Source organism: Kitasatospora sp. NPDC023385 (genome assembly GCF_055664045.1).
This window is the reverse complement of record NZ_JBVOOL010000023.1, coordinates 1-56511: the sequence shown is the minus strand read 5'-3', so window position 1 is coordinate 56511 and position 56511 is coordinate 1. Positions and strand designations below refer to the sequence as shown.

At 73.1% G+C, this 56511-nt stretch carries 48 protein-coding genes and 5 tRNA genes; 12 read left to right on the top strand and 41 right to left on the bottom strand.

Features of this window, described 5'->3' with window-relative positions; genetic code table 11:
* Nucleotides 1–234: 234 nt before the first annotated feature.
* Nucleotides 235–1662, bottom strand: a complete 1428-nt coding sequence (gene proS / locus AC0B61_RS28800) for a proline--tRNA ligase (RefSeq protein WP_471744090.1) — start codon at nucleotides 1660–1662, stop codon at nucleotides 235–237.
* Nucleotides 1663–1880: 218 nt separating this feature from the next.
* On the opposite strand from proS, the gene AC0B61_RS28795 reads away from it, so the two are divergent.
* The gene (locus tag AC0B61_RS28795) at nucleotides 1881–2705 is read left to right on the top strand and encodes a class I SAM-dependent methyltransferase (protein ID WP_471744088.1); all 825 of its coding nucleotides are present in this window, start codon (nucleotides 1881–1883) and stop codon (nucleotides 2703–2705) included.
* Between the two features lie 54 nt (nucleotides 2706–2759).
* Here the strand turns inward: AC0B61_RS28795 and ftsH are convergent, their stop codons facing one another.
* The 7 genes from ftsH to nsdA form a co-directional block, all read right to left on the bottom strand.
* Nucleotides 2760–4814: an ATP-dependent zinc metalloprotease FtsH gene (ftsH, locus tag AC0B61_RS28790; protein ID WP_471744086.1), complete on the bottom strand. Its 2055-nt coding sequence runs from the start codon at nucleotides 4812–4814 to the stop codon at nucleotides 2760–2762.
* Between the two features lie 141 nt (nucleotides 4815–4955).
* A complete protein-coding gene (locus AC0B61_RS28785; protein WP_471744084.1) occupies nucleotides 4956–5480 on the bottom strand; it encodes a GNAT family N-acetyltransferase in 525 nt (174 codons plus the stop codon).
* 151 nt (nucleotides 5481–5631) lie between these two features.
* Entirely contained in the window at nucleotides 5632–7197 is a 1566-nt protein-coding gene (gene ffh, locus AC0B61_RS28780; RefSeq protein ID WP_471744160.1) for a signal recognition particle protein, read from the bottom strand.
* Nucleotides 7198–7330: 133 nt separating this feature from the next.
* Nucleotides 7331–9805: a [protein-PII] uridylyltransferase gene (locus tag AC0B61_RS28775; RefSeq protein WP_471744082.1), complete on the bottom strand. Its 2475-nt coding sequence runs from the start codon at nucleotides 9803–9805 to the stop codon at nucleotides 7331–7333.
* 205 nt (nucleotides 9806–10010) lie between these two features.
* Entirely contained in the window at nucleotides 10011–10349 is a 339-nt protein-coding gene (locus AC0B61_RS28770) for a P-II family nitrogen regulator (RefSeq protein ID WP_031072140.1), read from the bottom strand.
* The gene (locus AC0B61_RS28765) at nucleotides 10349–11755 is read right to left on the bottom strand and encodes an ammonium transporter (protein WP_471744080.1); all 1407 of its coding nucleotides are present in this window, start codon (nucleotides 11753–11755) and stop codon (nucleotides 10349–10351) included. Before AC0B61_RS28765 ends, AC0B61_RS28770 begins: the two co-directional genes overlap by 1 nt.
* A 367-nt stretch (nucleotides 11756–12122) precedes the next feature.
* Nucleotides 12123–13577, bottom strand: a complete 1455-nt coding sequence (gene nsdA / locus AC0B61_RS28760) for a transcriptional repressor NsdA (protein ID WP_471744078.1) — start codon at nucleotides 13575–13577, stop codon at nucleotides 12123–12125.
* Between the two features lie 627 nt (nucleotides 13578–14204).
* Between nsdA and AC0B61_RS28755 the strand changes: the two genes are divergently transcribed.
* Complete coding sequence (locus AC0B61_RS28755) at nucleotides 14205–14876, top strand: bifunctional DNA primase/polymerase (RefSeq protein WP_471744076.1); 672 nt, start codon at nucleotides 14205–14207, stop codon at nucleotides 14874–14876.
* 108 nt (nucleotides 14877–14984) lie between these two features.
* Here the strand turns inward: AC0B61_RS28755 and ftsY are convergent, their stop codons facing one another.
* The 5 genes from ftsY to AC0B61_RS28730 all read right to left on the bottom strand — a co-directional run bounded on the left by ftsY (nucleotide 14985) and on the right by AC0B61_RS28730 (nucleotide 22478).
* Nucleotides 14985–16229 (bottom strand): signal recognition particle-docking protein FtsY, encoded by a 1245-nt coding sequence (gene ftsY / locus AC0B61_RS28750; RefSeq protein ID WP_471744074.1) that lies wholly within the window; start codon nucleotides 16227–16229, stop codon nucleotides 14985–14987.
* A 55-nt stretch (nucleotides 16230–16284) separates the two neighbouring features.
* A complete protein-coding gene (gene smc / locus AC0B61_RS28745) occupies nucleotides 16285–19914 on the bottom strand; it encodes a chromosome segregation protein SMC (RefSeq protein ID WP_471744072.1) in 3630 nt (1209 codons plus the stop codon).
* A gap of 160 nt (nucleotides 19915–20074) precedes the next feature.
* Nucleotides 20075–20278, bottom strand: a complete 204-nt coding sequence (locus tag AC0B61_RS28740) for a hypothetical protein (RefSeq protein ID WP_471744070.1) — start codon at nucleotides 20276–20278, stop codon at nucleotides 20075–20077.
* 415 nt (nucleotides 20279–20693) lie between these two features.
* Nucleotides 20694–20993: an acylphosphatase gene (locus AC0B61_RS28735; protein ID WP_471744068.1), complete on the bottom strand. Its 300-nt coding sequence runs from the start codon at nucleotides 20991–20993 to the stop codon at nucleotides 20694–20696.
* A gap of 123 nt (nucleotides 20994–21116) precedes the next feature.
* Entirely contained in the window at nucleotides 21117–22478 is a 1362-nt protein-coding gene (locus AC0B61_RS28730; RefSeq protein WP_471744066.1) for a hypothetical protein, read from the bottom strand.
* Nucleotides 22479–22803: 325 nt separating this feature from the next.
* Between AC0B61_RS28730 and AC0B61_RS28725 the strand changes: the two genes are divergently transcribed.
* Entirely contained in the window at nucleotides 22804–23724 is a 921-nt protein-coding gene (locus AC0B61_RS28725; RefSeq protein ID WP_471744158.1) for a DMT family protein, read from the top strand.
* A 7-nt stretch (nucleotides 23725–23731) separates the two neighbouring features.
* On the opposite strand, the gene mutM is transcribed toward AC0B61_RS28725, so the two are convergent.
* The 10 genes from mutM to AC0B61_RS28675 all read right to left on the bottom strand — a co-directional run bounded on the left by mutM (nucleotide 23732) and on the right by AC0B61_RS28675 (nucleotide 33679).
* On the bottom strand, nucleotides 23732–24610 hold the full coding sequence (mutM, locus tag AC0B61_RS28720; RefSeq protein WP_471744064.1) for a bifunctional DNA-formamidopyrimidine glycosylase/DNA-(apurinic or apyrimidinic site) lyase: 879 nt from the start codon (nucleotides 24608–24610) through the stop codon (nucleotides 23732–23734).
* 83 nt (nucleotides 24611–24693) lie between these two features.
* Nucleotides 24694–25482, bottom strand: coding sequence for a ribonuclease III (gene rnc, locus AC0B61_RS28715; RefSeq protein ID WP_471744062.1), 789 nt, complete (start codon nucleotides 25480–25482; stop codon nucleotides 24694–24696).
* Between the two features lie 20 nt (nucleotides 25483–25502).
* Entirely contained in the window at nucleotides 25503–25676 is a 174-nt protein-coding gene (gene rpmF, locus AC0B61_RS28710; RefSeq protein ID WP_030056747.1) for a 50S ribosomal protein L32, read from the bottom strand.
* A gap of 2 nt (nucleotides 25677–25678) precedes the next feature.
* Nucleotides 25679–26323, bottom strand: coding sequence for a YceD family protein (locus AC0B61_RS28705; RefSeq protein ID WP_471744060.1), 645 nt, complete (start codon nucleotides 26321–26323; stop codon nucleotides 25679–25681).
* Between the two features lie 159 nt (nucleotides 26324–26482).
* On the bottom strand, nucleotides 26483–27697 hold the full coding sequence (locus AC0B61_RS28700; protein WP_471744058.1) for an ATP synthase F0 subunit B: 1215 nt from the start codon (nucleotides 27695–27697) through the stop codon (nucleotides 26483–26485).
* A gap of 187 nt (nucleotides 27698–27884) precedes the next feature.
* Entirely contained in the window at nucleotides 27885–28376 is a 492-nt protein-coding gene (gene coaD, locus AC0B61_RS28695) for a pantetheine-phosphate adenylyltransferase (protein ID WP_471744056.1), read from the bottom strand.
* A 50-nt stretch (nucleotides 28377–28426) separates the two neighbouring features.
* The gene (gene rsmD / locus AC0B61_RS28690) at nucleotides 28427–29011 is read right to left on the bottom strand and encodes a 16S rRNA (guanine(966)-N(2))-methyltransferase RsmD (RefSeq protein ID WP_471744054.1); all 585 of its coding nucleotides are present in this window, start codon (nucleotides 29009–29011) and stop codon (nucleotides 28427–28429) included.
* Nucleotides 29012–29101: 90 nt separating this feature from the next.
* Nucleotides 29102–29635 carry a hypothetical protein gene (locus AC0B61_RS28685; RefSeq protein ID WP_471744052.1) on the bottom strand — a complete coding sequence of 178 codons (534 nt, stop codon included), beginning with the start codon at nucleotides 29633–29635 and terminating at the stop codon, nucleotides 29102–29104.
* Nucleotides 29636–29740: 105 nt separating this feature from the next.
* Entirely contained in the window at nucleotides 29741–31969 is a 2229-nt protein-coding gene (recG, locus tag AC0B61_RS28680; protein WP_471744050.1) for an ATP-dependent DNA helicase RecG, read from the bottom strand.
* A gap of 78 nt (nucleotides 31970–32047) precedes the next feature.
* Nucleotides 32048–33679: a DAK2 domain-containing protein gene (locus tag AC0B61_RS28675; protein WP_471744048.1), complete on the bottom strand. Its 1632-nt coding sequence runs from the start codon at nucleotides 33677–33679 to the stop codon at nucleotides 32048–32050.
* 303 nt (nucleotides 33680–33982) lie between these two features.
* Here AC0B61_RS28675 and rpmB point away from each other — a divergent pair, with 303 nt between their 5' ends.
* Nucleotides 33983–34168 carry a 50S ribosomal protein L28 gene (rpmB, locus tag AC0B61_RS28670; RefSeq protein ID WP_014138233.1) on the top strand — a complete coding sequence of 62 codons (186 nt, stop codon included), beginning with the start codon at nucleotides 33983–33985 and terminating at the stop codon, nucleotides 34166–34168.
* 211 nt (nucleotides 34169–34379) lie between these two features.
* On the opposite strand, the gene thiD is transcribed toward rpmB, so the two are convergent.
* From thiD to AC0B61_RS28655, 3 genes are all read right to left on the bottom strand, one after another.
* Nucleotides 34380–35207, bottom strand: coding sequence for a bifunctional hydroxymethylpyrimidine kinase/phosphomethylpyrimidine kinase (gene thiD, locus AC0B61_RS28665; protein ID WP_471744046.1), 828 nt, complete (start codon nucleotides 35205–35207; stop codon nucleotides 34380–34382).
* Between the two features lie 24 nt (nucleotides 35208–35231).
* The gene (locus AC0B61_RS28660) at nucleotides 35232–36257 is read right to left on the bottom strand and encodes an ATP-dependent 6-phosphofructokinase (protein WP_471744044.1); all 1026 of its coding nucleotides are present in this window, start codon (nucleotides 36255–36257) and stop codon (nucleotides 35232–35234) included.
* A gap of 168 nt (nucleotides 36258–36425) precedes the next feature.
* Nucleotides 36426–37391 carry a thiamine-phosphate kinase gene (locus AC0B61_RS28655; protein ID WP_471744042.1) on the bottom strand — a complete coding sequence of 322 codons (966 nt, stop codon included), beginning with the start codon at nucleotides 37389–37391 and terminating at the stop codon, nucleotides 36426–36428.
* Nucleotides 37392–37598: 207 nt separating this feature from the next.
* Between AC0B61_RS28655 and AC0B61_RS28650 the strand changes: the two genes are divergently transcribed.
* A complete protein-coding gene (locus tag AC0B61_RS28650) occupies nucleotides 37599–37832 on the top strand; it encodes an Lrp/AsnC ligand binding domain-containing protein (RefSeq protein ID WP_471744040.1) in 234 nt (77 codons plus the stop codon).
* Nucleotides 37833–37852: 20 nt separating this feature from the next.
* Nucleotides 37853–38374, top strand: coding sequence for a DUF3515 family protein (locus tag AC0B61_RS28645; protein WP_471744038.1), 522 nt, complete (start codon nucleotides 37853–37855; stop codon nucleotides 38372–38374).
* A gap of 90 nt (nucleotides 38375–38464) precedes the next feature.
* Here AC0B61_RS28645 and AC0B61_RS28640 read toward each other — a convergent pair whose 3' ends face one another.
* From AC0B61_RS28640 to AC0B61_RS28630, 3 genes are all read right to left on the bottom strand, one after another.
* A complete protein-coding gene (locus tag AC0B61_RS28640; protein ID WP_471744036.1) occupies nucleotides 38465–39607 on the bottom strand; it encodes a D-alanine--D-alanine ligase family protein in 1143 nt (380 codons plus the stop codon).
* A 98-nt stretch (nucleotides 39608–39705) separates the two neighbouring features.
* Complete coding sequence (locus tag AC0B61_RS28635) at nucleotides 39706–40710, bottom strand: NAD(P)H-dependent glycerol-3-phosphate dehydrogenase (protein WP_471744034.1); 1005 nt, start codon at nucleotides 40708–40710, stop codon at nucleotides 39706–39708.
* A complete protein-coding gene (locus AC0B61_RS28630; protein WP_471744032.1) occupies nucleotides 40707–41537 on the bottom strand; it encodes a lysophospholipid acyltransferase family protein in 831 nt (276 codons plus the stop codon). The genes AC0B61_RS28635 and AC0B61_RS28630 overlap by 4 nt, the downstream gene beginning before the upstream one ends.
* Nucleotides 41538–41768: 231 nt before the next feature.
* Between AC0B61_RS28630 and cofC the strand changes: the two genes are divergently transcribed.
* On the top strand, nucleotides 41769–42452 hold the full coding sequence (gene cofC, locus AC0B61_RS28625; protein ID WP_471744030.1) for a 2-phospho-L-lactate guanylyltransferase: 684 nt from the start codon (nucleotides 41769–41771) through the stop codon (nucleotides 42450–42452).
* Nucleotides 42453–42562: 110 nt separating this feature from the next.
* Nucleotides 42563–42784 (top strand): hypothetical protein, encoded by a 222-nt coding sequence (locus tag AC0B61_RS28620; RefSeq protein ID WP_471744029.1) that lies wholly within the window; start codon nucleotides 42563–42565, stop codon nucleotides 42782–42784.
* 205 nt (nucleotides 42785–42989) lie between these two features.
* Here the strand turns inward: AC0B61_RS28620 and AC0B61_RS28615 are convergent, their stop codons facing one another.
* The 4 genes from AC0B61_RS28615 to leuC all read right to left on the bottom strand — a co-directional run bounded on the left by AC0B61_RS28615 (nucleotide 42990) and on the right by leuC (nucleotide 46412).
* On the bottom strand, nucleotides 42990–43709 hold the full coding sequence (locus AC0B61_RS28615; protein WP_471744027.1) for an HU family DNA-binding protein: 720 nt from the start codon (nucleotides 43707–43709) through the stop codon (nucleotides 42990–42992).
* A 133-nt stretch (nucleotides 43710–43842) separates the two neighbouring features.
* Nucleotides 43843–44190, bottom strand: a complete 348-nt coding sequence (locus AC0B61_RS28610) for an SCO5555 family protein (protein WP_471744025.1) — start codon at nucleotides 44188–44190, stop codon at nucleotides 43843–43845.
* Between the two features lie 182 nt (nucleotides 44191–44372).
* Nucleotides 44373–44969 (bottom strand): 3-isopropylmalate dehydratase small subunit, encoded by a 597-nt coding sequence (leuD, locus tag AC0B61_RS28605; protein WP_471744023.1) that lies wholly within the window; start codon nucleotides 44967–44969, stop codon nucleotides 44373–44375.
* Nucleotides 44970–44972: 3 nt separating this feature from the next.
* Nucleotides 44973–46412, bottom strand: coding sequence for a 3-isopropylmalate dehydratase large subunit (leuC, locus tag AC0B61_RS28600; protein WP_471744021.1), 1440 nt, complete (start codon nucleotides 46410–46412; stop codon nucleotides 44973–44975).
* Between the two features lie 233 nt (nucleotides 46413–46645).
* On the opposite strand from leuC, the gene AC0B61_RS28595 reads away from it, so the two are divergent.
* On the top strand, nucleotides 46646–47359 hold the full coding sequence (locus AC0B61_RS28595) for an IclR family transcriptional regulator (protein WP_030246527.1): 714 nt from the start codon (nucleotides 46646–46648) through the stop codon (nucleotides 47357–47359).
* A 159-nt stretch (nucleotides 47360–47518) separates the two neighbouring features.
* On the opposite strand, the gene AC0B61_RS28590 is transcribed toward AC0B61_RS28595, so the two are convergent.
* The 8 genes from AC0B61_RS28590 to AC0B61_RS28555 all read right to left on the bottom strand — a co-directional run bounded on the left by AC0B61_RS28590 (nucleotide 47519) and on the right by AC0B61_RS28555 (nucleotide 50989).
* A tRNA-Gln gene (locus tag AC0B61_RS28590) sits at nucleotides 47519–47593 on the bottom strand.
* 50 nt (nucleotides 47594–47643) lie between these two features.
* Nucleotides 47644–47716 (bottom strand) — tRNA-Glu (locus AC0B61_RS28585).
* Between the two features lie 26 nt (nucleotides 47717–47742).
* A tRNA-Glu gene (locus AC0B61_RS28580) sits at nucleotides 47743–47815 on the bottom strand.
* A gap of 27 nt (nucleotides 47816–47842) precedes the next feature.
* A tRNA-Glu gene (locus AC0B61_RS28575) sits at nucleotides 47843–47915 on the bottom strand.
* 36 nt (nucleotides 47916–47951) lie between these two features.
* Nucleotides 47952–48023, bottom strand: a tRNA-Gln gene (locus tag AC0B61_RS28570).
* A gap of 238 nt (nucleotides 48024–48261) precedes the next feature.
* The gene (gene gltX / locus AC0B61_RS28565; RefSeq protein ID WP_471744019.1) at nucleotides 48262–49761 is read right to left on the bottom strand and encodes a glutamate--tRNA ligase; all 1500 of its coding nucleotides are present in this window, start codon (nucleotides 49759–49761) and stop codon (nucleotides 48262–48264) included.
* On the bottom strand, nucleotides 49754–50554 hold the full coding sequence (locus AC0B61_RS28560; protein WP_471744017.1) for a fumarylacetoacetate hydrolase family protein: 801 nt from the start codon (nucleotides 50552–50554) through the stop codon (nucleotides 49754–49756). Before AC0B61_RS28560 ends, gltX begins: the two co-directional genes overlap by 8 nt.
* Nucleotides 50555–50773: 219 nt before the next feature.
* A complete protein-coding gene (locus AC0B61_RS28555) occupies nucleotides 50774–50989 on the bottom strand; it encodes a hypothetical protein (protein ID WP_471744015.1) in 216 nt (71 codons plus the stop codon).
* Between the two features lie 641 nt (nucleotides 50990–51630).
* Here AC0B61_RS28555 and AC0B61_RS28550 point away from each other — a divergent pair.
* The 3 genes from AC0B61_RS28550 to AC0B61_RS28540 all read left to right on the top strand — a co-directional run bounded on the left by AC0B61_RS28550 (nucleotide 51631) and on the right by AC0B61_RS28540 (nucleotide 56461).
* Complete coding sequence (locus tag AC0B61_RS28550) at nucleotides 51631–55449, top strand: nitrate- and nitrite sensing domain-containing protein (RefSeq protein WP_471744013.1); 3819 nt, start codon at nucleotides 51631–51633, stop codon at nucleotides 55447–55449.
* Between the two features lie 10 nt (nucleotides 55450–55459).
* Nucleotides 55460–55873 carry a roadblock/LC7 domain-containing protein gene (locus AC0B61_RS28545; protein WP_030248297.1) on the top strand — a complete coding sequence of 138 codons (414 nt, stop codon included), beginning with the start codon at nucleotides 55460–55462 and terminating at the stop codon, nucleotides 55871–55873.
* Between the two features lie 162 nt (nucleotides 55874–56035).
* On the top strand, nucleotides 56036–56461 hold the full coding sequence (locus tag AC0B61_RS28540) for a DUF742 domain-containing protein (RefSeq protein ID WP_471744011.1): 426 nt from the start codon (nucleotides 56036–56038) through the stop codon (nucleotides 56459–56461).
* Nucleotides 56462–56511: the final 50 nt, after the last annotated feature.

Sequence of the window (56511 nt, the reverse complement as noted above, 5' to 3'; positions counted from 1 at the left end):
ACAGGGCCACGGGCCGTACACCGTACCGCTATTCGGTTAATACCGGGAGCTGACCGGCCAGTAGGGATGTCCCGGTCGGGACGGGCCCGGAAGAGTTACCGGATTCTTACCCATCCGCATTCCGGGCAAATGTCGCCGCCAACGGACATTACCCGCTGGTAACGGACATCCGGCGGACATCCGACGAACATCGCCGGCCCGCGGAACGGATACGGAACTGTCGCCGAAGCGATGTCAGTACGCGCGGGCGACGATCGCGATATTGCCGTCCTGGTCGTCCGACTGCGGCACCGAACCGTCGGCCGCGACGATGCAGCGCACCGTGACGCCCTGCTCGGCCAGCTTGGCCTCGCCCTCGGCGCCGAGGTCGGCCCAGAGGATCCGGCCCCAGCCGGTCGCGGCGGCCTCGACGGCCTCGTCGATGGTCGCGACGTCGACCGTACGGGCCTCGCGGCGCTCGCGGGACTGGCGCAGCAGCAGCGCCTGGTCCTCCTCCAGGATGCCGGGGATCAGCGCGGCCAGGGCGTCGATGGAGACCGCCTCCTTGCCGCCCGGGATGCGGCGGGCCAGCATCGCGGTGCCGCCGGGGAATTCGGAGGAGGCCAGGTCGCGCGGGCCGACCTCGATGCGCAGCGGGACGCCCTTGAGCTCCCAGTCGACGGCGCGGCGGCCGAACGGCGTGTCGGTGCGGTCGTCCACCACGACCCGGATGCCGACGGCCTCCAGCCGGGCGCCGATCTCGCGGACCTTGGCGATGACCGCGTCGTCGCCCTTGATCGCGAGCACGACGACCTGGACGGCGGCCAGGCGCGGGGGCACCCGCAGGCCGTTGTCGTCACCGTGGGACATGATCAGGCCGCCGACCATGCGGGTCGAGACGCCCCAGGACGTCTGCCAGACGTACTCGCGCTCGGCGCCCTGCAGCTGGTAGGTGGTGTTGAACGCCTTGGCGAAGTTCTGGCCCAGCTCGTGGCTGGTGCCGAGCTGCAGGGCCTTGCCGTCACCCATCATGCCTTCGAGGGTGAGGGTGTTGATGGCGCCGGCGAAGCGCTCCTTGGCGGTCTTGCGGCCGAGCACGACGTCGATGCCGAGCACGTTGGTCATGAAGTCGCCGTAGACCTGGGTGTGGATCATCGAGGCGTACGCACGGGCGTCCTCGTAGGTGGCGTGGGCGGTGTGGCCCTCCTGCCAGAGGAACTCGGTGGTGCGCAGGAAGATGCGCGGGCGCAGCTCCCAACGGACCACGTTGGCCCACTGGTTGATCAGCAGCGGCAGGTCGCGGTGGCTCTGCACCCACTTCGAGAAGTACTCGTTGATGATCGTCTCGGAGGTGGGCCGGACGACGACCGGCTCGTCCAGCTGCTTGCCGCCGCCGTGGGTGACCACCGCGAGCTCGGGGGCGAAGCCCTCGACGTGCTCCGCCTCCTTGGTCAGGTAGGACTGCGGGATGAACATCGGGAAGTAGGCGTTCTGCGCGCCCGCCTTCTTGATCCGCGCGTCCATCTCCTGCTGCATCCGCTCCCACAGGCCGTAGCCGTACGGTCGGATGACCATGGTGCCGCGCACCGGACCGTTGTCGGCCAGCTCGGCCTTGTTGATGAGGTCCTGGTACCAGCGCGGGAAGTCTTCCGCCTGAGGGGTGAGAACGGGTGCCTTAGCCATGGGGCGAATCGTACGGGGAGCGACCCCCTGACTTCGAATCGGTATCACACCCGTGGCCGGTGGCGAGCCGGGCCGGCCGCAGGGGGGCGCACTACCGCGACGTGCGCGCACCACCCCGCACCCCTCTGGACGCCGGGCCCGACCCGCTGTTCGCTGGAGTGGGGCGGGACTTTGGGGGAGCCGTAGCAGCACACCGAAGGACCGGATGGGAGGCCGCGATGGCTTCAGCTCGAACGACCGGCACGACCGCACGACCGACCGGCGCACGCGCGCACCACCAGCGGCCCGCGGGGCCCCGGCCCACGCGGGCGCGCGACTGGGCGGAGATCCAGGAACGCATGCTGGTGCCGCTCTACGAGGCGGTCTACGACCGGCTGGAGGTCGGCCCGGCGAGCAGCGTGCTGGGCCTGGGCTGCCGGTCCGGACTGGCGCTGCTGCTCGCCGCCGGGCGGGGTGCTCAGGTCGCCGGGCAGGAGCCTCGCGAGGAGCTGCGCGCGCTGGCGCACGACCGTCGGCTGCGGGTGTGCGCCGGGGCCCGGCCGGCCGCCGCCGTCCCCCGCTCGGCCCATTCGCTGGTGACGGTTTTCGAGCAGCTGCCGGGCGCCGGCGAGTCGGGTCCGGTGGTGGCCGAGGCCGCCCGGCTCACGCTCCCGGGCGGGCACGTGGTGCTCGCCGCCTGGGGCCCGCCGGAGCGCTGCGAGAGCGCCCCGGTGCTGGACGTGGCCCGGCGGATGGCGGGCCGGACCACCGCGCGCGACCCGTTCGAGCTGAGCACGCCCGGGGCGCTGGAGGACCTGCTCGCCCCGGCCGGCCTGCGCCCGGCCGGCAGCGGCCGGGTGAGCTGCCCGTTCGCCTACCCGGACCTCGACAGTGCGGTGCGCGGCCTGCTCTCCACCGGCCTGTTCGAGGCGGCCGAGGAGTTCTCCGGCGCCTCGCTGGTGGCCAAGGAGCTGGAGGAGGCGCTGCAGCCGCACCTACGCCCGGACGGCTCGGTCCGGATGGAGAACGTGTTCCGCTACCTGGTCGCCGAGCGGCCGCGCTAGGAAACGCGAACCGGGGGCGCCCGCCATCTCGGCGAGCGCCCCCGGCATCCGGCTTCACGCCTGGTCGAGCGACTTTCCGTCCGGGCCCTCGACGCCATCAGGCCCGCCAGTCCCATCAGGCCTATCAGGCACATCAGGCCCGTCAGGCCCGTCAGGCCTGTCCGGCCCGTCAGGCCTGTCCGGCCCGCCGGCCTCCTCGGAGCCGCCCTCCCGGGGCATCCCCGCCGCCCGGTACGCCGCCTCCTCGTCCAGCGTCTCCGCCTCCAGCAGGGCCGCCGCCAGCGCGTCCAGCCGGTGCCGCTGCTCGGTCAGCAGCCGCACCGCGTCGTCGTAGCACTCTGAGACGATCCGCCGGGCCTCCTCGTCCACCGCGTCCAGCGTGGTCGGCGCGGCGGAGAGCCCGTACGCCCCCTGCGGGTCGGAGGGCACCGCGGTGAGCCGGCCGACCCGCTCGCTCATCCCCCAGCGCCCGGCCATCCCGCGGGCGATGTTGGTGACCTGCTCCAGGTCGCTCTCCGCGCCGGTGGTGATCACCCCGTAGACGACCTGCTCGGCCGCCATGCCGCCGAGCGCGCCGATGATCCGGCCGCGCAGGTAGGGCTCGGTGTACGAGTAGCGGTCGTTCTCCGGGGTGGAGAGGGTGACGCCGAGCGCCCGGCCGCGCGGCACGATGGTGATCTTGCGGACGGGGTCCGCGCCGGGCTGGAGCATGCCGAGCAGCGCGTGCCCGCTCTCGTGGTACGCCGTCCGCTCGCGCTCCTCCTGCGGCATCACCAGCGGTCGCACGGCGCCGAGTTGGACCTTCTCCAGGGCGTCCGAGAGGTCCCGGTCGTTGACCGCGTCCTGTTCGCGCTTGACGGCCAGCAGGGCGGCCTCGTTGACGAGGTTGGCGAGTTCGGCGCCGGTCATCCCGGGGGTGGCCTTGGCCAGCCGGGTGAGGTCGGTGTCGCCGGCCAGCGGGACGGTGCGGGTGTGGATGCGCAGGATCGCGGCGCGGCCCTCCCGGTCGGGCGGGCTGACGGTGATCCGCCGGTCGAAGCGGCCGGGGCGCAGCAGCGCCGGGTCGAGCACGTCCGCCCGGTTGGTCGCGGCGATCACGATGACGCCCTCGGAGCCGGTGAAGCCGTCCATCTCGGTGAGGATCTGGTTGAGCGTCTGCTCGCGTTCGTCGTGGCCGCCCATGCCGCCGCCCGCGCCGCGCTGGCGTCCGATGGTGTCGATCTCGTCGATGAAGATGATCGCCGGGGCGACCTTGCGGGCCTCGGCGAACAGCTCGCGGACCCGGCTGGCACCGACGCCGACGATCATCTCGATGAACTCGGAGGCGGAGGCGGAGAAGAACGGCACGTCCGCCTCGCCGGCCACGGCCCGGGCCAGCAGGGTCTTGCCCGTCCCGGGCGGCCCGCTCAGCAGTACGCCGCGCGGCATCTTGGCGCCGAGCTTGCGGTACCGCTCGGGGTTCTTCAAGTAGTCGACCACCTCGGTGAGTTCGGCCTCGACCTCGTCGATACCGGCCACGTCGGCGAAGGTGGTGCGCTTGCCCTGCTCGGCGGTGACCGGCTTCGGCGGGGCCTTGCGGCCGAGCGGCCCGGCGCCGAGGCCGCCGGCCATCCGGCGGGCGAGCAGCACCCAGATGAAGACCAGCAGCAGCATCGGGGCGAGCGAGAGCAGCAGGTTGGTGAGGAAGCTGCGCTGCTGGACGGGCGAGGTCGCGGTGACCTCGACCCCCTGTTGTTGCAGGGTGGTCCAGAGGTTGTCGCCCGCGAAGGAGGGCCGCTGGGTGGCGAACTCGGTGTAGTCGCCCTTGCCGCCGTCCGGCTTGGGCTGCGCGCTCTTGAGGGTGCCCTCGATCGCGTCGCCCTTGGCGTAGATCTTGGTGATGTTGCCCTTGTTCAGCTGGTTGTTGAACTCGGTGTAGGAGACCGTGGTGGCGCCCTCGTTGCCGAAGAACGAGAGCAGCACGTCCGAGATCAGGAACACCACGAGGGCGGTGAGGACGAGCCCGGTCCAGCCGCCGGGCATCCGACGGCGGGGTGGCGGCGGGGGCGGGGCGCCCTCGGAACGCCAGGGTTGGTCGGGAGTCTGACGCGGCGGCACGGGTTCGGTCACCCACCGGACGATACGGACCGGCACTCGGGCCGGCCAACCGCAACACCGCGCCCGACCGCCCGCACGGGGCCGCCCGAACAGACCTGACCGACCACCCGTACAAGGTCTCCCGCACGGCGCCCCGGGGCCTGCCACCAGCGGTTATGCCGAGGCGCCCGGCCACTCCTCCGCGGTCAGCGCGAACCGCTCGTGGTCGCGCCAGCCGCCCTGCAGGAACAGCATCCGCGGGGAGAAGCCCTCGTGCCGGAAGCCCAGCCGCTCGGCCATCGCGATCGAGCGCCCGTTCTCCGGCTGGACGTTGATCTCCAGCCGGTGCAGCCCGAGCCCGTCGGCCGACTGCGGGGCGAAGCAGCGGTCCAGGACCAGCCGCATGCCCTCGGACATCCGCCCGGTGCCGGCGAACGGCAGGTAGGAGTCGTAGCCCAGCGTGGCGTTGCAGAAGCGGCCCATCACGATGTTGGCGACGTTCACCTTGCCGACCAGTCCGCCGGTCTCCCGGTCGGCGATCAGGAAGGTGCGCAGGCCGACCCCCTGGCGCTCCAGCAGTTCGGGCAGTCCGTCCGGCTCGACCGGGTTCCACCGGCCGATGTGGTCGGCGGACCGCCGGACCGCTTCGGCGTACGCCACCGCGTCCTCGGCCCTCGGGGCCTTGATCATCACTCGCATGCCCCCATCATCGGACACGCGCTCGGCCCGTCGCCCGGAATTGCCGGACGACGGGCCGAGTGGAGTCGATCAGGGCCTGTCAGCGCTCATCAGCGCCTGCCAGGGGCCCATCAGGGCCGATCAGGGGCGGGTGCCCCTTGCCGTTCGAGGACTACAGCAGGTCCTTGAACTCCTTGGGCAGCTCGAAGTCGGCCGGGCCCTTGCCCGCGCCGAGGCCGAAGGCGCCGCCGTCGCCCGGGGCCTGGTCGCCGCCCGGGCCGAGCGCGCGGCGCTCGGCGGCCGCGGCCTCCTCCTGCGCCCGCTTCAGCGGGTTGCCGCTCTTGCGCTTGCCCTTGGCCTGCGGGGCCTTCTTGTTGGACTTCTTCGAGCCGCCGCCCATGCCCGGGATCCCCGGCATGCCGGGCACACCCTTGCCGGAGGCCATCGCGGACATCATCTTGCGGGCCTCGAAGAACCGCTCGACCAGGTTCTTCACCTCGCCGACCTGCACGCCCGAGCCCTTCGCGATGCGGGCCCGGCGGGAACCGTTGATCAGCTCCGGCTCGGCGCGCTCGATCGGCGTCATCGACTTGATGATCGCGCCGACCCGGTTGACGTCCTTGTCGTCGATGTTGTTGATCTGGTCGCGGATCTGCCCCATGCCGGGCAGCATCCCGAGCAGCTTGGAGATCGAGCCCATCTTCTGGACCTGCTCCAGCTGCGACAGGAAGTCGTCCAGGGTGAACTGCTTCGGCCCGCCGCGCAGCTTGGCGGCGATCTTCTCGGCCTCGGCCTGCGAGAAGGTCTGCTCGGCCCGCTCGATCAGCGAGAGGACGTCACCCATGCCGAGGATGCGCGAGGCCATCCGGTCCGGGTGGAAGGCGTCGAAGTCGTCGACCTTCTCGCCGTTGGAGGCGAACATGATCTGCCGGCCGGTGACGTGCGCGACCGACAGGGCGGCACCGCCGCGGGCGTCGCCGTCGAGCTTGGAGAGCACGACACCGGTGAAGTCCACGCCGTCGAGGAAGGCCTGCGCGGTGGTGACCGCGTCCTGGCCGATCATCGCGTCGACGACGAACAGGACCTCGTCCGGGTTCACCGCGGCGCGGATGTCGGCGGCCTGCTGCATCAGCTCGGCGTCGATGCCCAGCCGGCCGGCGGTGTCGACGACGACGACGTCGTACTGCTTCTGCTTGGCGTACTCGATCGAGTCCTCGGCCACCTTCACCGGGTCGCCGACGCCGTTGCCCGGCTGCGGCCCGTAGAAGGCCACGCCGGCGCGCTCGGCGACCACCTGGAGCTGGTTGACCGCGTTGGGGCGCTGGAGGTCGCAGGCGACCAGCAGCGGGGTGTGCTTCTGCTGCTTCAGCCAGTGGCCGAGCTTGCCCGCGAGGGTGGTCTTACCGGCACCCTGCAGACCGGCGAGCATGATGACCGTCGGGCCGTTCTTGGCGAACCGCACCCGGCGGGTCTCGCCGCCGAGGATCGCGATGAGCTCCTCGTTGACGATCTTGATGATCTGCTGCGCCGGGTTCAGCGCGCCGGAGACCTCGGCCCCGAGCGCCCGCTCCTTGACCCGCTGGATGAAGGCCCGGACGACCGGCAGCGCGACGTCCGCCTCCAGCAGCGCGATGCGGATCTCGCGGGCGGTGGCGTCGATGTCCGCCTCGCTCAGGCGGCCCTTGCCCCGGAGGTTCTTGAACGTCGCTGCGAGGCGATCGGAAAGGGTGTCGAACACGTCGTCGCGGGTCCTCTGCGGCATCGGTAACGGTACGGTCGTCGTCCCCAGGGTATCCGGCCGCCCCGGGTACGGTCTCCACCCCCGCTCCCGAAGCCCCCCACCCTGCTCCCCACCCTGTTCCCGGAGCGCCTCAGCCCAGCGCCGCCCGGACCGCCGCCGCCACCTCCCCGGCCCGCTGGGCGGACAGCGGACGGCCCGCCGCGTCGGTCAGGTAGAACGAGTCGACGGCGTCCGCGCCCAGCGTGGAGACGTGCGCGGTACGCACCCGGACGCCCGCCCCGTCCAGCGCCCGGCCGATCCGGTGCAGCAGGCCGGGGGCGTCATGAGCACGGACCTCCAGCACGGTGGCGGTCGCCGAGGCCACCGCGGGCGCCACCGCGACCACCGGCGCGGGGGTGGGGATGCCCTTGCGGCGCGGGGCCGCGGCGTCCCGTTCGGCGAGGCGGCGGGCGACGTCCAGCGAGCCGTCCAGCGCCCGGCGCAGGTCGGCCCGCAGCCGGGCCGCCTCCGGCAGCTCGCCGAACTCGGCGGCCACCCGCCAGGACAGCAGCAGCACCGGCCCGGCCCCGATCGGGTCCAGCTCGCGCAGCCCGGCCGAGCGGACGGTCAGCCGGTGCAGTGCGAGCACCCCGGCGGCGGTGCCGAGCAGCCCGGGACGGTCCGGTACGGCCAGGTTCAGTTCGACGCCCATCGGCTCGGTGCCCGCGCCCGCGCCCTGGGCCTGGGCGCGCAGCGACAGCGCCGGTTCGCCGCTGCGGGCCGCCTCGACCGCGAGCCGTTCCTGCTCGGCGGTCGGCGCCGCCTCCACCAGGGCCCCGACCGCCCCGGCCAGCCGGTCCGCGGCCCGGGCCACCAGGCCGTCCACCAGCGAGGCCCGCCAGCTGCTCCACGCGGCCGGACCGGTGGCCAGCGCGTCCGCCTCGGTGAGCGCGTGCAGCAGCTCCAGCTCCGGCACGGTGGTGACCACCTTGGTGACCGCCTCGACGGTGGCCGGGTCGTCCGGGTCGCGCCGGGTCGCGGTGTCGACCAGGGTCAGGTGCTGGCGGACCAGCACCGCCAGGGTCTCGGTGTCCTCGGGGCCGAAGCCCATCCGGGCGGCGAGGTCGCGGACGATCACCTCGCCGGCCTCGCTGTGGTCCCCGGGCCAGCCCTTGCCGATGTCGTGCAGCAGCGCGGCGACCAGCAGCAGGTCCGGCCGGGCGACCCTGCGGGTCATCGCGGCGGCCCGCACCGCCGTCTCCACCAGGTGCCGGTCCACCGTCCAGCGGTGCACGGCGTTGCGCTGCGGACGGCAGCGCACCCGCTCCCAGTCCGGCAGCAGCCGGGTGACCAGGCCCTCCGCCTCGAGCGCCTCCCACACCGGGACGGCGGCCTCCCCCGCGCCCAGCAGGGTGACCAGCTGCTCGCGCGCCTCGTCCGGCCAGGGCACCGGCAGCGGACGGCACTCGGCGGCCAGCCGGCGCACCGTCGCGTACGAGACGGTCAGCCCGTTCTGGGCGGCGGCGGCCGCGGCGCGCAGCGGCAGCACCGGGTCGGCGGCCGGGCGGGCCCCCTGGGCGAGCACCGCCTCGCCGTCCTGCTCGACCACGCCCTCGGCGAGCGGGCGGCGCTCGACGTCGCCCCGGGCCACCGCGCCCGCGCCGCGGCCGGCGCCGGTGAACGGGGCGGTGAACTGGCCGGTGAACGGGAACGCGCGCCGCACCGCGCGGCGGCCCCGGCCGGCCCGGGCGGCGAGCACCCGGTCGACCGCCCGCCAGGTGACGTCGCTCGCGTAGGCGACGGTGCGGGCGGCCTCGTAGACCTGGCGCAGCAGGGTGTCGGCGTCCAGCACGCCGAGCCGCTCGGCGACCTGGTCCTGGTCCTGCAGGCTGAGCCGCTCGGTGGCCCGGCCGGTGACCAGGTGCAGGGCGTCGCGCACGTCGGCGAGCCGCAGCGCGGCGGCGTCCAGGCCGTCCCGGGGCGCGTCGGCCAGCCAGCTGGCGGCGACGGCGTTGAGCGCGACCACGTCGCGCAGGCCGCCGCGCGCCTCCTTGAGGTCGGGCTCCAGCAGGAAGGACAGCTCACCGTGCCGTTCGGCCCGCTCGCGGCCCAGCTCGCGCAGCTCGGGCAGGCGCACGGGGGCGTTCGCACGCCAGTCGGTGAACACCGCGGAGCGCAGCTCGGCGGTGAGCGCCGGATCCCCGGCGAGGTGGCGGGCGTCCAGCAGACCGAGCTGGGCCTTGAGGTCGGCGGCGGCGACCGCCCGGGCCTCGGCGACGGTGCGCACCGAGTGGTCGAGCTTGGCGCCCGCGTCCCAGACCGGGTACCAGATCCGCTCGGGCAGCTCCCGGGCGATCGGGCCGTCGTGCAGCAGCAGGACGTCCAGGTCGCTGCGCGGGGACAGCTCGCCGCGCCCGTACCCGCCGACGGCGACCAGCGCGACGCCGGGCGGGGTGCCGGCCGCCGCGAGCAGGCCGGCCAGCCAGTCGTCGGTCAGCTTGGCGAGCGCCTCCCGGCGGGGGCGGCCGACCGGGCCGGGGTCGGCGAGCAGCGCGGTCCGGGCGGCCAGGGCGGCGGCGTGGTCGGCGGGGTCGGCGGGGCCGGAAGGCCTGGTCTCGGTGGTCATGCGCGTGGTTCCCGTCCGTCGTGCGGGTGAGCCGTCCTTCGGGTGAGCCGTCTTACGGGTGAGCGGCCCCGTCAGCCGTCCTTCGGGTGGGCCGCCCGTGAGCCGTCCTCCGGGTGGGCGCCGCCGTCCGGCTGAGCGGGGGACGCCGTGAGCGGGCCCGCGCACCCCATTCCGGGGAATCACGAGCCCGCCAAGGGTGGGGGGGCTACAGGGCGTCCGGGCCGCGCTCGCCGGTGCGGACCCGTACGGCGGTGTCGACCGGGATGCTCCAGACCTTGCCGTCGCCGATCTTCCCGGTCCGGGCGGCCTTCACCAGGACCTCGATCAGTTCGTCGGCGTCCTCGTCCTCGACCAGGACCTCGATCCTGACCTTCGGTACCAGGTCCACGGTGTACTCGGCGCCCCGGTACACCTCGGTGTGGCCGCGCTGGCGGCCGTAGCCGCTGGCCTCGGTGACGGTCAGGCCGTGGACCCCGAAGGCCTGCAGCGCGGCCTTCACCTCGTCCAGGCGGTACGGCTTGATCACGGCGGTGATGAGCTTCATCAGGCGTCGACCTCGGTCTTCTCGGCCGTCGTTCCGGCGGCCTTCTCGGTGGGCTTCTCGGCGCTCTTCCCGGTGGCCGTCGCCGCGGGCTTCGCGGCGGACGGGCCGGCCGGCGCGGCGGCGGCCAGGCCCGGCAGGGCCCGGGCCAGACCGGCCCCGACAGCGCTGAAATCGTAGGCGGACTCGGCGTGCTCGGCCTGGTCGATGCCGGCCACCTCGACCTCCTCGGCGACCCGGAAGCCGACCAGCTTGTCGACCGCCTTGGCCAGCAGCCAGGACAGGACGAAGGAGTACGCCGCGACCACGGCCACGCCCAACGCCTGCTTGCCGAGCTGCCCCAGCCCGCCGCCGTAGAACAGGCCCTTGGCGGCCTGGCCGACCCCGCCGGTGGCGAACAGGCCGACCAGCAGCGAGCCGATCGCCCCGCCCACCGCGTGCACGCCCACCACGTCCAGCGAGTCGTCGAAGCCCCAGCGGTACTTGAGGGAGACGGCGGCGGCGCAGACCGCGCCCGCGACCAGGCCGATCGCGACCGCGCCGAGCGGGCTGACCGAACCGCAGGCCGGGGTGATCGCGACCAGCCCGGCCACCGCGCCGGAGGCGGCGCCCAGCGTGGTGAAGGCGCCGTGCTTGAGCTTCTCGTAGATGAGCCAGCCGACCAGCGCCGCACCGGTGGCGACCTGGGTGTTGACCATCGCCATCGCGGCGACGCCGTTGGCGGCCAGCGCCGAGCCCGCGTTGAAGCCGAACCAGCCGAACCACAGCAGCCCGGAGCCGAGCATCACCAGCGGCAGGCTGTGCGGGCGCATCGGGTCCTTCTTGAAGCCGACCCGCTTGCCCAGCACCAGGCAGAGCGCGAGGCCGGCGACCCCGGCGTTGATGTGCACGGCCGTGCCGCCGGCGAAGTCGATCACGCCGTTCCGGTCGCCCAGCCAGCCGCCGTGGCCGCCGTCGAAGAAGAACACCCAGTGCGCGACCGGGAAGTAGACGATCGTCACCCAGAGCGCGATGAACAGGCCCCAGGCGGCGAACTTGGCCCGGTCCGCGATGGCGCCGCTGATCAGCGCCGGGGTGATGATCGCGAACATCAGCTGGAAGACCGCGAAGGCGGTGATCGGGATGCTCCCGGTCAGCTCGTTCAGGCCGATGCCGCGCATCCCGAGGAAGTCCAGGTTGCCGATCAGCCCGGCGAAGGAGTCGGGCCCGAAGCTGAGCGAGTACCCGTAGAGGACCCACAGCACGGTGACGATGCCGAGCGAGAGGAAGCTCATCGCCAGCATGTTGAGTGTGCTCTTGGCCCTGACCATGCCCCCGTAGAAGAAGGCCAGGCCCGGGGTCATCAGCATGACCAGGGCTGCACTGATGAGTACGAAGGCGGTGTCGCCTGCGCTGAAGCCGTCCGGCATCGGCGTCTCCTCTGTATCAAAGCCGATCCGCACCCGGGTACCTGTCCCGTGCCACCCGGGGTGTCGGCGATGAAAGGAGCGTGCCGAAGGCGGGTTTCGGCCAGTGCGGCCGGTTGTTTCGCGGCCGTGACGCGTGCGACGCCCGGGTTACGGCTGCGTGAACCGCGGCCCCGCCTCCGTCCGGGCGGGTTACCGTGCCGCCGCACGCGACGGTAACCCGCCCGGGACGGTGGCGCGCGCCGGCGGGAACGCCGCCTCGGGGAAATGCCACCGGCCGCGGCGGCGGCGGCCACCACGGCCGGTGGAGTCAGGAAAGGACCGGTGGAGCGGGGAAGGGCTGCGGGAGTCCGGGGCGGGATGCGGCCGCTCAGACCACCGAGACGTACTCCGGGATGTCCTGGACGACCCGCTCCTTGAGCCGGCTCACCGCGTCCACGCCCTTGAACCGGGCCGCCGCGGCCTCCGTGGTCTTGCGCACCCGGGAGTTCAGCCGCTCCGAGCGCACCTTGGTGGCGATGTCCACCGCCTGCTCGGCCATCACCGCCGCCTGCTCGGCCTCCTTCTGCAGCAGGTGCACGCTGGCCATGCCGATCAGGTTGAAGGCGTACGAGCGCACGTGGTCGCCGTCCTGCCGGAACAGGTCGACCGCGCGCTCCATCACCGGCGCGGACATCGAGGCGTACAGCTCGGCGTTGTCGGAGTGGTACGCGAGGTCGCGGAAGGAGTGCGCGTTCTCGGCGTTCAGCTCGGCCGGCGAGAAGAACTTCAGCCAGTCCGGCTCCTCGTCCCCCTCGCGGATGTCGGTGTAGGTGTCCTCGGACAGCCGGATCGCCCGGGCGCAGCGGTTGACCTCGCCGATGGTGGCGTAGGCGCGCGCCTCCATCGCGTACAGCAGGGACTGCTGGCGCGGGGTGGCGGTGTCGCGGCTGCCGTACTGGGCCAGGTGGATCAGCTCCAGGGCGTCCTCGCCCCGGTTGAGGTGGATCATCTGGCGGCTCATGTCGGTGAGGATCAGCGCGCCGAACGGCCGGTCGCCGGCCTCCTTGGCGGCGTGCAGGGCCAGCACGTAGTACTTCTGCGCGCTCGGGTGCATTCCGACGTCGTAGGACATCCACCCGGCCAGGTGGGCGAGTTCGGCGGTGAGCCGGAACAGCCGCCGGGTGGTGTCCTCGCTGTACGTCTCCTGGAGCAGGTCGGTGACCTCGTGGAGTTGGCCGACGACGGCCTTGCGGCGGAGCCCGCCGCCGTTCTGCGCGTCCCACTGCCGGAACATGACCGTGGTCTGCTCCAGCAGTTCGAGCTCGGGCTCGGAGAGCCGGCCGGTGAACGCCTCGCCGCCGTTGGCCGCGGTGAGGATCGGGGTGGGGATGCCGGTCGGGCCGGGGGCCAGCCAGCGCTGCATCGGCTCGATCAGCGCGGCGCCGGCGGTGAGCGCGAGCGAGGTGCCGAGGAAGCCCCGGCGGTTGAGCATGAGGTCGCTGCGGGAGTAGTCGCTGATCAGCTGGACGGTCTGCGGGCCGCTCCAGGGGAGGTCGACGCCGCCGCCCACGGTGGAGACCGGGATCGCGGCGCGCAGGCCGAGGTCCTCGATGGAGACCACCGAGCCGAAGCGTTCGGAGAAGAGCTCCGACATGATCTTGGGGATCGGTTCGCGCGGCTGTTCGCCGTCGAGCCATCGGCGCACCCGCGAGGTGTCGGTGGACACGTGGTGGGCGCCGATCTGCCTGGCCCGACGGTTGACCTGGCGGGCCAACTCGCCCTTGGACCAGCCGCTGCGGGCGAACCACGTGGTCAGCTTCTCATTGGGTTGCTTCTCTGCCATGGGAACGTCCCATCCCGCCCGGCCCCTCTCGGGGCCCCCGATCGTGACCGCCCGACGGTTGCGGGCTCTTGCCAGACGTGCCGTGCCTGAGGTGTCGCCGTGCCGCGTCGTCGTACTGTCGTCGTACTGGTGTGCCATCGTCGCGGACGACCCGTCAGCTTCCCAACTCCCGTTCTCCGACGGCCCGGAGCTGACTCCCTGACGACATCCGCGTGCTGAACGTAATGCCCCTCGAGGGGCCCGTGGGAGCGGCCCTGGCGAAACGCCACCTTTCGCCACCCCCAGGAGTGAACCGAAGCCGGGGGGCAGGCGCTTCACTGGGTAGTCGCGACGGTCCGGCATATGCGGGCCGCCAAGTCCTCCGGTTCATCCCGGCGGACCCCGGCAGACCCGCCAATCCCTCGCAGTCACAGGCGAGTTCACCACTCACTCTCGGCGGCACCAGTCTCGCGCCCACGACGATCCGGCATCCGCGCCGCCCCGACAAGGCGGCGCCCGAGGCACACCCCCGGAACCGGCGCACGCCACGCGCTGCGCGCCGCCACCGCACTACGCACCACGCAGCTGACAATCGACACACAGTCACCATCCCGTAACCATCGGCAACAAGAACCTGTTGGGGGAGGCATGGACAACCTGTTCGGCGAACTCCGGCTGGGGCACCTGCGACTGGCACCGCTGGGCGCGCGCCGCCGCACCAAGGTCACCGCGTCCCAGGCCGCCGCGGAGTACACCGGCCGCTGGGGCTGGGCGGTCGCCACCGGCGGCCCGGCCGACGCCGCCACCGCCCCGACCCGCTGTCCCTGCGGCGCCGTCCGCTGCGCCGCGCCCGGACTGCACCCCGTCCCGGGCGCCGAGGGCCGCAGCCGCGGCGCCGAGGGTTCGGTGCTGTTCCCCACCGGCCGCGCCTTCGACGTCCTGGACGTCCCCGAGCAGGCCGGCCTGCAGGCGCTGGTCCGGCTGGAGCGGATGGGCACCCAGGTCGGGCCGGTGCTCGCCGCGCCCACCGGCCGGCTGCAGTTCCTGGTCGCCGCCGGCGCCGCCCGCCGCCTGCCCGACCTGCTGTACCGGATGGGCTGGGACGACGCCGCGCTCGACCTCGCCTGCCATGGCGAGGGCAGCTACGTCGCCGCCCCGCCCAGCGTCCTCGGCGGCCTCGGCCCGGTCCGCTGGCTGCGCCGCCCCACCCGCGACAACGCCGGCTGCCCGCCCGAGGCCCGGCTGCTGCTCGGCACCCTCGCGTACGCCTGCCACCGCGGCCGCGAGCGCACCGCCGAGCCGGCCTGGCTGGCCTCGTAGGGATCCCGCACCGGCCCCGTAGGGATCGCGCACGGCCTCGCAGGAATCCGGGCACGCGAAAGGGCCCGCCCCCGGAGGAGCGGACCCTGACCGACGGGGCGGACCCGGTCAGTCCCCGATCAGCGCGTCCACGAACGCACCCGGCTCGAACGGCGCCAGGTCGTCCGCGCCCTCGCCCAGACCGATCAGCTTGACCGGCACGCCCAGCTCGCGCTGCACCGCGACCACGATGCCGCCCTTGGCGGTGCCGTCCAGCTTGGTCAGCACGATGCCGGTGATGTCGACCACCTCGGCGAAGACCCGGGCCTGGATCAGGCCGTTCTGACCGGTGGTGGCGTCCAGCACCAGCAACACCTCGTCCACCGGGCCGTGCTTCTCGACGACCCGCTTGACCTTGCCCAGCTCGTCCATCAGGCCGGTCTTGGTGTGCAGTCGGCCGGCGGTGTCGATCAGCACGGTGTCGACGCCCTCGGCGATGCCCTCCTTGACGGCGTCGAAGGCGATCGAGGCCGGGTCGCCGCCCTCCGGGCCGCGCACGGTGCGCGCACCGACCCGCTCGCCCCAGGTCTGCAGCTGGTCGGCGGCGGCGGCGCGGAAGGTGTCGGCGGCGCCGAGCACCACCGTACGGCCGTCGGCGACCAGGACGCGGGCCAGCTTGCCGGTGGTGGTGGTCTTACCGACGCCGTTGACGCCGACGACCAGGACCACGGCCGGGCCCTCCTCGTGCTTGGTGGAACGGACGGTGCGGTCGGCGTCCTTGCCGATCAGCTCGACCAGTTCCTCGCGCAGCAGCGCGCGCAGCTCGTCGGGCGTCCGGGTGCCGAGCACCTTCACCCTGGTGCGCAGCCGCTCGACCAGCTCCTGGGTGGGGGTGACGCCGACGTCGGCGGTGAGCAGGGTGTCCTCGATCTCCTCCCAGGTGTCCTCGTCCAGGTGCTCGCGGGAGAGCAGCGAGAGCAGGCCCTTGCCGAGCGAGTTCTGCGACCGGGAGAGCCGCGAGCGCAGCCGGACCAGCCGGCCGGCGGTGGGCTCGGGGACTTCGACGGCGGGAGCCGCCTCGGCCTCGGCCGGCTCGACCTCGACGACCTCGACGGCCTCGGGGGCTGTGGGGGCCTCGGCGGTCGAGGGCTCCGCCGGGAGTTCCACCTCCTCGACGGTGCGGCGCGGTTCCTCGGTCGGCGGCGCGGACTCGTCGCCGACCTGGGGTTCCCGCGGGGTGGGCTTCGGCGCCGTGATGACCGGCGCCTGCGACTTCGGGGGCAGCTGCTGGCGTCGTCTGCCGGAAACGACGAGGCCTGCGATCGCACCGACGGCGATCACGGCGATGACTACGGCAAGGATCACGTATTCCATATCCGCTCCAGTATCCGCGACCGGAGCCCGGATGGACCGCAGCCGCCCTGGACCGTCACGGTGCGAGCGCTGCGCGTGCCCGTTCCCGGTGGCCTTCCCCGGCCTGGCGGCCGGGAGCCGTTCCCGCGCGCAGCCGCTGGCTGATCACCTGCGAGATGCCGTCGCCCTTCATCGTCACGCCGTAGAGGGCGTCGGCGGACTCCATGGTCAGCTTCTGGTGGGTGATCACGATCAGCTGGGAGCTCTCCCGCAGCTCCTCCATGATCCCGATCAGCCGGCGCAGGTTGGTCTCGTCCAGCGCGGCCTCCACCTCGTCCATCACGTAGAACGGGCTGGGCCTGGCCTTGAAGATGGCCACCAGCAGCGCCACCGCGGTCAGCGAGCGCTCGCCGCCGGACAGCAGCGACAGCCGCTTGACCTTCTTGCCCGGCGGGCGGGCCTCCACCTCGATCCCGGTGGCGAGCATGTCGTCCGGGTCGGTCAGCACCAGTCGGCCCTCACCGCCCGGGAAGAGCCGGCCGAAGACGCCCTCGAACTGGGCCGCGGTGTCGTGGTAGGCCGAGGTGAACAGCTGCTCGACCCGCTGGTCCACGTCCCGGACGATGTCCAGCAGGTCGCGCCGGCCTCGCTTGAGGTCGTCCAGTTGCTCGCCCAGGAACGCGTGCCGCTCCTCCAGCGCGGTGAACTCCTCCAGCGCCAGCGGGTTGACCTTGCCGAGCTGCTGGTACGCCTTCTCGGCGGCCCTCAGCCGCTTCTCCTGCTCGGCCCGGACGTACGGGTACGGCTCCCCCGGTTCCTGTCCGTCCTCCGGCGTCGCCGGCGGGACGGGCTGGTCCGGCCCGTACGAGGCCAGCAGCTCGCCGCCGTCGATGCCGAACTCCTCCAGCGCCCGGGCCTCCAACTGCTCGGTGCGCAGCCGCTTCTCCGCGCGCAGCACCTCGTCCCGGTGCCCGGCGTCGACCAGCTTGTCCAGCTCCTCCTTGAGGCCGCGGCCGTGCTCGCGGTGCTCCCGCAGCTCCTGCTCGCGCTCGGTGCGCGCCTCCTCGGCGGCCGCCCGCCCGGCGTCCGCGCGGGCCAGCGACACCTCCAGGCAGGCCAGCAGCTGCCGGGCGCCCGCCGCGACGGCGTTCGCCACCCCGGCGTCGTGCTCGGCGCGCCGCCGGCGTTCGGCGGCCCGGGCGCGCGCCTCGCGTTCGGCGCGGGCGGCCCGGTCCAGCTGGTCCGCGCGGCCGGTGAGCGCGCGGACCCGCTCCTCGTGGGTGCGCACGGCGAGCCGGGCCTCCACCTCGGCCTGCCGGGCGCCGCTCGCGGCCTCGGCGAGCCGCTGCCGTTCTCCGCCGTCCGGCTCGTCCTCCCCGGCGTGCGCCGACTCCTCGGCCGTGGCCAGGCGGTCCGCCAGCTCCTCGGCGGTGGCCAGCAGGTCGGCCAGGCCGTGCTCGGCGCGCGCCGCCGCGGCCGACAGCCGCTCGGCCTCGCCGGCGGCGGCCCGGGCCTGCCCGCCGAGGCGACCGAGCGCGCCCGCGACCCGGGCCCGGTCCTGCTCCGCCCGCCGGCGCCGCTCGGCGAGCCGCTCCACCTCGGCGGCCGACTCCCGGCGCTGTTCGGTGAGTTGGGCCAGCCGCGCGGCCGACTCGGCGCAGCGGACGGTGAGTTCGCCGATCGCCCGGGCTGTCTCGTCCACCGCCGCCTGGGTCTCCAGCAGGCTGGGCGCACCACCGGAGCCGCCGTGCGCGAAGCCGGTGCCGAGCCGGTCGCCATCAACGGTGACGGCGGACACGGCGGACACGGCGGCCAGTTCGGGGTGTCCGCCGAGCAGCCGCAGTGCGGCGTCCAGGTCCGCGACCACCGCCACCCCGGCCAGCAGCTGCCGGACGGCGGCGGTCAACTCGGCCGGGCCGTCGACCAGTTCGGCGGCCCAGCGGGCCCCGTCCGGCAACTCCCCGGCTGGGTGGTGGGTTTCGGCCGCGCCCGCGATCAGCAGCGCGGCCCGCCCGGCGTCGTCCGCGCGCAGCAGCCGCAGCGCTTCGACGGCGGCGGACGGCGATTCGACGGCCACCGCGTCGGCCGCCGCGCCGAGCGCCGCCGCCACCGCCACCTCGTATCCGGCCTCGATCCGCAGCAGAGCGGCCGCCGGGCCGAGCAGCCCGCCCAGGCGCTCCCCCGCGGCCAGCAGCGCACCGGTGCCGTCCTTGCGGCGCAGCCCGAGGGAGAGCGCCTCGTGCCGCGCGGTGAGCCCGGCCCGCTCGCGCTCGGCGGCGCCGGCCGTCTCCCGGGCGGCGGCGAGTTCCCGTTCGACGGCGGCCAACCGCTCGCGGGCCTCCCGGTGGTCGGTCTCGGCCTGCCGGTCGTCGCCGGCCGGGCCGTCCACCTGCTGCTGGAGCTGGTCCAGCTCGCCCTGCGCGGCCTCGGCGCGCAGCAGCGCCTCGTCCCTGGCCTCGGTGAGCCGGCCGATCTCGGCCTGCGCCGAGGCGGCGGCGGACCCGGCGGCGGCGGCCTGCCCCTGCAGCCGGGCCAGGCCCTCCCGGCGGTCGGCGATGGCCCGGGCGGCGTCGCGCAGCCGGCGTTCCTCGGCGGCCAGCTCCCGCTCCAGGCCGTCCTTGCGCTCGACGGCCTCGGCGAGCGCGTACTGCGCTTCTTCCAGCGCCTCGGCGAGCGCGGCCTCCTCCTCGCGGACCCGTTCGGCTTCCCGTTCCAGTTCCTCCGGATCCCGCCCGCGCCGCTCCTCGCCCGGTCCGCCGGCCGCGGCGTGCCGGGCTCGGGCCTCGGCCAGCCCGATGGTGCCACGGGTGCGCTCGGCGAGCGCGGAGAGCCGGTACCAGGTCTGCCGGGCGGTCTCCAGGCTCGGCCCGAGCTGCTGGACCTGGGCTTCCAGGACGCGCTCGCGCTGCACCGCGCGGGCCAGTTCCTGCTCGACGGTGGCCCGCCGCAGCCGCAGCGCCAGCTCGTCCGCGACCTCGGCCTCGACGGCCCGGCGGAGGGTGGACAGGTCGTCGGCGAGCAGCCGCAGCCGGGCGTCGCGCAGGTCGGCCTGGATGCCGGCGGCCCGGCGGGCGATCCGGGCCTGCCGGCCGAGCGGCCCGAGCTGGCGGCGCAGTTCGGCGACCAGGTCCTGGAGCCGGTTGAGGTTGGCCTGCATCGCGTCCAGCTTCCGCAGCGCCTTCTCCTTGCGCTTGCGGTGCTTGAGGACGCCGGCCGCCTCCTCGATGAAGGCGCGCCGGCCCATCGGGTCGGCGTGCAGGATGGAGTCCAGCTGCCCCTGTCCGACGATGACGTGCATCTCCCGGCCGATGCCGGAGTCGGAGAGCAGTTCCTGGATGTCCAGCAGGCGGCAGGTCTCGCCGTTGAGCGCGTACTCGCTGCCGCCGTTGCGGAACATGGTCCGGGTGATCGTCACCTCGGCGTAGTCGATCGGCAGGGCGCCGTCGGTGTTGTCGATGGTGAGGCTGACCTCGGCGCGGCCGAGCGGGGCGCGCCCGCTGGTCCCGGCGAAGATGACGTCCTCCATCTTGCCGCCGCGGAGCGTCTTGGCGCCCTGCTCCCCCATCACCCAGGACAGCGCGTCCACCACGTTCGACTTGCCGGAGCCGTTCGGGCCGACGACGCAGGTGATGCCCGGTTCGAAGCGCAGGGTGGTGCTGGAGGCGAAGGACTTGAACCCGCGCAGCGTCAGGCTCTTCAGGTGCACGCGCCGGTCTCCTCATCGCTCGCCAGGGGCCCCAGCGTGCGACTGTAGCCGGACTCGGACACGACGAAGGGACGCCACATCAGGGCGTCCCTTGCAAGCTGCGTCCCTTTCGGGGCGGCTCAGTGCACAGCGGCGTCGATCTGCGGAGACCAGGCGGGACTCAGGTGAGAGCCGGCTCCCGCTGATCCAGATCGATGCTGTTGAGCAGCGAGTGCTCGTCAGCGACAGCCGCGAGCGCGTCGTTCTCGGCCTGCATCCGAAGGAGTTCGGATTCGAGGTCCTGAACGCGCTGCTGAAGCCGTCGCATCTCGGAAAGCATTCGCGGGTCGGGGCCGCCGACGTACCCGAGAAGCGCCTTTGCCATGATGTATGGTCCTCCACGCTGAGTGACCGAACCGGAATGGTCCAGGTCTAGGGGGAAGGGGGACGCACGCGCGGCGCGTCACCGGAAGTGCTGGCTGGGCACTTCGGCGCGAGCACCGTGAGCTGGGCTCACGAGGGCAGGCGCCTGCCGGGAAAACGCGGTCGTGTGCGCGGGCTTCCAGCGTCTCACCAAAGACGGAACGGGTCAACACGATCACCGCACGCTACCGCGCCCCTGTCACCTGCCCGGCGGAGTGATCACGCCTGGGGGGCCATCGGGGCGGATCCACCAAGGTGCTCGTGGATCATCGTTCGATGCGGAGTCAACCACGAGTCTGCCCGGATGGCAACCTCGTGACACCGACCGTTCCCGATCTTTTCCCGGTGGGTGCCGGAACGGGGCGGCGGGCAGCGGCTCAGCGGATCTCGAAACCCTGGTAACCAGGGCCGACGGCCGACCAGATCTCGGTCACGCCGCTGACGTTCCCGGGCGTGTCCGGGCCGCGCAGCAGGGCCAGCAGCTGCTCGCAGTCGGCCGCGGCCCCCTCGGCCACCACCTGCACCCGGCCGTCGCCGAGGTTGCTCGCGTAGCCGGTCAGGCCGGTCTCCAGCGCCCGTGCCCTGGTCCACCAGCGGAACCCGACCTGCTGGACCTTCCCCCGGACCCAGGCGGTGACCCGGACCGGTTCCTCACTGTGGGCGTCGCGACCGTGCATGCCCCGACCCTAACCGCCGGGGTGCCCGCTCACGGCTCGGCCCCGGGCGTCCGGACACGGGAGCGGCCCCGCCGGAGGAACGACCGGCGGGGCCGCGTGGAGTCTTGTCTCCGGGTCGGCGGGCTACCAGTCCCCGCCGCCGAAGTCGCCGCCACCGCCGAAGTCGCCACCGCCGCCGTCCCCGCCGCCGAAGCCGCTGAAGTCGCCGCTGTTGAAGTCGCCGCCGGTGTAGTCGCCGCCCTCGTTCTGGTCCTGGTAGCCGTGGCCGCCGTCCATCATCGGCCCCGCGGCGTAGGCCGGGGAGCTCATCATCGAGCCGAGCATGGTGCCGACCAGCAGGCCGGGCAGCAGGCCGCCGCCGCCGAAGCCGCCGAAGTAGCCGCCCGCCCAGGGCGCGTACGCCGGGCCGGCGTTCCAGTACGGCTGCGGGCCCTGGTCGGTGTCGACGGTGCGGATGGCCGGGTCGAGGCCGGCCGCCAGCCGGTCCGCGTCGGCCTGGCAGACCGGGACGGTGCGCGCGGCGCCGCCGGCCGGGGACCAGTCGACGTCCTTGACGGACGGACCGTGGCGCGGGTCCATGAAGCACGGGGGACGACGCTCTGGCAGCGGGCGCTGCTCCCGCCGCGCGCTCAGGGTGGCCAGTGCGAACCGGCCGTCCTCGATCGCCTCGGTGACCTGCCGGACGTCCTCGGGCCGCTTGGCCTCGTCCATCAGGCGCTTGGACTTCTCGTACGAGTCCAGGGCGTGGGTGTAGTCGGTGCGCTGGGCGTCGTCGGCGCCCGGCGCGCCCGGGTTGAAGTCGAGCCGGTCCAGCTCCTCGCCGAAGGCGGTGATGTCCTCGTCCACCACGCGGCGCAGCTGCTCCAGTTCGGCCCGGGCCTTCTCCTCCTTGCGCTTCTTCGCGCGGCGGAAGAGGAAGAAGACGCCGGCGCCGGCCAGGGCCACCAGCACGACCGGGATGACCACCCAGGCGATCGAGGTGCTGTGGTTGACGCCGGTGCCCTTGGCCTGCGGAGCGGCCTGGTCGACGAAGTCGTTCAGGGTGGCGTCGATGTCGCCGTTGTGGGAGCGGAAGGCGGCGCCGGAGATGTTCTTCGCCACGGTCGGCTTCAGCGCGCCCGCGTCGGAGTTGGCGGTGAACTCGTTGCCGCGCCAGACGGCGTAGACGCCGTCGATGCCCACCGTGGTGCGCAGGTCCCGCAGGACGGTGGCCCTGCCGTAGGCCGGCGAGTCGGGGACGACCGCGACGAAGATCGGCTTGTCGGCCTTGTCGATCTTCTTCGTCAGGGCGTCGGCCTGCGCCTGGCTGAAGCGGTCGGTCATCGCCGGGTCGACGTAGACCTTGCCCTGCTTCAGGGCGGCGGAGGCGTCGCTCAGCCCGCCGGCGGCCGAGGCCGCCGGGGCCAGCAGGAGCAGCAGCCCGAGCAGCGCCGCCATCAGGGCAAGTGGCCCGGCGCCCCGGGAACGTCGTGCAAGGGTTCTCATGCCCCCGACGCTACCGCGAGTGACGTCGGAGCACGCCATACCCTTCGCATACTGGTGGTGGCAGGACTCCCCGCCGTCCGCCGGGGCCGCTCCCCTCCTCGGGGATGATGTTTCCCGCGGCCGACCCGGAGGCGGGCTCCGCGCGGGAACCGCGGGAGCCGCCGGGACGTACGTCCCGGCGGGCCCGCCCGGTTCCGGGGCGGCCGCAGGGTCGATCCGCGGGGTGCTCCAGGGGCGTCCCGACCGTACCGCGCGAGCGGGCATAGTGGTCCCGGACCGCCCGTCCATGACCTGTTCTCGACCCAACTCCCGATCGGAGCACCCGGTGATCATCGGCCTCGTCACCGCCGTGGCGGCATCCGCCTGCTACGGCACCGGCTCGGTCCTGCAGGCCGTCGGATCCCGCCGTTCCGCCCGGGAGGAGGCCGCCAAGGGCGCCGACGGCTCGACCACCGAGCACGGCGGGCCCAGCCTGTCGTCGACCGCGAAAGCCGCCGTCACCTGGGAGTTCATCGTCGGTACGGTGCTCGACCTGATCGGTTTCGGGCTCGGCGCGCTGGCCGCGCGACTGCTGCCGCTGTTCCTCTCCCAGACCATCATCAGCGCCAACCTGGTGATCACCGCCCTGCTCAGCATCAAGCTGCTGGGCATCAGGCTCAAGCAGTTGGAGTGGGCCTCGATCGGCGTGCTCTGCTCGGCGCTGGTGCTGCTGGCCGTCTCGGCCGGCCCGGAGGGCGGCCACCACGCGGACACGGCCTTCCACTGGTGGCTGCTGATCGCCACCACCGTGCTGCTGGCCGGCGGCAGCCTGCTGGTGCGGCGGATGGGCGCCAACGGCGCGATCGTCGCCGGCCTGCTGTCCGGTCTCGGCTTCGGCGGCCTGGGCATCGGCGTGCGGATCCTCAACGGCGTCGACCCGTTCGAACTCGGCACGCTACTCTCCGACCCGGCGCTCTACGCGATCCTGGTCGGCGGCCTCGGCGGCATGTACATCCACACCGTGGCGCTGCAGATCGGCTCGGTGAACGGCGCCACGGCGGCCCTGGTGGTCGGCGAGACGGTACTGCCCGGCGCCGTCGGCGTGCTGTGGCTCGGCGACTCCTCCAAGGCCGGCCTCGGCTGGCTGGGCGTGGCCGGCTTCCTGCTCGCGGTGGTGTCCGCGGTCGGGGTCGCCTACTTCGGCCAGGACTCCCACGGCACGCCCGGCGACACCGGCGCCGAACACCCCGAACTGGCCCGCAAGTAGGGCGGCCTCAGCCCCCGCTGCGGGCCCGCGGCACGCGCTGGCAGCGGGGGCAGAAGTAGCTGGAGCGGTTCATCCAGGCCACCCGCCGGATCGCGGTGCCGCAGCGGCGGCAGGGCTCGTGCTCGCGGCCGTAGGCGTCGAGGTCCCGGGAGAAGTAGCCGCTCTCGCCGTTCACGTTGACGTAGAGGCTGTCGAAGCTGGTGCCGCCGACGGCGAGCGCCGCGGTCATCACCTCCCTGGCGTTGGCCAGCAGCACGGCGGCCTGCGGGCGGGTCAGGGTCGCGGTCGGCCGGTCGTGGTGCAGCCTGGAGCGCCACAGCGCCTCGTCGGCGTAGATGTTGCCGACGCCGCTGATCAGGGTCTGGTCGAGCAGGGCGCGCTTGACGGTGGTGCGCTTGGCGCGCAGCGCGGCCGTGAAGGCCTCGTCGTCGAAGCGCGGGTCGAGCGGGTCGCGGGCGATGTGCGCGATGGAGACGGGCGTGCCCTCCGGGTCGCCGTCCTCGGCCTCCTCGACCGCCAGGCCGCCGAAGGTCCGCTGGTCGACGAAGCGCAGTTCGCGCCCGCCGTCGGCGAAGCGCAGCCGGACGCGCAGGTGCGTCTCGTCCGGTACCGACGGGTCCTGGACGAGGAGTTGGCCGCTCATCCCGAGGTGGCCGATCAGCGAGAAGCCCGTACCGCTGCCGGACAGCGGCACCCACAGGTACTTGCCGCGCCGCTGCGCGGTGCCCAGGGTGGTGCCGGTCAGCCGGGCGGTGAAGTCGACCGCGCCGGCCGGCTGGCGGCGCACCGCGCGCGGGTGGAGGACCTGGACGTCGGCGACGGTCCGACCGGCGACCCAGCCGGCCAGACCACGGCGGACGACCTCGACTTCGGGGAGTTCGGGCACGGGAACACTCCTCCTGCGGGAACGGCCGGGCAGGGGGAGGCTGCGTCGGCCCCCCTCCTGCCCGGTCGCTCGCTGCGCTCGCTCTAGGCCCCGGCGGGCAGCCGGTCCGCGTACTTCTCCTTGATCGCGCGCCAGGCGCTCTCGGCGGCCTTCTGCTCGGCTTCCTTCTTCGAGCGGCCGACGCCGCTGCCGAAGTCCTCACCGGCCACCCGGGCCGCCGCGGTGAAAGTCTTCTCGTGGTCCGGACCGGACTCCATGACCACGTACTCGGGGACGCCGATGCCCACCGAGGCGGTGAGCTCCTGGAGGCTGGTCTTCCAGTCCAGGCCGGCGCCCAGCTGAGAGGACTCCTCGATCAGCGGGTCGAACAGCCGGTGGACGAACTCGGTGGCGGCGTCCAGGCCGCGGTCCAGGTAGACGGCGCCGATCACGGCCTCGACGGTGTCGGCGAGGATCGACGACTTGTCGCGGCCGCCGGTGCCCTCCTCGCCCTTGCCGAGCCGGATGAACGTGCCGAGCTCCAGGCCCCGACCGACGTCCGCGAGCGCGCGGGAGTTGACCACCGCGGCGCGGAGCTTGGCGAGCGTGCCCTCCGGGACGTCCGGGTGGACGCGGTAGAGGGTGTCGGTCACCACCAGGCCCAGCACCGAGTCGCCGAGGAACTCCAGGCGCTCGTTGGTGGGCAGACCCCCGTTCTCGTACGCGTACGAGCGGTGGGTCAGGGCACGTACCAGAAGGGCGCGCTCGAGCGTGTACCCGAGGCGCCCTTCCAGGACGTCGTATTCGGTCGAAGCCGGCCCGCCGGCCTTGCCGCCGCCCGAAGTACCCTTCGGGGCGGTGGACGCCTTGCGGGTGGAGTTACCGTCCGACATCGATCCGTGCACCCTGCCGATCAGACCGAGAGGACCTGGCGGCGGTTGTACGTGCCGCAGCTCGGGCACGCGATGTGGCCGAGCTTCGGCTCGTGGCAGCGGTCGCACGCCACGAGGGCCGGAACGACGGCCTTCCAGTTGGACCGGCGGTGGCGCGTGTTGCTGCGCGACATCTTCCGCTTCGGAACAGCCACGGCTACTTCTCCTGGTTCTCGGCGAGACCCTCACGGGTGTCGCTGTTCTTGATCCCGTCACCCTCGTCGCCGGGGGCGGCGGAGAGTCCCTGCAGAGCCGCCCACCGGGGGTCGGCGGCATCGTGGTGGTGCGCCGGGTCGTCGCTCAGGCGTGCCCCGCATTCGGAGCACAGGCCCAGGCAGTCTTCCTGGCACACCGGCTGCAGCGGCAGTGCGAGCACCACCGCGTCACGCAGCACCGGCTGGAGGTCGAAGAAGTCGCCCTCCAGACGGTAAGTCTCTTCGTCCGAGTCCTCGTCGAGGTCCTCGGTCCCGGTGGTCCGGGCGCGGTGGCGCTCGTCGGACTCCGGGTAGTAGTACAGCTCCTGGAAGTCCACGTCGATGTCGAAGTCGACGGGCTCCAGGCAGCGGACGCACTCGCCCTCGACGTGGGCGTCGGCGGTGCCGGTGACCAGCACTCCCTCGACCACGGACTCCAGGCGGAGCTCCAGCTCGATCGGGCTCTTCTCCGGGACGCCGATCACGTCGATGATCCCGAAGCCCTCGGGGGCTTCCAGGGTCCGGCTCACCTTGCGCATCGAACCCGGACGACGGCCGAGCTCGTGCGTGTCGAACACGAGGGGGTCGCGGTGGTCGAGGCGGTTCACGGTGTCCTGACTTCCATGGGGGTGATCGGTGCGTCTCCATCAGGTCGGCGCCGCGAGGGCAAGCCGACAGTCCGACGCGGAGAGGCCGGAGTGGTCAGACTACCGGAGTCTCCCGCCAGGCCCAACTTCGGTCCCGTCAGGAGACTCCGCGCAGGTCCGCTAGCGGCCGCCGAGCTCCCGCAGCCTGGTCATGTCGATCATGCTGGTGTCGAAGAAGCTGGTCTCGTCCAGGCCTTGGCCCGGCTGCTGGCCGTGCTGCTGCCCGTGCTGCCCCTGTTGCTGGTGCGGGACGGCCGGCGGGGCGGCGGGCGGCTGCGGGTAGTTGTAGCCGTCGTACGGCTGCGCGCCGTAGCCCGGCTGCTGTTGCTGCTGTTGCTGCTGCTGGTAGTCGTAGCCGCCCTGCTGCTGGGCCGGGTAGCCCTGCTGCTGGTAGCCGCCCTGCTGCTGGCCCCACTGGGCGTTGTACGGGTCGCCCTGGCCGGCCGGGTCGTAGCCGCCGCCGTACACCTCGGCGTACTGCCCGCCCTGCTGCTGGGCGGCCGCGTACTGGTCGACCCCCTGGTCCTGCCAGCCGGCCGCGGCCGGGGTCTGCTCCGGCCAGGTCTGCTGCTGCGGGACGTCCTCGCGGTACCAGGCGAGGTCCGCGCCGTCACTGTCCGCGGCGAAGCCCGCCGCCACCGCCTCGGCCCGCTCCTTGGCCTGCTGCGCCTCGTCGGCGGCGGCCAGGTAGGCGCCCAGGTCGTCGATGGGCCGCTTGCCGAGCAGCTTGTCGCGGCCCTTGCCGACGGCCTCCAGGGTGGCGCCGAGCACGTTCTCCAGGGTGGCGAGCTTCACATCGACGTACTCGTCCACCTCGGGGCTCGGGCTGAGCCGCTGGGGGCGGAACTCCTCGCCGTCGGCCTCGGCGTCGTGCTCGTTCTCGAAGACGCCGGCGTCGCCGCGCAGCTTGGTCCGGCCGCGGCCGACCGCGCCGAGCGTCTTGGTCAGCACGACCTCGAAGTTGGCGAGCTTGCTGTCCACGTAGTCGTCGGCCTCGGCCCGCTTGGCCTCGACCTCGGCCCGCGCCTCGGCGAGGATCCGGTCGGCCTGGGACTGCGCCTGGCGGACCACCTCGGTGTCCGAGATCAGCGAGCCGCGCTCGGCGTGCGCACCCTGGATGATCAGCTCCGCCTCGGCCTGGGCACCGGCCACCACGTGCTCGTGGTCGGCCATCACCGACTGGGCCTGGGCGAGTTCGGCGGGCAGGGCCGCCTTGAGGTCGTTGAGCAGGCCGATCAGCTCGGCCCGGTTCACCACGCAGGAGGCCGACATCGGCATCGAGCGGGCGTTCTCGACCGCCGCCACGATCTCGTCGACCTTGTTCTGCACGTCCACGGGTCTTCGTCTTTCCGTGTGCCGCCGACGGTCCGGCGGAGGCAGGCCCGACGCGGTGGACCTCACCGCAGGGCAGGGATACAGACTGTACGGCCAGCGCGGGGCGGGGTCACAACGCCCGAGCCGTACCGGCCGCCCACCCCTCGGACAATCCGTGACGAACCGGCAGAAAGAGACAACCGGCGGACTACTGCTCGGCCTTGCGCTCCGCGATCCGCTCGACCAGCCGGCGGTGCACTGCCTCCGGCAGCAGGTGCGAGACGTCACCGCCGTACGAGGCGACCTCCTTGACCAGCGTCGAGGAGAGGAAGCTGTACGTCGGCGAGGTCGGCAGGAAGAGCGTCTCAACGCCGGTCAGCCCGTGGTTCATCTGCGCCATCTGCAGCTCGTAGTCGAAGTCGCTGACGGCACGCAGGCCCTTGACGATCGCCGGGATGCCGCGCGCCCGGCAGAAGTCCACCAGCAGGCCGAGGTGCGACTCGACCACGATGTTGCCGTACTTGGCGGTGGTCTCCTCGATCAGGGCGATCCGCTCCTCGACCGTGAACATGCCCTGCTTGTTCCGGTTGATCGCGACCGCGACATGCACCACGTCGTACAGCTTCGAGGCCCGCTCGATGATGTCGAGGTGACCGTTGGTGATCGGGTCGAACGAACCGGGGCAGACGGCTCGGCGCATGACGTGTGTGCTCCCTCGTCGGGTGACGGCTCTCGCGGGCCCGCGGCCCGCTACTCCTGCTCGCCGGCCGCGTCGGCGGCGCGACCGTACCAGAGCGTGCCCTCGCCGTAGCGGCGGGAGCGCAGCCCCTCGAAGCCCTCGGGCCAGCCGAACTCGCCGCCACGGGTGCTGCGCTCCACGGTGACGAGTACGTCCTCGGCGAGCCAGCCCCCAAGCCGGAGTGTGATCAGCATCTCGCGCAGTTCCTCGTCCGTCACGGCGTACGGCGGGTCGAGGAACACCAGGTCGTACGGCCTCTGCGGGGCCGGTCCGGTGATCACCTTCTCCGCCCTGGCGGCCTGCACCTCGGCGCCCGGCAGGCCGATCGTCCGGACGTTCTCCCGGATCACCCGGGCCGCCTGGCCGTCCGCCTCGACCAGCAGGACGTGCTCGGCGCCGCGCGACAGCGCCTCCAGCCCGACCGCGCCCGATCCGCCGAACAGGTCCAGCATCCGGGCCCCGTGCAGGGTGCCGCGCAGCGCCTCCAGGGTGGAGAACATCGCCTCGCGGGCCTTGTCGGAGGTCGGTCGGGTGCCCCGGCCGGGCGGTACGGCCAGCCGGCGGCCGCCGGCCGCCCCGGCGATCACGCGGGTCATGGTGGTGGGAGGTCCTTTCGTCGCTGCCCGACCACGCTATACGGGTCGGGGCCCCGCCGACGCGTCGGTGGGGCCCCGGGGGTCAGCGCATCAGCTCGCGTCCGCCGCCGCGCCCTGGGCCGGGACGGCCGCGCCGAGCAGGGCCGGCGAGGCGTAGCGGGACCAGGACAGGCAGCCGTCGGGCGGGCAGAACTCGGGGCGGCGCGGGTCGTGCCCGAGCTCGCGCAACTTGGTCCGGACGGAGTCGGGGGTGCGGCCGAAGCGGGCGGCGATCCGGGCGACGGTCTCACCGTCGTGGAGGCGCCGGACCAGCTCCTCCTCGTGCTGCGGCACCCAGGGGGCGCCGTGGCCGGGGTACAGCTCGCGCAGCACGTCGCGGTCGGGGATGGGCTCGGAGACGTCGGCGACGATCGCCAGCGCCCGCAGCGCGCGGTTGAGCGCGATCCGCAGCGAGGCGACGTCCTCGACCGGCAGGCGGAGCCTGCCCGAGGCGAGCGGCGTGGCGGCCGCCCCCTCGCGCCAGCCGGTCAGGGTGAGGGTGACCTCGCGGTCGTCGTCGCTGGCGAGTTCGATCCGGAAGACCTTGTCGCCCAGCGGGAGCTCGTTGAGATGACGGAATGCCATGGCAGGACCCCCAAGTGTCGTGCCAGGTACGCACCTTGGGGGTGCGCCCTGAACACCTTCATTCTCTCGCGGGGGTCTGACAATCCCGGGGCCGCGCGGGGCCGCTCAGCCCTTCTCCATGTAGGCCGCGCGGTCCTCGTCGAGCAGGCTCTCCAGCGCGGTGCGCAGCTCCGGGTGCGCGGCCAGGTCCGGGTCCTCGGCGACCAGCCTGGTCGCCTCCGTCCGGGCGGTGAGGATGACCTCCTCGTCCTCCAGCACCGAGAGCACCTTGAGCGAGGACTTCACCCCGGACTGCGCCTGGCCCAGCACATCGCCCTCCCGGCGCTGCTCCAGGTCGATCCGGGACAGTTCGAAGCCGTCCAGCGTGCCCGCCACCGCATCCAGCCGGGCCCGGGCGGCGCTGCCCGCGGGCATGTCGCTGACCAGCAGGCACAGGCCCGCCGCAGTGCCGCGGCCGACCCGGCCGCGCAGCTGGTGGAGCTGGGAGACGCCGAAGCGGTCGGCGTCCATGATGACCATCGCGGTCGCGTTGGGGACGTTGACGCCGACCTCGATGACCGTGGTGGCGACCAGGACGTCCACCGCGCCGGCCGTGAACCGGCGCATCACCTCGTCCTTGGCCTCCGGGGCGAGCCGCCCGTGCAGGACCTCCACCCGCAGACCGGCGAGCGGGCCCTTCACCAGCTTCTCCGCGGTCTCCACCACCGAGAGCGGGGGCCGCCGTTCGTCGCTCGCGGCGCCGGCGTCGGCGACCTCCTCGAAGCCGTCCTCGGCCGCCTTCCGCTTCTTCCGGGACTCGCCCTTGGCCGGGGGCGCCGGCTCCTCGTCCCCGATCCGGGGGCAGACCACGTACGCCTGGTGGCCCTTGTCCACTTCCTCGCGGACCCGCTCCCAGGCCCGGGTGAGGAAGTTGGGCTTCTCCAGCGCCGGCACGACGTGGGTGGAGATCGGCGAGCGGCCGGCCGGCAACTGGTCGAGGACGGAGGTCTCCAGGTCCCCGAAGACGGTCATCGCGACGGTGCGCGGGATCGGGGTGGCGGTCATCACCAGCAGGTGCGGCGGCTGGTCGCCCTTGGCGCGCAGCGCGTCCCGCTGTTCGACGCCGAAGCGGTGCTGCTCGTCCACCACGACCAGTCCGAGGTCCTGGAACTGGACCTTGTCCTCGATCAGCGCGTGGGTGCCGATGGCGATCCCGGCGTCCCCGCAGGCCATGTCGAGCAGCGCCTGGCGGCGGGCGGCGACGCCCATCGAACCGGTCAGCAGCGCCACCCGGGTGCCGAGGTCCGAGCCGCCGAGCAGGCCGCCCTCGGCCAGGTCCCCCATCATCTCGACGATCGACCGGTGGTGCTGCTGGGCCAGCACCTCGGTGGGCGCCAGCAGGACGGCCTGGCCTCCGGCGTCCACCACGGCGAGCATGGCGCGCAGCGCGACCAGGGTCTTCCCGGAGCCGACCTCGCCCTGCAGGAGGCGGTGCATCGGGTGCTCGGTCGCCAGGTCGGCGGCGATCTCGGCGGAGACCTTCCGCTGGCCCTCGGTGAGGGTGAACGGCAGCCGGGCGTCGAAGGCGTCCAGCAGCCCGCCCGCGCGGGCCGTGCGCGGCTTGGCGGGCAGCGCGGAGTCGGCGGCCCGGCGCTGGGCCAGGGCGACCTGGAGCACGAAGGCCTCGTCCCAGCGCAGCCGGCTCTGGGCACGCTCGCGGTCGGCCTGGTTGCGCGGGCGGTGGATCAGCTCCAGGGCCTCGGGCAGCGGGATCAGGTCGTGCCGTTCGCGCAGTGCGGCGGGCAGCGGCTCGCCGACGTCGCCGAGGTGCTTGGTGAGCGCGGTCTCGACGCAGATCGACAGCTTCCAGCTGGGCATCTGCGCGCTGGCGCCGTACACCGGGATGAGCCGGCCGGCGAACTGCCGCGCGGCGTCCGATCCGGCGTCCTCGTCGAGCAGTTGGTAGTCGGGCGAGACCAGTTGGCGGGTCCGGTTGAAGGCGCCGACCTTGCCAGCGAACAGGCCCTGGGCGCCGGCCCTGAGCTCCTTCTGCCGCCAGCCCTGGTTGAAGAAGACCAGCGAGAGCCGGCTGCGGCCGTCGGTGACGACGACCTCCAGGCGGTCGCCCTTGCGGCCGCGGAACGGGATCAGGGTGACCTTCTCGATCCGGGCCAGCACGGTGACGTGCTCGTCGACCTCCAGCTCGTCCAGGCTGGTGAGCTGGCCGCGTTCGGCGTAGCGGCGCGGATAGTGGTGCAGCAGGTCCCCGACCGTGCGCAGCTTGAGACTGTCGGCGAGCACCTTCGCGGTGCGGTCGCCGACGAGCTTGGTCAGTGGTTCATCGAGAGCGCCCATCAAGCCCCTGTCTACACCAAGGGGGCGACAGAGCGGGCCCCGCCGCCGGCGGCACGCGACCGGCGGGCGGCGGCGGGCTCACTCCACGCCGATGAGCAGCGGCGCCGACCCCTGCCCGCCGTGGAAGACCACCGCGTCCACCTCGGGTCGCCGGTGCCGCACGTGGGCGACCAGCCGTTCGGCCAGCGCCTCGTCGGTGCCCTCGCCGAGGACCAGGGTGACGAGTTCGCCGCCCGCGCCGAGCATCCGGTCCAGCACGCTCTCACCGACCTCGGACAGCCCGGTGCCGATCACCGCGACGTCGCCGTCGATCAGGCCGAGCACGTCCCCGGCCTGGCAGACCCCGGCCATCGTCCAGGACTCCCCCTCGGCGACGGCGAGTTCGGCGCACCGGGTGGCGCCGGCGGCGGAGGTCATGGCGACCACGTCCTCGTCGAAGCGGCGGCCGCCCTCGTGCACCGCGAGCGCCGCCAGCCCCTGCACCGGCGAGCGGGTGGGCAGCACGGCGATCCGGACGCCCTCCTCGCGCAGCTGGTCGGCGGCGGCCCCGGCGGCGGCGCGCAGCTCGGGGTCGTTGAGCAGCAGGACGACCTCGCGGGCGGCCGAGCGGCGGACGGCGGCGGCGAGTTCGGCGCTGGCCGGCGGCCGGTCCGGGTCGGCGTGCAGGACGACGGCGCCGGCCTGCTCGCAGAGTTCGGCCAGGCCCTCGCCGGAGACCACGGAGAGCACCGCGCGGGCCCGCTCCTCGCGGCGGCCGCGCTCGGCGGCGGTGCCGGCGCGGGCGGCGGCCTCGGCGAAGTGCGTGATCCGGATCTGGTGCGGGCGTCCGGCCTCGACCCCGGCCTCCACGGCGGCGCCCGCGTCGTCCACGTGGACGTGCACGTTCCACAGGCCGTCGCCGCCGCCGATCACCAGTGAGTCGCCGAGCCCGCCGAGCCGTTCGCGCAGGGCGGGCAGCGCCTCGTCGGGTGCGTCCAGCAGGTAGATGACCTCGAAGGCGGGGTGGCCGGGGCCGGGCGGGCGCAGGTGCACCTCGCAGTGGTCGGCAGCCCGGAGGTCCCCGCGCAGCGCGACCGGCCCCATCGGCTGCTGCCCGGCGACGGCGTCGGCGAGGGCGCCGAGGACGGCCACCAGGCCGCGCCCGCCGGCGTCCACGACGCCGTTCTCGGCCAGCACGGCGAGCTGCTCGGGGGTGTGCCGCAGTGCGTCCCGGGCGGCCCGGTACGCGGTGTCGGCGACCTGCGCGAGCCCGTCCCCGGCCCGCACCGCCTCCCGGGCGGCGACCCGGGCGACGGTCAGCAGGGTGCCCTCGACGGGCTCCGCGACGGCCTGGTAGGCGGAGTCGGCGGCCCGCTGCAGGGCGGTCCGCAGCTGTTCGGCGCCGCCGCCCTCGGCCAGCGTCTCGGCGGTGCCGCGCAGCCACTGGGCGAGGATCACCCCGGAGTTGCCCCGGGCGCCGACCAGCGCGCCCCGGGCCATCGCCCGCACCGCGTCGGCCAGTCCGGGCGCCGGGTCGGCGGCGGGGTCGGCGAAGCGGCTCTCCACCGCGGCGGCGGCGGACTCGACGGTCAGGTAGAGGTTGGTGCCGGTGTCGCCGTCCGGGACCGGATAGACGTTGAGCGCGTCGATCTCCTCGCGGGCCTGGCCGAGCGCGCGCAGGGCCAGCTGGCACCAGGTGCGCACGGCCGGGGCGTCGAGCGTGTGCAGCACCAGGTCTCCTCCGGGAATGGGACGCCGCGACGGCCTGTGGGGCAGCAGCGCGTGCACGGCGGCTGCGGGGGTGGTTTACCGGCAGGCTATCGGGGGTCGGGGAGGGCCGCCCGGACCGGCGGCCGGAGCGATCACTCGGCCGGTCATGGTAGTTTCGTGGGACGGAAGCAAGCGATGTATGCTCTTCCGGTTGCCTGGAACCGTCCAGGCTCACCCCCTTATCCGGTCTGGTTCACGCGAGTGCTTCCGGTGGGTGGGCGGGGTTTTCGAAAGTAACTGATCTGAAGTCTTGGAGTGACTCCTGTGGCTGCCAACTGCGACGTCTGCGGCAAGGGGCCGGGCTTCGGCAACAGCATCTCCCACTCTCACCGCCGTACCCCCCGTCGTTGGAACCCCAACATCCAGACGGTGCGCGCTGTGATTGGGCGGACGCCGAAGCGGCTCAACGTCTGCACCTCGTGCATCAAGGCCGGTAAGGTCTCGCGCTGACGCGCAGACCGGCATGCCGGTCCTCCAGTGAGCCGGTTCATCCTCGGATGGACCGGCTCCACTGTTTTCCCGACCGGCTACGCCGTTTTCCGGACTCACCGGTGGTGGGCGGGCTCCCTCTGGGGCCCGCCCACCGCTGCTTTCCGGCCCATCACTGCTCTCCGGACCGCCGCCGAACTCCGGCCCGCCGCTGGTCTCGGGCCGGCCTCGGTCAGCGCCAGCGCCAGGCGTGGTCGACCGGCCCGATCCCGGCGCCCAGCGCGAAGCCCCCGGCGATCGCGCCGGTGACGTACTCCTTGGCCGAAGCCACCGCCTCCGGCAGCGGTTCGCCCTTGGCCAGGCCGGCCGCGATCGCGCTGGCCAGGGTGCAGCCGGTCCCGTGGGTGTGCCGGTTGTCGTAGCGCGGCGCCCGGTACCAGTGCTCCTCCCCCGCCCCGCCGTACAGCAGGTCGGCGGCCTCGCCCTCCAGGTGGCCGCCCTTGACCAGCACCCAGCGCGGCCCGAGGTCGAGCAGCGCCTTGGCGGCGTCCAGCATCTGCCCCTCGCCGTCGACGGTCCGGCCGGTGAGCTGCGTCACCTCGTGCAGGTTGGGGGTGGCCAGGGTGGCGACCGGCAGCAGCTTCCCGCGGACGGTGGCGACGGCCTCGGCGGCCAGCAGCGCGTCCCCGTGCTTGGAGACGCCGACCGGGTCGACCACCACCGGGGCGTCGACCCCGGCGAGCAGTTCCGAGACCGTCTCGACCAGGTCGATCGAGGCGAGCATGCCGGTCTTGACGGCCTGCACCCCGATGTCGTCCACCACGCTGCGGAACTGTGCCCGGACGGCTTCGGCGGGCAGCTCCCAGTAGCCCTGGACGCCGAGCGAGTTCTGCGCGGTGACGGCGGTGATCACGCTCATGCCGTGGACGCCGAGGGCGAGCATCGCCTTGAGGTCGGCCTGGATCCCGGCGCCGCCGCCGGAGTCGGAGCCGGCGACGGTGAGCACGCGGGGCGGGGCCGCGGCGGGCGGGGCCACGCGGGGAGCGGAAGTCGGAACCATGGACCCCAACCTACCTGCGCCGATTCACAGCACGGCTTCGGATTCCGCCCAGCGGTCCGGCGGCACGGTCTTCAGCCGGGTCACCGCGTCGGCGATCGGCAGCAGTTCGATGCCGGTCCGGCGCAGCGCGGTGAAGTGCCCGAACGCGCCCTGGTGCACGGCCTCCACCGCGTGCCAGCCGAAGCGGGTGGCGAGCACCCGGTCCCGGGCGGTCGGGGTGCCGCCGCGCTGGGTGTGGCCGAGGATGACCGGGCGGGCCTCCTTGCCGAGCAGGTCCTCCAGTTCGTGGGCGAGCCGGTTGCCGATCCCGCCGAAGGTCCGGTGGCCGTACTGGTCGACCTCGCCGTGGTCGAAGCGCATGGTGCCGGGCATCGGGACCGCGCCCTCGGCGACGGCGATGATGGCGAACTTCTTGCCGCGGGTGAAGCGGTCCTCGATTATCCGGGCCACCGCCTCGATGTCGAAGGGCTTCTCCGGGATCAGGATGCCGTGCGCGCCGCCGGCCATGCCCGCGGTGAGGGTGATCCAGCCGGTGTGGCGCCCCATCAACTCGACGACCATGACGCGCTGGTGGGATTCGGCGGTGGTCTTCAGCCGGTCGATCGCCTCGGTCGCGACGTGCACCGCGGTGTCGAAGCCGAAGGTGACGTCGGTGGCCTCGATGTCGTTGTCGATGGTCTTGGGCACCGCGACCACCGGCAGTCCGGCGTCGCTGAACAGCTTGGCGGCGGTGAGCGTGCCCTCGCCGCCGATCGCGATCAGCGCGTCGATGCCGATCTCCCGGGCCAGGGCCTTGGCGTTCTCGACCGCCCAGGCGATCCGGTCGCGCCGGACCCGGGCCGAGCCCAGGACGGTGCCGCCGAGGGTGAGCAGACCGGTGACGTCGTCGTGCGAGACCGTCCGGGTGCGGCCTTCGATCAGGCCGAGGAAGCCGTCCAGGATGCCGACGATCTCGTCGCCGTGGACGTCCGTGCCCCGGTGCACCACGGAGCGGATCACCGCGTTGAGGCCTGGGCAGTCGCCGCCGCTGGTCAGTACACCGATGCGCATGTCAGGTGTGCTCCCGCTCGCAGTGGTTCGGTCGGGCCGACCGCGCCGGACGGGCGGGCGGGCGGCTCGGATGCCGCAAGCCTACGCACATCGCACCCGCGGCGCCCGTCCCCCGACCGCCGGAGCGTCACGTGCCGCCCGCCGTACGGCGCCTGGCGGGGCCGCGGCTCACTCGGCGAAGTGGTCCCACCCGCCGACCCGGTCCCAGGGCGCGCCGTCGACCGTCACCCGGCCGCTGCGGCTGCCCGTCGGGCGGCCGGTTACCTCGCCCACCACCCGCCAGCGGGCCGGGAGTTGGACCCCGCGCGGGAAGGTCGCCACGATCGCGTGGTCCTCGCCGCCGGCGAGCACCCAGACCAGCGGGTCCACTCCGACCGCCTGGCCGATGTCCGCCATCTGCGCCGGGACGTCGAAGTCGGCGGCCTTCAGGTCGATGTCCACCTCGCTGGCCCGCGCCACGTGGCCGAGGTCGGCGACCAGCCCGTCGCTCACGTCGATCATCGAGGTCGCGCCCAACTCGGCCCCGGCCGGGCCCGCGTGGTACGGCGGCTCGGGCCGGCGGTGCGCTTCGACGAAGGCGCGCGGGGAGCGGAAGCCGCGCTGCAGCACGGTCAGTCCGGCGGCCGACCAGCCGAGCCAGCCGGTGACCGCGACCACGTCGCCGACCTGCGCACCGGAGCGCGTCACCGCCGCGCGCCCCTGGAGGTCGCCGAGCGCCGTGATGGCCAGCGTGACGGTGTCGCCGCGCACCACGTCGCCGCCGACCACGGTCGCCCCGGCGACCTGGCACTCGTCGCGCAGCCCGTCCATCAACTCGGTGGCCCAGGTGGTCGGCAGGTCGGCGGGGGCGACCAGGCCGAGCAGTATCGCGGTCGGCACCGCCCCCATCGCGGCCACGTCGGCGAGGTTCTGGGCGGCGGCCTTGCGGCCCACGTCGTAGGCGGTGGACCAGTCCCGGCGGAAGTGCCGGTTCTCGATCAGGACGTCCATGGTCGCCACCACCCGGCCGTCCGGAGTCCGCACCACCGCGGCGTCGTCGCCCGGGCCGAGGTCGACCGCATCGGTGAGCGGTACCCGGGCGGTCAGCTCCCTGATGAGGCCGAACTCGCCGAGCTCGCCCACGGTCCCCTGCATCTGCCGTCCTCTCGCGTTTTCATCCGATCCGGTCCCCGTCGCGCTCCCCCGCGCGCAGCGTACGCCCTTCGGGGACGCCGAAGTCTCCCCTCCCCGGCCCGCTGCGCGGTAGCGTGGTGATCAGACTGCCGGTGAGCCCACTCCACCCCCGCGCCCGACCGGGTGCTCACGGCGGCGATCCCCGTAACCGGCCGCCGGGAGGTCCCCGTGGTACAGGCATACATCCTGATCCAGACCGAGGTAGGAAAGGCCACCATGGTGGCCCGGACGATCGTCGGCATCCCCGGCGTGCTCACCGCCGAGGACGTCACCGGTCCCTACGACGTGATCGTCAAGGCCGAGGCCGAGACCGTGGACGAGCTGGGCCGCATGGTGGTGGCCCAGGTCCAGAAGGTCGAGGGCATCACGCGCACCCTCACCTGTCCCGTGGTCCACCTGTAGGGCCCGGCTACCATCGGCGGGTGGCCAGAGAACTCCGCGTCCCCGAGGCGCTGACCGCCGTCCCGGCGCCGATCCGCTGGCTCGCCCTGCCCGTCGCCCTCGCGTGCACGGTCGTCGTCGTGCTGGTCGGCGGCCGGGGCCCGGCCGACCCGAAGGTCGAGGTCCCGCAGCCGGGCGGCAGGGCGGCCACCTACTGCGCGGCCCTGGCCGCCGCGCTGCCGCAGGAGTTGCTCGGCCACGCCCGCAAGGACCCGTCGCCCGCCTCCCCGTACGTGGCCGCCTGGGGCAGTTCGCCCCGGACGGTGCTGCGCTGCGGCGTCGACCGGCCGGAGGAGTTGGACGGCGGGCACGCCACGGACTGGTCCCCGACCGTCGACGACGTCACCTGGTGGTCGCAGAAGCTCGCCGACGGCGGCTACCGCTTCGTGACGACCATGCGCGCCGCCTACGTCGAGGTGACCGTCCCGGCGGGGGCCGCGAAGAACCCCTTCGACCCGGCCGCCGCGCTCACCCCGGCGGTCAAGGCGAACGTCCCGGGCTGAGCCGGGCGCCACGCAGCCCGACCCCACAGCACACGACGCACGCGGGGCGGGCCGGGAAGCTCCCGGCCCGCCCCGCGCCGTACGGGTTCGCTAGCGCAGCCCGGTCGAGCGCCGCAGCGCCGCCTGCAGCAGCCGGTCGATCAGCTCCGGGTACGGCACCCCGCTGGCCTCCCACATCTTCGGGTAGGCCGAGATCGGGGTGAAGCCGGGCATGGTGTTGATCTCGTTGATCATCCAGGTGCCGTCCGCCAGCAGGAAGAAGTCCACCCGGGCGAGGCCCTCGCAGCCGAGCGCCTCGAAGGCCTGGACCGCCTGGCGCCGGATCTCGGCGAGTTCCGCGGCGGTGAGCTCCGCCGGGATCCGGACGTCGGAGGAGTCGATGTACTTGGCCTCGAAGTCGTAGAAGTCGAAGCCGTCGCCGACCAGGACCTCGCCGGCCACGCTGGCCCGCGGGCCGTCCTCGAACTCCAGCACGCCGCACTCGATCTCGCGGCCGGTCACGCCGGCCTCGATGATCAGCTTGGGGTCGTGCCGGCGGGCCTCCTCGATCGCGGCGTCGAGGTCGGCCGGGTCCTTCACCTTGGTGATGCCGATGCTGGAGCCGGCCCGGCAGGGCTTCACGAACAGCGGCAGGCCGAGCTCGGCGGCCCGCTCGCGCACCGCCGCGCGGCCCTCCTCGGTGTCCCACTCGCGCGGCCGCACGATGGTGTAGCGGCCGACGTTCAGGCCGTGCGAGGCGAGGATCCGCTTGGCGAACTCCTTGTCCATGCCGGCCGCGCTGGCCAGCACGCCGTTGCCCACGTAGGGGACGCCGGAGAGCTCCAGCAGGCCCTGCAGGGTGCCGTCCTCGCCCCAGGGGCCGTGCAGCAGCGGGAAGACCACGTCGACCTCGCCGAGGGCCTTGGGGGCGCTTCCCGGCTCGCTGAGCAGCACCTCGCGGTCGCCCGGGGCGACCGGCAGTGCGACCTGCCCGTCCACGGAGGCGACGTGTGCCACGTCCGGCAGCCTGCCGTCGGTGATGGCCATCCGGGCCGGCTCGTCGCTGGTCAGCGCCCAGCGGCCCTCGTGCGTGATGCCGATCGGCAGCACGTCGTAGGTGTCGCGGTCGATCGCCCTGAGCACGCTGCCCGCGGTGGAGACCGAGATGGCGTGCTCGGAGCTGCGTCCGCCGAAGACCAGCGCGACGCGCGTCTTCCGGGCGGACGGGTTCGGGGAGGATTGTTCGATGCTCATATCGGGTTTGAGACTACCGTGCGAGGTGTTTCCGGGACGTCAACCGCCCCGGTCACCACGCGCTCCCCGTCACCACGCGCTCCAGCGCGCTCCCGGTCTCAGCGCCGCCGCTCGGCCTTCGCCGCGCGCGACATCAGCGCCTGCAGCGCCTCCTGGGTCGGCCGCCCGTTGTGCACGACGTCCACCACGGCCTCGACGATCGGCATGTCGACCCCGTTGCGCCGGGCCAGGTCCAGCACCGACTCGCAGGACTTGACGCCCTCCGCGGTCTGCCGGGTGGCCGCGATGGTCTCCGCGAGCGACATGCCCCGGCCCAGGTTCATGCCGAAGGTGTTGTTGCGGGACAGCGGCGAGGAGCAGGTGGCGACCAGGTCGCCCATCCCGGCGAGCCCCGCGAAGGTGTGCGGGTCGGCGCCCAGCACCTCGCCGAGGCGGGTGGTCTCGGCCAGCCCGCGGGTGATCAGCGTCGCCTTGGTGTTGTCGCCGAGCCCCATGCCGGCCGCCATGCCGACGGCCAGGCCGATCACGTTCTTGACGGCGCCGCCGAGTTCGCAGCCCACCACGTCGGTGTTGGTGTACGGCCGGAAGTACGGCGTGTGGCAGGCCGCCTGGAGCCGCTTGGCGACCGTCTCGTCGGTGCAGGCGACGACACTGGCCGCGGGCTGCCGGTTGGCGATCTCCTTGGCCAGGTTGGGCCCGCTGACCACCGCGACGCGCTCCGGGCCGACCTTGGTGACCTCGTCGATGACCTCGCTCATCCGCTTGGCGGTGCCGAGTTCGATGCCCTTCATCAGGCTCACCAGCACGGTCTGCGGCTCGATCAGCGGCGTCCAGGCGGCCAGGTTGTCGCGCAGCGTCTGCGAGGGCACCACCAGCACGGCGAAGTCGGCGCCGGCCAGCGCCTCGGCGGCGTCGGTGGTGGCGCGGACGGTGTCGGGCAGTCGGACGCCGGGCAGGTAGTCCGGGTTCTCGTGCGTGGAGTTGACGGCGTCCGCCAGTTCCTGGCGGCGGGCCCACAGCACGACCTCGCAGCCGGCGTCGGCGAGCACCATCGCGAACGCGGTGCCCCAGGAGCCGGTCCCCATCACGGCGCAGCGGGTCACTTGCCGGCCTCCTCGATGCCCTTGACCGGCTCGCCCTTGGCGCGCCGGCGCTCGGCCACCGCCACCGCGGCGCGCTGCCGGGCGGCCTTGCGCATGTCGTAGCGCTCGGCCGGCGGCTCCTCGCCGCGGACTTCGGCCAGCACGGCGGTGATCGCCGTCATGATGTCCTCGGTCGCGTCGGCGAGCACCTGGGCGGTGAGCTCCTGGCCCCGGTACTTGGTCAGGTCCACCGGCGGCCCGGCGGCGACGGTCACCCGGTGGCGCGGGAAGAGGTTGAACCTGCCCTTGCCGAAGCCGGTGCGCCCGTACGGCGGGATGATCTCGTGCGCGCCCCAGTGCGCGACCGGGATCACCGGCGCGCCGGTCACCAGGGCGACCCTGGCGACCCCGCTCTTGCCGGTCATCGGCCACAGGTCCGGATCCCGGGTGAGCGTTCCCTCCGGGTAGAACTGCACGCACTGTCCGCCGTTGACGGCATCGATCGCGGCCCGGAACGCCTGCGCGGCATCGGTCGACTCGCGGAACACCGGAATCTGACCGGTCTTGCGCAGCATGAATCCGATGAAAGGAATCGAGAACAGCGAGGACTTGCCGAGAATGCGCGGCGGTCGGCCGCTGTTGTACTGCCAGTGCGCGTAGATCACCGGGTCGATGATCGAATTGTGGTTCACCGCGGCGATGAAGCCGCCTTCTTCCGGAATGTGCTCCCAGCCCCGCCAGTCGGGCTTCACCAGGGCGGTCGTCACCGGCTTCACCAGCACGGCCGCGAAGCGGTACCAGATGCCGTAGTCGGCGTTGCCGAACTTGGCGTACGAGCGGCGGGGCACCCCAGCTCCTTCACATCCGATGGCGGCACGAGCAGTGCCGCAGTCCTGACCTCCCGGTTCCGCGCACCGGTACGAACGGTGCCCGGGCCGCGGGCGCGGAACAGTGTCGCCCGCCCGCTCACCGGCTGTCGAGCGACCGCGCCCACCGGCCAGGCGGGCGTGATCAAACGCACGTCCGCACAGCTCGGACGGCCTGGCGAGGGCTCCGGGACCGGCGCCACAATGACGCCGATGACCCAGGACACCGTACGCCCCAGCGAGCCCGTCGTGCCCGCCGCACCCACCGCCGACTGGTCGCTCGTGCTTCCGCTCAAGCCGCTCGCCCTGGCGAAGAGCAGACTCGCCCCGTACGCCGGGGCGCACCGGGCCGACCTGGCACTGTCCTTCGCGCTCGACACCGTCACCGCGGCGCTGGCCACCCCGGGCGTCGGCCGCGTCCTGGTGGTCACCCGCGACGCCGGCGCCGGCGTCCGGCTCGCCGAACTGGGCGCGCTGGTGGTCGCCGACGAGCCCGGCGGCGGCCTCAACCAGGCGCTGGCGCACGGTGCGTCGGCCGCCCTGGCGCTCGCCCCGGCGGCCCCGCTGGCCGCCCTCTCCGCGGACCTCCCGGCCCTGCGCCCGGCCGAACTGGCCCGGGTGCTGGGCGCCGTGCCGCCGGACGGCCGGGCCTTCCTCCCCGACTCCCCCGGCCTCGGCACCACCCTGCTCGCCTGCACCCCCGGCCGCCCGCTCGCCCCCGCCTTCGGGGACGGCTCGCGGGCCCGGCACACGGCCGGCGGTGCGGTCGAACTGCGCCTCGCGGACGTGGAGTCGGTGCGCCGGGACGTCGACACCGGTGCGGACCTCGGCGAGGCCGCCGTGCTCGGCCTCGGCCCGTACACCAGCGCGCTGTTCGCCCGGCTGAGCCTGTCCTGACCGCCTGCGGCCGGGGCCGGTCACGGTCCGGGTCGCGGTCGCAGTCCAGTCGCGGTCCGGACGCGATCCTGGCCCCCGGGCCCTGCCGGCCCGCTCGCTATGCTGCTTACATGCAGGCCACCGCGTTCACCTTCGACCCCGACTCCCGGGCCGGCTCCGTGCTGCTCGACGACGGGACTCCGGTGCCGTTCGACGCGGCCGCCTTCGACGCCGGCGGCCTGCGGCTGCTGCGGCCCGGACAGCGGGTGCGGATCCGCACCGAGGGCACCGGCGAGGCCCGCCGGGTGGTCTTCGTGACGCTGCAGACCTTCCCCGACCCCGCCGAGGGCTGAGGACCGCGCCAGAGGCCGAGAAGAGCCCCGTCGGGCGCCCGCCCGCAAGCCTCCTTCGACCACTGACCGTTCGGCCCCGCCGCACGCCGTCGAATCCTGACTAAGCGCCCGGAAATCGAAAGAGCCGCGGCGCCGGTCTCCGCAGTGTGCGGAAGGGGCGTCGCGGCTCTCGGCCGAAGGCCGTCCGAGGACGGTCGCGCGGGACCTACTTGGCGGTGGTCTTGCGCGCGGTGGTCTTACGGGTGGCGGTCTTCTTCGCCGGAGCCGTCTTCTTGGCCGTGGCGGTCGCCTTCTTGGCGGTGGCCGTGGTCTTCTTGGCGGCGGCGGGGGTGGTCGCCTTCTTGGTGGCCGCCGACTTCTTGGTCGCGGTCGCCGTGGTCTTCTTGGCGGCGGCGGTGGTGGTCTTCGCGGCGGACTTCTTGGCGGTGGTCGCCTTCTTCGCCGCGGTGGCCGTGGTCTTCTTGGCGGCGGCCGGGGTGGTCGCCTTCTTGGCGGCGGCCTTCTTGGTGGCCGGGGCGGCGGCGGCAGCGGTGGCGGAACGCTTGGTGGCGGCGCGCTTGGCGGCCGGGGTGGCGGCCACACCGGTCTTGCCCGGGGTGAGGGAGCCCTTGGGGGCCTTCTTCACCGAGGGGCCCTCCTTCGGCAGCTTCTTGCTGCCGCTGACCAGGTCCTTGAAGCCCTGACCCGGCCGGAAGCGGGGCACCGAGGTCTTCTTGACCTTGACCCGCTCGCCGGTCTGCGGGTTGCGGGCGAAGCGCGCGGAGCGCTCCACCTTCTCGAAGGTGCCGAAGCCGGTGACCGAAACCCGGTCACCGGCCACAACGGCACGGACCATGGTGTCGAGCACTGCGTCGACAGCCTCTGCGGCAGCCTTGCGACCGCCCAGCTGCTCGGCCACCGCTTCGACAAGCTGAGCCTTGTTCACGTCTTCCCCTTCGGAAACGGGCGCCGGATGATTCCATCCGTTCTTTTCGCACGTTAGGTATGTATCTGCGGACTTTCAATTACCGAACGCGCGAATCACCCTAGTGTCGCAATGGATTTGCGCGTCGGCGACCTCAGCCGAGCGGCGGGCGCCCCTCGTCGAGGTCATGTACAAAGCGACTCAACCGCCTTGCCGCCTCCGGAAGATCGCGCTTGGCGGTCTCGGTGACGATGAGGAGTTGACGGGTGAGAGCGGTCTTTGCATCGGCAGACACGTTCAGCGCATGCACGCGGGCGTGAGCTTGCTTCAACCGCTCGGCCACGAGCGCGTAGAGCGCTGCGACTTCCTGGTCGTCCGGCTCCTCAGCTGGCGCGGAGGTGGCGTCCGGTCGATCGTCAATTCGGCGTTCGGATGGCCGGCCCCCGGAGTCCTCCGCCGCGGGTTCGCCGCCCGCGTACGGAGGTTCATGGTGCCGGTGCATGTACTGATTGTGCCATCTACCCGCAGTTGTACTTGCGCGGGGCCCTCTTCCGCAAAGCCAAATGGGCAATCCGGGGCGGCCCGCGGCGCTAACTCGTGCTCCGGAACGCCGGATGGCCCGGCCCCCCCGAGGGGGGCGCGGGCCATCCGGCGGATCGTCAGAATGCTTGTTCTGAAGGGAACTCAGGCGACCGGCAGAGTACGGGGCTTGAACGCCGGGCGGGTCGCCTCGAAGGCCGCGATGTCGGCCTCGTTCTGCAGCGTGATGCTGATGTCGTCCAGGCCGTTGAGCAGCCGCCACCGGACGTTGTCGTCCAGTTCGAAGGCGGCGGTGACGCCCTCGGCCCGCACTTGGCGCGCCTCCAGGTCAACGGTGATCTCGGCCGAAGGGTCACTCTCGGTGAGCGCCCAGAGCCGCTCGACGGTCTCCTGCGGCAGGACGACCGTGAGCAGGCCGTTCTTCAGCGAGTTGCCGCGGAAGATGTCGGCGAAGCGGGACGAGATGACCGCGTGGAAGCCGTAGTTCTGCAGCGCCCAGACGGCGTGCTCGCGGGAGGAGCCGGTGCCGAACTCGGGGCCGGCCACCAGGACCGTGGCGCCCTGCCGCTCCGGCTGGTTGAGGATGAACGACTCGTCCTTGCGCCAGGCTTCGAACAGCCCGCCCTCGAAACCGGATCGGGTGACCTTCTTGAGCCAGTGGGCCGGGATGATCTGGTCGGTGTCCACGTTGCTCCGGCGCAGCGGGACGCCCCGGCCGGTGTGGGTGGTGAACTTCTCCATGGCTCAGGCCTCCACGGTGACGTCGGTGTGCGCCAGGTCGGCGGTGGTCAGGTCGGCGGGCGAGGCCAGTCGGCCCAGCACGGCGGTCGCGGCGGCGACCTGCGGGGAGACCAGGTGGGTGCGGCCGCCCTTGCCCTGCCGGCCCTCGAAGTTGCGGTTCGAGGTGGAGGCGCAGCGCTCCCCCGGGGCGAGCTGGTCGGGGTTCATGCCCAGGCACATCGAGCAGCCCGCGTGGCGCCATTCGGCGCCGGCCGCGGTGAACACCTTGTCCAGGCCCTCCTCGACGGCCTGCAGGGCGACCCGGACGGATCCGGGCACCACCAGCATCCGTACGCCGTCGGCGATCCGGCGTCCCGCCACGACGGCGGCGGCGGCCCGCAGGTCCTCGATCCGGCCGTTGGTGCAGGAGCCGACGAACACGGCGTCGACCTTCACCTCGCGCAGCGGGGTGCCGGCCTGCAGGCCCATGTACGCCAGGGCGTTCTCGGCGGCCGTGCGCTCCTGCGGGTCTGCGAACGAGGCCGGGTCCGGCACGTTCGCGCTCAGCGGGGCGCCCTGGCCGGGGTTGGTGCCCCAGGTGACGAAGGGGCTCAGCTCGTTCGCGTCGATGAAGATCTCGTGGTCGAAGACCGCGTCCTCGTCGGTGACCAGGGTCTTCCAGTACGCGACGGCGGCGTCCCAGTCCTCGCCCTGCGGGGCGTGCGGGCGGCCCTGGAGGTAGTCGAAGGTGGTCTCGTCCGGGGCGATCATGCCGGCCCGGGCGCCGGCCTCGATCGACATGTTGCAGACGGTCATCCGGGCCTCCATGGACAGGCTCCGGATCGCCGAACCGCGGTACTCCAGGACGTAGCCCTGGCCGCCGCCGGTGCCGATCTTCGTGATGACGGCCAGGATCAGGTCCTTGGCGGTGACGCCCTCGGGCAGTTCGCCCTCGACGGTGATCGCCATGGTCCGGAACGGCGCCAGCGGCAGCGTCTGGGTGGCCAGCACGTGCTCGACCTGGCTGGTGCCGATGCCGAACGCCAGCGCGCCGAAGGCGCCGTGGGTGGAGGTGTGGGAGTCGCCGCAGACCACGGTCGTGCCGGGCTGGGTCAGGCCCAGCTGCGGGCCGACGACGTGCACGACGCCCTGTTCGACGTCGCCGAGCGAGTGGATCCGGACGCCGAACTCGGCGGCGTTCCGGCGCAGGGTCTCCAGCTGCACCCGGGAGACCGGGTCCGCGATCGGCTTGTCGATGTCCAGGGTGGGCGTGTTGTGGTCCTCGGTGGCGATCGTCAGATCGGTGCGGCGGACCGGGCGGCCGGCCAGTCGCAGCCCGTCGAAGGCCTGCGGGCTGGTGACCTCGTGGAGCAGGTGCAGGTCGATGTACAGGAGGTCGGGTTCGCCCTCCGCGCGCCGCACGACGTGGTCGTCCCAGACCTTCTCTGCGAGTGTCCGTCCCATCGGATTCCCTCCAGCCGGCCGCGTTGCCGGCCTGCTCGTGTCGTCGAGGTCAGAGCGTGCACCGCCCCCCGCGGGGCGCGTTCGCGCGACCTTGCACGCCGGATCGCTGTCCACGATGCGGACACTCGAACGTGGCCCCATCCTGGATGTCTCCCGGGCTGCTGCATCCAGAGTGGCGCTTTTCCCGGAAGATTGAACTTGCGTCTCGCGGACTGAGACTGCAGTCTTAGCGCATGGACAACACTAGCGGCGTCGGCGTTCTCGACAAGGCCGCTCTGGTGCTCAGCGCACTGGAGTCGGGCCCCGCCACGTTGGCGGGGCTGGTCGCCGCCACCGGTCTGGCGCGCCCCACGGCCCACCGACTCGCCGTCGCACTCGAACACCACCGCCTGGTCACCAGGGACATGCAGGGGCGCTTCATCCTCGGCCCCCGGCTGTCCGAACTCTCCGCCGCGGCGGGCGAGGACCGGCTGCTCGCCACCGCGGGCCCGGTCCTGACCCACCTGCGCGACGTCACCGGCGAGAGCGCACAGCTCTACCGCCGCCAGGGCGAGATGCGGATCTGCGTCGCCGCCGCCGAGCGGCTCTCCGGCCTGCGGGACACCGTCCCGGTCGGCAGCACCCTGCCGATGAAGGCCGGCTCGGCCGCCCAGGTCCTGCTGGCCTGGGAGGAGCCCGAGCGGCTGCACCGCGGCCTCCAGGGCGCCCGCTTCACCGCCACCGCGCTGAGCGGCGTCCGGCGGCGCGGCTGGGCCCAGTCGATCGGCGAGCGGGAGCCGGGCGTGGCGTCCGTCTCCGCGCCCGTCCGCGGCCCCTCCAACCGTGTGGTGGCCGCCGTGTCGGTCTCCGGCCCGATCGAGCGCCTGACCCGCCACCCGGGCCGGCTGCACGCCCAGGCCATCATCGAGGCCGCGAACCGGCTCACCGAGGCGCTCCGCCGGAGCTGACCCGGCCGACCCCCACTCATCCCTCCCCCACCGGAAAATCCCCCACCGGAAATCCCCCGCCGAAAACGCGGAAGGCCCCGCTCGGAGTCGAGCGGGGCCCTTCGGCGGTATTGGCGGCACAAAGCAAAAAGGCCCCGGAACCGGGGCCTTTCCAATTTCTGGCTGGGGTACCAGGACTCGAACCTAGACTAAGTGAACCAGAATCACTCGTGCTGCCAATTACACCATACCCCAAATACAAAGCAAGGGCCGATGGGTTAACCCACCGGCTTCCTGCCCTGACGTACCCCCGACCGGATTCGAACCGGCGCTACTGCCGTGAGAGGGCAGCGTGCTAGGCCGCTACACAACGGGGGCTTCCTGGCGATCCCTTGCGGGATCCGTACCCCCGACCGGATTCGAACCGGCGCTACTGCCGTGAGAGGGCAGCGTGCTAGGCCGCTACACAACGGGGGCTTTCCAGGTGATCCCTTGCGGGATCCGTACCCCCGACCGGATTCGAACCGGCGCTACTGCCGTGAGAGGGCAGCGTGCTAGGCCGCTACACAACGGGGGCTTGTTCTTCAGCTGTACTGCGGTACTGCGTACTGCGCTGGGGTACCAGGACTCGAACCTAGACTAAATGAACCAGAATCACTCGTGCTGCCAATTACACCATACCCCACCAGAGTTGAACCCTTGTCGGATCCTTCTCAGGCGTTGCGCCTCTCGCTCGGCCCGGCCGGGGGGCTTTCGCTCCCTCGTCCGTTCCCTCGCGGGCGGCGCAGAAAGAACATTACCCGACGTCTGCCCCGGCTCCAAAATCGATAACCCCAGGCAGCGGCCGGGCGGCCGGCGGGTGACGTCCGGGTACGCCACGGGCCCGGCACGGAGCCGGGCCCGCGGCCTGCTCGACGGCCCGCTCAGGCGGCCGGCAGGGCGTCCAGGGCGGAGCGCAGGCGGCGCAGCGTCTCGGGGCGGCCGAGCAGTTCCATGGACTCGAACAGCGGCGGCGACACCCGGCGGCCGGTGACGGCCACCCGCAGCGGCGTGAAGGCGAACTTGGGCTTGATGCCCAGCCCCTCCACCAGTGCCTCGCGCAGCGCGGCCTGGATCGGCTCCGGGGTGAAGTCCCCGAGCTCCTCCAGCGCCTTGATGCCGGCCTCCAGCACCGGGCGGACGTCCGCGGTCAGTACCTTGGCGGCGTCGTCCGGGTCGACGGCGAACTTCTCCGGCGCCACGAACAGGAAGCCGGCCATGGTGACGATCTCGCTCAGCACGACCATCCGCTCCTGGGTGAGCGGCGCGACCTTGGCGAGCACGTCCAGCTGCTCGGCGGTCGGCTCGGCCGGCAGCAGGTCGGCGGACTGCAGGAACGGCACCAGGCGCCGGGCGAAGTCCTCCGGGGCCAGCTTGCGGACGTGCTCGGCGTTGATCGCCTCGCACTTCTTCAGGTCGAAGCGGGCCGGGTTGGCGTTCACCTTGGCGATGTCGAAGGCGGCGACCATCTCGTCGATGTCGAAGAGGTCGCGGTCGTCGGCCAGCGACCAGCCCAGCAGGGACAGGTAGTTGAGCAGGCCCTCGGGGATGAAGCCGCGCTCGCGGTACAGGTTGAGCGAGGCCTGCGGGTCGCGCTTGGACAGCTTCTTGTTGCCCTCGCCCATCACGTACGGCAGGTGGCCGAAGCGCGGGGTGGTGCCGCTGCCGACGCCGATCTCGGCGAGCGCGGCGTACAGGGCGATCTGCCGCGGGGTGGAGGAGAGCAGGTCCTCGCCGCGCAGCACGTGGGTGATGCCCATCAGGGCGTCGTCCACCGGGTTGACCAGGGTGTACAGCGGGGCGCCGTTGGCCCGGACGATGCCGTAGTCCGGCACGTTCTCCGGCTCGAAGGTGAGCGTGCCGCGCACCAGGTCGTCGAAGGAGATGGTCTTGTCGGGCATCCGGAAGCGCAGGATCGGCTCGCGCTTCTCCAGCTTGTAGACGGCGACCTGGTCGTCCGTCAGCTCCCGGCAGTGGCCGTCGTAGCCGGAGGGCTTGCCGGCCGCGCGGGCGGCCTCGCGGCGGGCGTCCAGCTCCTCGGTGCTGCAGTAGCAGTGGTAGGCGTGGCCGGCCTCGTGCAGGCGGCGGGCGACGTCGGCGTAGATGTCCATCCGCTGCGACTGGCGGTACGGCTCGTGCGGGCCGCCGACCTCCGGGCCCTCGTCCCAGTCGAAGCCGAGCCAGCGCATGGCGTCGAGCAGCTGGCCGTACGACTCCTCGGAGTCGCGGGCGGAGTCGGTGTCCTCGATCCGGAAGACCAGCGTGCCGCCGTTGTGGCGGGCGAAGGCCCAGTTGAAGAGGGCCGTGCGGACTAGGCCCACGTGGGGGTTGCCGGTCGGGGACGGACAGAAGCGAACCCGGACGGCCGGGTCAGTGTTAGCCACGCTTGATCACCTTGTTGGTGAGAGTGCCGATGCCTTCGATGGAGACGGCGACCTCGTCGCCGACGTTGAGGGGGCCCACCCCTGCGGGCGTGCCGGTGAGGATGACGTCGCCGGGCAGCAGCGTCATGGCCTCGGAGATGTGGACGATCAGCTCGGCGACCGAGCGGACCATCAGGGAGGTGCGGCCGCTCTGCCGGAGTTCGCCGTTGACCGTGCAGGTGACGGCGAGGTCGCCCGGGTCGACGTCGGTCTCGATCCACGGGCCCAGCGGGCAGGAGGTGTCGAAGCCCTTGGCCCGGGCCCACTGGCCCTCGCGCTGCTGGACGTCCCGGGCGGTGACGTCGTTGGCGCAGGTGTAGCCGAGGATCACCTCGGGCACCCGGTCCAGCGGCACCTCGCGGCACATCCGGCCGATCACCACGGCGAGTTCGGCCTCGTGCTGGACGTCCGAGGAGAACGGCGGGTACGCGATGCTCTCGGTCGGGCCCACCACCGCGGTGGACGGCTTGAAGAAGGTGAGCGGGACGTCCGGGACCTCGTTGCCCAGCTCGGCCGCGTGCGCCGCGTAGTTGCGGCCCACCGCCACGATCTTGTTCGGGAGCATCGGGCTCAGCAGCCGGACGTCCTGGAGCCGGTAGCTCTCGCCGGTGGGCTGGAGCTGGCCGAACGGGTGCCCTGCCAGCGCGTGGACGACCATCGACTCGGGCTGGGCGGGATCGCCCTCCACCACGCCGAAGGAGACGCTGCCGGCGGCAGGGCTCCCTTCCCGGACGGAAAACCTGGCAATGCGCACGGCTGGGATACCCCTCGCTTCGTCGGCCGCCCGGGGCGCGCCCGGGCGCTGGTGGGCGCCTCGCCCACGCTGGGCGCGGCCCCGTCAATCGGCCTCCAGGCTATCGCGTGGGGCCCCGGCTGACCGCTTTGCCCCTGTTCAGCGCGGTTGGGGGTGGAACGCCGGAGGGCGCCGCCGGCACGGGTGTGCCGGCGACGCCCTCGGCGGAACGCGCTGGGGTCAGTCCGCGACGACGACCGGGGCGACCATCAGCTGGGTGCGGCGCGGGTTGGCGGTGCTGGCCGGCAGCTCGGTCGCGTAGGTGAGGACGTCCTCGGGCTTGCGGGCGCCCGGGATCGTGCTGAAGTCCTCGACCGAGGCCAGCGTCGTCCGGCGCGGGTTCGCCGTGGAGCGGCTGGGCAGCGTGGACTTGGTGGCCTTCTTCGCCTGGGACATCGGGAGCACCTCGTGGTCGAGGCCGGGCGGATCCGCGACGGGACCGGCACCGGCCTGATGGATTCCGATTGGTTCGGAGGGGTTCTGGGCAGGCTGATCGGAGCCCTGCTCCGGAAACAGCCAGGTTACGAGATCTCTTTCCATAGAGACCGTGACCAAAGCTACACATTAGTCTGTGATTTTGCTCACAAAATGCCGAGCAAAAGCCCGATATCCGGCATATCGTCGCACCGGAATGTTCCGACATTGCGGGATATAACGGGCATTCCGGAAGGTCTGCGACTCTTTTCGATCTACGGTCCGGTTGGCATGTATCCGGCGAGTGTCCGAAAAAGGCGGTATTCCGGTCTGGTTACCGCACAGTCAGTGAGAACACACAAGCGGTCCGTAGTGCCGGACGCCCGACACCTGCGGCCCTTGTTGGGATTCCCCGGCTGTGCTGGAATGCGACGGACCGTGGGTAGGGAGTGGTCCACCCCGGTGACCCGCTCTCCCGGACCGGCCGGGAGGCGGATGGAAACTCGACACCGTCCAGGCCGTGGCGACGCGGCGGGACGCCCGGTCCAGAGGTTGCGACGCCAGTGCAGGGACGTTTCAAAAGGGGTAGCGGCGCCGCGGGGAACCCGGAGTCGCGCGAGCCTGTGGCAGCACCCCAACAGGCGGCGACGCCCGGCGGCCCGGCCGAGCCGGTGGCGCCCGAGGCCGCCGGCCGACCGGAGGACGACAGTCAGGACCGGAAGTCCGCCCGGGACAAGCTCCGGACCTCCCTGACCAGGCGCCGGGCCACCGGTCTCAACCGGCTCGCGATGCGCAACTGGCGCATCCGCACCCGGCTGATCGCGCTGCTCGCCCTACCCGTCCTGGTCTCGCTGGTCCTCGGTGGCCTGCGCATCCAGAGCTCGCTGCAGAACTCGCAGCAACTCGCCCAGATGGCCAACCTGTCCGACCTGGCCAAGAAGGCGACCAACCTCGCGGACGCGCTGCAGACCGAGCGCGACATCAGCGCCGGCCCGATCACGCACGAACCGAACGCCCCGCTGGACGACGACATCGTCGCCTCCCGCAAGGCCACCGACGACCTGAGCCGCACCTTCACCGCGTCCTCCGACAAGTTCGAGAACCTCGAACTGTCCGGCGGCAAGGCGCTGCTGCTGCAGATCCGCAAGGACCTGAACTCGATCGCGGACACCCGCAGCCTGCCGTACCAGAACAACCAGAACATCCAGTCGACGATCACCGCGTACGACGTGATCATCCGCGACCTGCTGTCCATCACCCAGGACATCGCGCTCGCCTCGAACAACAAGGACCTGGTCGTCTCGACCCGCGCGCTGCAGCAGTTCTCGCTGGCCAAGAACGCGACCTCGCAGCAGCGGGCCCTGATCAGCGCCGCGCTCGCCAACCCCAAGGGCCCCGACCTCAGCGCGAGCGACGAGTCCTTCGGCATCCGCCTGCGCCTGTCGTACGACAACGCGATCGCCAGCTTCAACAACATCTACACCGCGCACGACCTGGACAACCTGCGCAGCCAGCTGAGCTACAACGGGGTCGTCGCCGACGCCAACCGCTACTCCCAGACGATCCTCACCCAGGGCGGCATCCACCAGACCGAGCCGGTCACCTACAAGGACTGGTACGAGAAGGCCGGCGCCAAGATCACCGCCGAACGCCGGATCGAGTCCAAGCTCATCGAGAACCTCGACGGCAAGGCCCAGGACCTGCAGTCCCAGGCCGACACGGACGCCCTGATCATCGGTGCCGCGGTCGCCCTGGTGCTGCTCGTCGCCCTCGGTGGCGCCGGTCTGATCGCCCGCTCGATGGTGCGCTCGCTGACCCGCCTGCAGGCCGCGGCCGAGGACGTCGCCGAACGCCGGCTGCCCGAGCTGGTCAAGACCCTCTCCGAGAGCGACCCGCACGACGTCGACACCACGGTCGAACCGGTCGCCGTCGACTCCGCCGACGAGATCGGCCACGTCGCGCACGCCTTCGACATGGTGCACAGCGAGGCCGTCCGCCTCGCCGCCGAACAGGCCCTCCTGCGCGGCAACATCAACGCGATGTTCACCAACCTCTCGCGCCGCAGCCAGGGCCTCATCCAGCGCCAGCTGTCGCTGATCTCCGAACTGGAGAGCCGCGAGGCGGACCCGGACCAGCTCGCCAACCTCTTCAAGCTCGACCACCTCGCGACCCGCATGCGCCGCAACGGCGAGAACCTCCTCGTCCTCGCGGGCGAGGACCCGGGCCGCCGCTGGACCCGACCCGTCCCGCTGGTCGACGTGCTCCGCGCCGCCGCTTCCGAGGTGGAGCAGTACGAGCGCATCGAACTCGCCGCCGTACCGTCGGCCGAGGTCGCCGGCCGCGTCGTCAACGACCTCGTCCACCTGCTCGCCGAGCTGCTGGAGAACGCCACCTCCTTCTCCAGCCCGCAGACCCGCGTCCGGGTCACCGGCCACGCCCTGCCGGACGGCCGCGTGCTGGTCGAGATCCACGACACCGGCATCGGCCTCAGCCCCGACGACCTCTCCGAGATCAACGAGCGGCTCGCCAACCCGCCGACGGTGGACGTCTCCGTCTCCCGCCGGATGGGCCTCTTCGTGGTCGGCCGCCTGTCGCTGCGCCACGGCATCCGGATCCAGCTGCGCCCCAGCGACTCCGGCGGCACCACCGCGCTGGTCATGCTCCCGGTCGACGTCACCAACTCCGGCGAACGCCGCGGCCCCGGCCGCGCCGGCCCCGCGCAGGGCAAGCAGCAGCGCGGGGTCGCCCCGACGCCGCGCCAGCAGCGCCAGGTGCCGCCCGCCCGCCAGGGCGGCCCGGCCGCGCTCGCCCAGGGCGGTCCGGCCGGCGGTGCCCCGCAGGGTGGCCGGCCGCAGCTCGGCCAGGGCGGTCCGGCGGCTCCGGCCGGTCCGGGTGCGTCCGGCGGCCGTCCCGGCGGCCTGCCGACCCGCCAGGTCGGCCAGTCGCTGCGCGAGACCCCGGCCCAGCCGGGTCAGGCCCAGCAGACGCCCGCCCAGCAGGGTCAGGCCCAGCAGGCGCCGGCCCAGCCGCGTCAGGGTCAGCCGGGTCAGGGCCAGGGTCAGCAGGGCCAGGGCCGACCGGGCAGGCCCCAGCAGCCCGCACAGCCGCAGCAAGCCCAGCAGCCGCAGCAGCAGGCCCAGCGGCCCCAGCAGCAGCAGTCGCCGCAGGGCGGCCTGCCGCAGCGCGCCCCGGGCCGCCAGGGCCCGCCGCAAGCCGGCCCGAACGGCCTGCCCAGCCGTGGCCGCCAGCAGCAGCCCGGCCAGCCCGGCCCGTCCGGTCAGCCCGGCCCGTCCGGTCAGCCGCAGCCGGGTCAGCCCCAGCCCGGCCAGGAACGGCCCCGCCCCGGTGGCGAGTTCGACGGCGGTCCGGGTGCCCGGACCGGCGAGCGGCCGCAGCACGGCCGCCCCGGCGGCCCCGGCGGTCCCGGTGCGCCGCAGCAGGGGGCCCGTCCCGGCAACCGTCCGCAGGACGGCCTGCCGCAGCGCGCCCCCGGCCGCCAGGGCCCCGGTGCCCCCGGTCGGCCCGGCGCCCAGGGCCCCCGCCGTCCGCAGCGCCCCGGCCCGGACGCCCCGCAGCGTGACCGCCAGCCGCAGCTGCCGCAGCAGCAGGCTTCGCAGCAGCCGCAGTCCCAGCAGCTCCCCCAGCCGCTGCCGTCGGCCGAGCCGGCGCCGGTGGAGAGCACCCAGCAGTTCGCCCGTCCGCGCTTCGAGGCCAGCCAGATCGACCCGCGTGACCCGCTGGGCCTCGGCCTGGTCGAGCCGGTGCTGCCGAGCGTGCCGACCCCGGCGCGCCCGGAGCCGGTGCGGCCGGAGCAGGCCCCGCAGCAACTGCAGCAGCCCCAGCCGCTGCCGTACCAGGAGCCGATGGCGCTGCCGGGCGGCCCGTCGGAGTCCACCGGCGAGCAGCCCTGGTACCCGCAGGGCGACGGCCGGCAGCAGGAGCGGCCGCAGCCGTACCAGCCGCGCCGGCCCGGCACCACGGCGCCGGACCTCCCCCAGGAGGCCCCGGCCCCGCAGCAGCAGGCCCAGCAGCCGGCTCAGCAGCCCCAGCCGCAGCAGGCCCAGCAGGCCCAGCAGCCGGGCACCGACGACGCCCCCTGGCGCCTGTCGGCGAACGACGAGCGCTGGCGCCGCGCCGAGCAGGTCCGCGAGCCCTCGACCAGCGGCGTCACCATGTCGGGTCTGCCCCGACGGACCCCGCAGGCCAACCTGGTCTCCGGTACCGCCGAGGCCTCCCCGCTGACCGGTCCTCAGGTCTCCCGGGCCCCCGAGGAGGTCCGCGGCCGGCTGACCAACCTGCGCCGTGGCATCCAGCAGGGCCGCCGGGCCGGGGCCGAGCAGGCCGCCCACCAGCCGGGCTTCCAGCATGGTGCCCAGCAGGCCGGATTCGATAGTTTCGGTGGCCGGAGCGACGGCAACGGCGCAGATCACCAGGAGCGTTGAGTTGAACCAGATGAGCCAGGCCGCACAGAACCTCAACTGGCTGATCACCAACTTCGTGGACAACACCCCCGGGGTGTCCCACACCGTGGTGGTCTCCGCCGACGGCCTCCTCCTGTGCATGTCCGAGGGCTTCCCCCGGGACCGCGCCGACCAGCTCGCCGCCGTCGCCTCCGGCCTCACCTCCCTCACCTCCGGCGCCAGCCGGATCTTCGAGGGCGGCGAGGTCAACCAGACCGTCGTCGAGATGGAACGGGGCTTCCTGTTCCTGATGGCCGTCAGCGACGGCTCCGCCCTCGCCGTCCTGGCCGCCCCCGACTCCGACATCGGCCTCGTCGGCTACGAGATGGCCCTGCTCGTCGACCGCGCCGGCGCCGTCCTCACCCCCGCACTCCGCGCGGAACTCCAGGGCAGTCTCCTGCACTGACCGGCCCGCGAGGATCCACCCACCCGTCCCACCTCCCCGCCGGGTCCGACCCGACCGGCCCCGGCGTCTCACCCTCAGCTACCCTCAGGCAGCTGATCCCGCCTCAGCTGGCACCGCCCCAGCTGGAACCGGCTGCTCAAGGCTGCAGCACAAGGAGGACCCATGACCCCGCCCTCGACACCCGCCGGCCCGTACGGCAGCGGGTACGGCAGCGGCTACGGCGGGCAGCAGTCCGACGGCTACGAGCAGCAGCCGCTGGTCCGCCCGTACGCGATGACCGGCGGCCGGACCCGTCCCCGCTACCAGCTCGCCATCGAGGCCCTGATCTCCACCACCGGTTCCGCCGACCGGACCGGCGGGCTGCTGCCGGAGCACGCGCGGATCGTCAGCCTCTGCCGTGAGGTCAAGTCCATCGCGGAGATCTCCGCCCTGGCCGGCGTGCCGCTCGGGGTCGCCCGCATCCTCGTGGCCGACCTCGCCGAAGCCGGTCTCGTCGCCATCCACCAGCCCGCCGCCGCGGGCGAGTCGGGCGGAACGCCCGATGTCACGCTGCTCGAAAGGGTCCTCAGTGGACTTCGCAAGCTCTAACGCGGCCGCCCCCACCCGCGCCACCACCTCCGCGAAGATCGTCGTCGCAG

Coding starts and splice junctions, on each gene's coding strand:
- AC0B61_RS28740 (WP_471744070.1), bottom strand. CDS start 20,278: ATGGCAAAGGCGCTTCTCGGGTACGTCGGCGGCCCCGACCCGCGAATG.
- coaD (WP_471744056.1), bottom strand. CDS start 28,376: ATGCGCCGAGCCGTCTGCCCCGGTTCGTTCGACCCGATCACCAACGGT.
- AC0B61_RS28640 (WP_471744036.1), bottom strand. CDS start 39,607: ATGAGCATCGAACAATCCTCCCCGAACCCGTCCGCCCGGAAGACGCGC.
- AC0B61_RS28555 (WP_471744015.1), bottom strand. CDS start 50,989: ATGTCCCAGGCGAAGAAGGCCACCAAGTCCACGCTGCCCAGCCGCTCC.
- nsdA (WP_471744078.1), bottom strand. CDS start 13,577: ATGGCAGAGAAGCAACCCAATGAGAAGCTGACCACGTGGTTCGCCCGC.
- leuD (WP_471744023.1), bottom strand. CDS start 44,969: ATGGAGAAGTTCACCACCCACACCGGCCGGGGCGTCCCGCTGCGCCGG.
- AC0B61_RS28795 (WP_471744088.1), top strand. CDS start 1,881: ATGGCTTCAGCTCGAACGACCGGCACGACCGCACGACCGACCGGCGCA.
- AC0B61_RS28595 (WP_030246527.1), top strand. CDS start 46,646: ATGGACAACACTAGCGGCGTCGGCGTTCTCGACAAGGCCGCTCTGGTG.
- proS (WP_471744090.1), bottom strand. CDS start 1,662: ATGGCTAAGGCACCCGTTCTCACCCCTCAGGCGGAAGACTTCCCGCGC.
- AC0B61_RS28540 (WP_471744011.1), top strand. CDS start 56,036: ATGACCCCGCCCTCGACACCCGCCGGCCCGTACGGCAGCGGGTACGGC.
- AC0B61_RS28730 (WP_471744066.1), bottom strand. CDS start 22,478: ATGAGAACCCTTGCACGACGTTCCCGGGGCGCCGGGCCACTTGCCCTG.
- rnc (WP_471744062.1), bottom strand. CDS start 25,482: ATGTCGGACGGTAACTCCACCCGCAAGGCGTCCACCGCCCCGAAGGGT.
- AC0B61_RS28610 (WP_471744025.1), bottom strand. CDS start 44,190: ATGCACCGGCACCATGAACCTCCGTACGCGGGCGGCGAACCCGCGGCG.
- AC0B61_RS28775 (WP_471744082.1), bottom strand. CDS start 9,805: ATGACCACCGAGACCAGGCCTTCCGGCCCCGCCGACCCCGCCGACCAC.
- AC0B61_RS28755 (WP_471744076.1), top strand. CDS start 14,205: ATGGACAACCTGTTCGGCGAACTCCGGCTGGGGCACCTGCGACTGGCA.
- AC0B61_RS28685 (WP_471744052.1), bottom strand. CDS start 29,635: ATGGCATTCCGTCATCTCAACGAGCTCCCGCTGGGCGACAAGGTCTTC.
- AC0B61_RS28620 (WP_471744029.1), top strand. CDS start 42,563: ATGCAGGCCACCGCGTTCACCTTCGACCCCGACTCCCGGGCCGGCTCC.
- thiD (WP_471744046.1), bottom strand. CDS start 35,207: ATGGTTCCGACTTCCGCTCCCCGCGTGGCCCCGCCCGCCGCGGCCCCG.
- AC0B61_RS28545 (WP_030248297.1), top strand. CDS start 55,460: ATGAGCCAGGCCGCACAGAACCTCAACTGGCTGATCACCAACTTCGTG.
- ftsY (WP_471744074.1), bottom strand. CDS start 16,229: ATGGAATACGTGATCCTTGCCGTAGTCATCGCCGTGATCGCCGTCGGT.
- leuC (WP_471744021.1), bottom strand. CDS start 46,412: ATGGGACGGACACTCGCAGAGAAGGTCTGGGACGACCACGTCGTGCGG.
- AC0B61_RS28655 (WP_471744042.1), bottom strand. CDS start 37,391: ATGCAGGGGACCGTGGGCGAGCTCGGCGAGTTCGGCCTCATCAGGGAG.
- AC0B61_RS28770 (WP_031072140.1), bottom strand. CDS start 10,349: ATGAAGCTCATCACCGCCGTGATCAAGCCGTACCGCCTGGACGAGGTG.
- AC0B61_RS28765 (WP_471744080.1), bottom strand. CDS start 11,755: ATGCCGGACGGCTTCAGCGCAGGCGACACCGCCTTCGTACTCATCAGT.
- AC0B61_RS28785 (WP_471744084.1), bottom strand. CDS start 5,480: ATGCGAGTGATGATCAAGGCCCCGAGGGCCGAGGACGCGGTGGCGTAC.
- AC0B61_RS28735 (WP_471744068.1), bottom strand. CDS start 20,993: ATGCACGGTCGCGACGCCCACAGTGAGGAACCGGTCCGGGTCACCGCC.
- AC0B61_RS28660 (WP_471744044.1), bottom strand. CDS start 36,257: ATGCGCATCGGTGTACTGACCAGCGGCGGCGACTGCCCAGGCCTCAAC.
- recG (WP_471744050.1), bottom strand. CDS start 31,969: ATGGGCGCTCTCGATGAACCACTGACCAAGCTCGTCGGCGACCGCACC.
- cofC (WP_471744030.1), top strand. CDS start 41,769: ATGACCCAGGACACCGTACGCCCCAGCGAGCCCGTCGTGCCCGCCGCA.
- rsmD (WP_471744054.1), bottom strand. CDS start 29,011: ATGACCCGCGTGATCGCCGGGGCGGCCGGCGGCCGCCGGCTGGCCGTA.